Annotated in this window: 44 protein-coding genes, 2 tRNA genes and 1 pseudogene; 20 read left to right on the top strand and 27 right to left on the bottom strand. The window is 53.3% G+C overall.

Annotated elements, in window-relative coordinates:
* A partial coding sequence (locus tag ACK4HN_RS11245; protein ID WP_409877665.1) for a cation transporter occupies positions 1–792 on the bottom strand: 792 nt, incomplete at its 3' end.
* Between the two features lie 137 nt (positions 793–929).
* Between ACK4HN_RS11245 and ACK4HN_RS11240 the strand changes: the two genes are divergently transcribed.
* The 3 genes from ACK4HN_RS11240 to ACK4HN_RS11230 all read left to right on the top strand — a co-directional run bounded on the left by ACK4HN_RS11240 (position 930) and on the right by ACK4HN_RS11230 (position 2,542).
* Positions 930–1,529, top strand: a complete 600-nt coding sequence (locus ACK4HN_RS11240; protein WP_409869165.1) for a Uma2 family endonuclease — start codon at positions 930–932, stop codon at positions 1,527–1,529.
* Positions 1,530–1,622: 93 nt separating this feature from the next.
* Positions 1,623–2,405, top strand: coding sequence for an ABC transporter permease (locus ACK4HN_RS11235; RefSeq protein ID WP_409852212.1), 783 nt, complete (start codon positions 1,623–1,625; stop codon positions 2,403–2,405).
* A gap of 65 nt (positions 2,406–2,470) precedes the next feature.
* Positions 2,471–2,542 (top strand) — tRNA-Thr (locus ACK4HN_RS11230).
* Between the two features lie 45 nt (positions 2,543–2,587).
* Here ACK4HN_RS11230 and ACK4HN_RS11225 read toward each other — a convergent pair.
* Both ACK4HN_RS11225 and trxB read right to left on the bottom strand, forming a co-directional pair.
* On the bottom strand, positions 2,588–3,343 hold the full coding sequence (locus ACK4HN_RS11225) for a sulfite exporter TauE/SafE family protein (RefSeq protein ID WP_409869130.1): 756 nt from the start codon (positions 3,341–3,343) through the stop codon (positions 2,588–2,590).
* Between the two features lie 19 nt (positions 3,344–3,362).
* Positions 3,363–4,724 carry a thioredoxin-disulfide reductase gene (gene trxB, locus ACK4HN_RS11220; protein ID WP_409869131.1) on the bottom strand — a complete coding sequence of 454 codons (1,362 nt, stop codon included), beginning with the start codon at positions 4,722–4,724 and terminating at the stop codon, positions 3,363–3,365.
* Between the two features lie 153 nt (positions 4,725–4,877).
* Between trxB and ACK4HN_RS11215 the strand changes: the two genes are divergently transcribed.
* The 3 genes from ACK4HN_RS11215 (at position 4,878) to ACK4HN_RS11205 (ending at position 10,373) form a co-directional block, all read left to right on the top strand.
* The gene (locus ACK4HN_RS11215; protein ID WP_409869166.1) at positions 4,878–5,849 is read left to right on the top strand and encodes a DNA-methyltransferase; all 972 of its coding nucleotides are present in this window, start codon (positions 4,878–4,880) and stop codon (positions 5,847–5,849) included.
* 276 nt (positions 5,850–6,125) lie between these two features.
* A complete protein-coding gene (smc, locus tag ACK4HN_RS11210) occupies positions 6,126–9,623 on the top strand; it encodes a chromosome segregation protein SMC (protein WP_409869132.1) in 3,498 nt (1,165 codons plus the stop codon).
* Positions 9,624–9,734: 111 nt separating this feature from the next.
* The gene (locus ACK4HN_RS11205; RefSeq protein WP_409869133.1) at positions 9,735–10,373 is read left to right on the top strand and encodes a DUF3747 domain-containing protein; all 639 of its coding nucleotides are present in this window, start codon (positions 9,735–9,737) and stop codon (positions 10,371–10,373) included.
* Positions 10,374–10,375: 2 nt separating this feature from the next.
* Here the strand turns inward: ACK4HN_RS11205 and smpB are convergent, their stop codons facing one another.
* Positions 10,376–10,834 (bottom strand): SsrA-binding protein SmpB, encoded by a 459-nt coding sequence (gene smpB, locus ACK4HN_RS11200; RefSeq protein ID WP_409869134.1) that lies wholly within the window; start codon positions 10,832–10,834, stop codon positions 10,376–10,378.
* A gap of 88 nt (positions 10,835–10,922) precedes the next feature.
* Here smpB and ACK4HN_RS11195 point away from each other — a divergent pair, with 88 nt between their 5' ends.
* Positions 10,923–11,543, top strand: a complete 621-nt coding sequence (locus tag ACK4HN_RS11195; protein ID WP_409869135.1) for a bifunctional 4-hydroxy-2-oxoglutarate aldolase/2-dehydro-3-deoxy-phosphogluconate aldolase — start codon at positions 10,923–10,925, stop codon at positions 11,541–11,543.
* Here ACK4HN_RS11195 and ACK4HN_RS11190 read toward each other — a convergent pair.
* Positions 11,494–12,216: a DUF1997 domain-containing protein gene (locus ACK4HN_RS11190; RefSeq protein WP_409869136.1), complete on the bottom strand. Its 723-nt coding sequence runs from the start codon at positions 12,214–12,216 to the stop codon at positions 11,494–11,496. The two genes, ACK4HN_RS11195 and ACK4HN_RS11190, sit on opposite strands and share 50 nt — an antisense overlap.
* Positions 12,217–12,367: 151 nt before the next feature.
* Here ACK4HN_RS11190 and ACK4HN_RS11185 point away from each other — a divergent pair, with 151 nt between their 5' ends.
* The 3 genes from ACK4HN_RS11185 (at position 12,368) to ACK4HN_RS11175 (ending at position 16,013) form a co-directional block, all read left to right on the top strand.
* Positions 12,368–14,440, top strand: coding sequence for a glycosyltransferase (locus tag ACK4HN_RS11185; RefSeq protein ID WP_409869137.1), 2,073 nt, complete (start codon positions 12,368–12,370; stop codon positions 14,438–14,440).
* A 132-nt stretch (positions 14,441–14,572) separates the two neighbouring features.
* Complete coding sequence (gene psb32 / locus ACK4HN_RS11180; RefSeq protein WP_409869138.1) at positions 14,573–15,259, top strand: photosystem II repair protein Psb32; 687 nt, start codon at positions 14,573–14,575, stop codon at positions 15,257–15,259.
* Positions 15,260–15,278: 19 nt separating this feature from the next.
* Positions 15,279–16,013, top strand: a complete 735-nt coding sequence (locus tag ACK4HN_RS11175; RefSeq protein ID WP_409869139.1) for a 2-phosphosulfolactate phosphatase family protein — start codon at positions 15,279–15,281, stop codon at positions 16,011–16,013.
* On the opposite strand, the gene ACK4HN_RS11170 is transcribed toward ACK4HN_RS11175, so the two are convergent.
* Positions 16,003–16,881, bottom strand: coding sequence for a 4-hydroxybenzoate solanesyltransferase (locus ACK4HN_RS11170; RefSeq protein WP_409869140.1), 879 nt, complete (start codon positions 16,879–16,881; stop codon positions 16,003–16,005). The genes ACK4HN_RS11175 and ACK4HN_RS11170 overlap by 11 nt on opposite strands.
* A gap of 153 nt (positions 16,882–17,034) precedes the next feature.
* On the opposite strand from ACK4HN_RS11170, the gene corA reads away from it, so the two are divergent.
* The 3 genes from corA to ACK4HN_RS11155 all read left to right on the top strand — a co-directional run bounded on the left by corA (position 17,035) and on the right by ACK4HN_RS11155 (position 20,427).
* On the top strand, positions 17,035–18,225 hold the full coding sequence (gene corA / locus ACK4HN_RS11165) for a magnesium/cobalt transporter CorA (RefSeq protein ID WP_409869141.1): 1,191 nt from the start codon (positions 17,035–17,037) through the stop codon (positions 18,223–18,225).
* Positions 18,226–18,447: 222 nt separating this feature from the next.
* Complete coding sequence (locus tag ACK4HN_RS11160) at positions 18,448–19,317, top strand: Tic22 family protein (RefSeq protein WP_409869142.1); 870 nt, start codon at positions 18,448–18,450, stop codon at positions 19,315–19,317.
* A 42-nt stretch (positions 19,318–19,359) separates the two neighbouring features.
* Positions 19,360–20,427: an esterase-like activity of phytase family protein gene (locus ACK4HN_RS11155; protein WP_409877663.1), complete on the top strand. Its 1,068-nt coding sequence runs from the start codon at positions 19,360–19,362 to the stop codon at positions 20,425–20,427.
* Here the strand turns inward: ACK4HN_RS11155 and ACK4HN_RS11150 are convergent.
* Positions 20,424–21,491: a phosphotransacetylase family protein gene (locus ACK4HN_RS11150; RefSeq protein ID WP_409877661.1), complete on the bottom strand. Its 1,068-nt coding sequence runs from the start codon at positions 21,489–21,491 to the stop codon at positions 20,424–20,426. The genes ACK4HN_RS11155 and ACK4HN_RS11150 overlap by 4 nt on opposite strands.
* A 45-nt stretch (positions 21,492–21,536) precedes the next feature.
* Positions 21,537–21,911 carry a type IV pilus biogenesis protein EbsA gene (ebsA, locus tag ACK4HN_RS11145; RefSeq protein ID WP_409869145.1) on the bottom strand — a complete coding sequence of 125 codons (375 nt, stop codon included), beginning with the start codon at positions 21,909–21,911 and terminating at the stop codon, positions 21,537–21,539.
* Between the two features lie 138 nt (positions 21,912–22,049).
* Here ebsA and ACK4HN_RS11140 point away from each other — a divergent pair, with 138 nt between their 5' ends.
* Positions 22,050–22,382 (top strand): DUF760 domain-containing protein, encoded by a 333-nt coding sequence (locus ACK4HN_RS11140; protein ID WP_409869146.1) that lies wholly within the window; start codon positions 22,050–22,052, stop codon positions 22,380–22,382.
* A gap of 33 nt (positions 22,383–22,415) precedes the next feature.
* On the top strand, positions 22,416–22,844 hold the full coding sequence (locus tag ACK4HN_RS11135) for a hypothetical protein (RefSeq protein WP_409869147.1): 429 nt from the start codon (positions 22,416–22,418) through the stop codon (positions 22,842–22,844).
* Here the strand turns inward: ACK4HN_RS11135 and ACK4HN_RS11130 are convergent.
* Positions 22,838–23,140: a TM2 domain-containing protein gene (locus tag ACK4HN_RS11130; RefSeq protein ID WP_409869148.1), complete on the bottom strand. Its 303-nt coding sequence runs from the start codon at positions 23,138–23,140 to the stop codon at positions 22,838–22,840. The genes ACK4HN_RS11135 and ACK4HN_RS11130 overlap by 7 nt on opposite strands.
* A gap of 331 nt (positions 23,141–23,471) precedes the next feature.
* On the opposite strand from ACK4HN_RS11130, the gene ACK4HN_RS11125 reads away from it, so the two are divergent.
* Complete coding sequence (locus ACK4HN_RS11125) at positions 23,472–23,678, top strand: hypothetical protein (protein ID WP_409877659.1); 207 nt, start codon at positions 23,472–23,474, stop codon at positions 23,676–23,678.
* 93 nt (positions 23,679–23,771) lie between these two features.
* Complete coding sequence (locus tag ACK4HN_RS11120; RefSeq protein ID WP_409869150.1) at positions 23,772–24,257, top strand: glycosyltransferase; 486 nt, start codon at positions 23,772–23,774, stop codon at positions 24,255–24,257.
* A 51-nt stretch (positions 24,258–24,308) separates the two neighbouring features.
* Here ACK4HN_RS11120 and ACK4HN_RS11115 read toward each other — a convergent pair whose 3' ends face one another.
* From ACK4HN_RS11115 to ACK4HN_RS11075, 9 genes are all read right to left on the bottom strand, one after another.
* Entirely contained in the window at positions 24,309–25,544 is a 1,236-nt protein-coding gene (locus tag ACK4HN_RS11115) for an aminotransferase class I/II-fold pyridoxal phosphate-dependent enzyme (protein ID WP_409877669.1), read from the bottom strand.
* Positions 25,545–25,577: 33 nt separating this feature from the next.
* Entirely contained in the window at positions 25,578–26,786 is a 1,209-nt protein-coding gene (cruG, locus tag ACK4HN_RS11110; RefSeq protein ID WP_409869151.1) for a 2'-O-glycosyltransferase CruG, read from the bottom strand.
* Positions 26,783–27,103 (bottom strand): cell division topological specificity factor MinE, encoded by a 321-nt coding sequence (minE, locus tag ACK4HN_RS11105; RefSeq protein ID WP_409869152.1) that lies wholly within the window; start codon positions 27,101–27,103, stop codon positions 26,783–26,785. The genes cruG and minE overlap by 4 nt, the downstream gene beginning before the upstream one ends.
* Positions 27,100–27,903 (bottom strand): septum site-determining protein MinD, encoded by an 804-nt coding sequence (gene minD / locus ACK4HN_RS11100; RefSeq protein WP_409851491.1) that lies wholly within the window; start codon positions 27,901–27,903, stop codon positions 27,100–27,102. The genes minE and minD overlap by 4 nt, the downstream gene beginning before the upstream one ends.
* Positions 27,904–27,941: 38 nt before the next feature.
* Positions 27,942–28,742 carry a septum site-determining protein MinC gene (gene minC / locus ACK4HN_RS11095; protein WP_409869153.1) on the bottom strand — a complete coding sequence of 267 codons (801 nt, stop codon included), beginning with the start codon at positions 28,740–28,742 and terminating at the stop codon, positions 27,942–27,944.
* A complete protein-coding gene (locus ACK4HN_RS11090) occupies positions 28,739–29,524 on the bottom strand; it encodes a nuclear transport factor 2 family protein (protein ID WP_409869154.1) in 786 nt (261 codons plus the stop codon). The genes minC and ACK4HN_RS11090 overlap by 4 nt, the downstream gene beginning before the upstream one ends.
* Before the next feature lie 25 nt (positions 29,525–29,549).
* Entirely contained in the window at positions 29,550–30,389 is an 840-nt protein-coding gene (locus ACK4HN_RS11085) for a Ycf66 family protein (protein WP_409869155.1), read from the bottom strand.
* Between the two features lie 103 nt (positions 30,390–30,492).
* On the bottom strand, positions 30,493–30,645 hold the full coding sequence (locus ACK4HN_RS11080) for a photosystem II reaction center X protein (protein ID WP_409869156.1): 153 nt from the start codon (positions 30,643–30,645) through the stop codon (positions 30,493–30,495).
* Between the two features lie 66 nt (positions 30,646–30,711).
* Positions 30,712–31,710, bottom strand: a complete 999-nt coding sequence (locus ACK4HN_RS11075; protein ID WP_409877658.1) for a phosphodiester glycosidase family protein — start codon at positions 31,708–31,710, stop codon at positions 30,712–30,714.
* A 190-nt stretch (positions 31,711–31,900) separates the two neighbouring features.
* Here ACK4HN_RS11075 and ACK4HN_RS11070 point away from each other — a divergent pair, with 190 nt between their 5' ends.
* The 3 genes from ACK4HN_RS11070 to ACK4HN_RS11060 are packed head-to-tail and all read left to right on the top strand — an operon-like array spanning position 31,901 to position 35,221.
* The gene (locus tag ACK4HN_RS11070; RefSeq protein ID WP_409869168.1) at positions 31,901–32,899 is read left to right on the top strand and encodes a cytochrome c oxidase subunit II; all 999 of its coding nucleotides are present in this window, start codon (positions 31,901–31,903) and stop codon (positions 32,897–32,899) included.
* Positions 32,900–32,941: 42 nt separating this feature from the next.
* Positions 32,942–34,594 carry a cytochrome c oxidase subunit I gene (gene ctaD / locus ACK4HN_RS11065; protein WP_409869158.1) on the top strand — a complete coding sequence of 551 codons (1,653 nt, stop codon included), beginning with the start codon at positions 32,942–32,944 and terminating at the stop codon, positions 34,592–34,594.
* A 21-nt stretch (positions 34,595–34,615) separates the two neighbouring features.
* On the top strand, positions 34,616–35,221 hold the full coding sequence (locus tag ACK4HN_RS11060) for a heme-copper oxidase subunit III (RefSeq protein ID WP_409869159.1): 606 nt from the start codon (positions 34,616–34,618) through the stop codon (positions 35,219–35,221).
* Here ACK4HN_RS11060 and ACK4HN_RS11055 read toward each other — a convergent pair.
* The 9 genes and pseudogenes from ACK4HN_RS11055 to ACK4HN_RS11015 all read right to left on the bottom strand — a co-directional run.
* Positions 35,218–35,934, bottom strand: a complete 717-nt coding sequence (locus ACK4HN_RS11055) for a DUF4079 domain-containing protein (RefSeq protein ID WP_409869160.1) — start codon at positions 35,932–35,934, stop codon at positions 35,218–35,220. The genes ACK4HN_RS11060 and ACK4HN_RS11055 overlap by 4 nt on opposite strands.
* 62 nt (positions 35,935–35,996) lie before the next feature.
* Entirely contained in the window at positions 35,997–36,464 is a 468-nt protein-coding gene (locus ACK4HN_RS11050; protein ID WP_409869161.1) for a hypothetical protein, read from the bottom strand.
* A gap of 19 nt (positions 36,465–36,483) precedes the next feature.
* Positions 36,484–36,556, bottom strand: a tRNA-Arg gene (locus ACK4HN_RS11045).
* An 18-nt stretch (positions 36,557–36,574) separates the two neighbouring features.
* Entirely contained in the window at positions 36,575–37,285 is a 711-nt protein-coding gene (locus ACK4HN_RS11040) for an ABC transporter ATP-binding protein (RefSeq protein WP_409869162.1), read from the bottom strand.
* Positions 37,286–37,288: 3 nt separating this feature from the next.
* A complete protein-coding gene (locus ACK4HN_RS11035; protein WP_409851515.1) occupies positions 37,289–37,528 on the bottom strand; it encodes a hypothetical protein in 240 nt (79 codons plus the stop codon).
* A 94-nt stretch (positions 37,529–37,622) separates the two neighbouring features.
* The gene (locus ACK4HN_RS11030; protein WP_409877656.1) at positions 37,623–39,746 is read right to left on the bottom strand and encodes a putative bifunctional diguanylate cyclase/phosphodiesterase; all 2,124 of its coding nucleotides are present in this window, start codon (positions 39,744–39,746) and stop codon (positions 37,623–37,625) included.
* Between the two features lie 502 nt (positions 39,747–40,248).
* Positions 40,249–40,590 (bottom strand): YadA-like family protein, encoded by a 342-nt coding sequence (locus ACK4HN_RS11025; protein ID WP_409877667.1) that lies wholly within the window; start codon positions 40,588–40,590, stop codon positions 40,249–40,251.
* A 36-nt stretch (positions 40,591–40,626) separates the two neighbouring features.
* A pseudogene (locus tag ACK4HN_RS11020) lies at positions 40,627–40,788 on the bottom strand (hypothetical protein); the annotation flags it as partial.
* A partial coding sequence (locus tag ACK4HN_RS11015; RefSeq protein WP_409877654.1) for a hypothetical protein occupies positions 40,742–40,934 on the bottom strand: 193 nt, incomplete at its 5' end. The pseudogene ACK4HN_RS11020 and the gene ACK4HN_RS11015, both read right to left, overlap by 47 nt.

The raw sequence follows: 40,934 nt of genomic DNA, 5'->3' as shown, positions 1-40,934 counted from the left end.
GGGATCCCCCACCTCTACCCACAGCCAATCGCCTACCTGAATCTGCTGCACTGGGATGGGCCAGCGGTCTGTGCTTTCTAAACTGGGCTGCCAGAGGGCTTTTGGGGGTTGGAGCGCGAGGAGCGATTGCAGATCCCGTTGCGCCTGTTGGCGGATGCGTTGCTCAAGACTGCGTCCCAGCAAAATAAAGCAAAGGATCATCACAGGTTCATCAAAGAAACACTCCCACCCCAAGGCCGGCCACAGCCACGCCACCGTACTGGTGAGGTAAGCCCCTAAGGCACCCAGAGCCACCAGCGTATTCATATTGGGGCGACGTTGGATGAGGCCTATCATTCCTTCCTGCAGAATCTCCCACCCCGGTAGGACAAGGGCAATGGTCGCTAGCCCCCAGTGCCAGATCATCGCCTCCAACATCGGCCAGTGTCCCGGCAGCAGATCAATCCCGTGGCCGGCGCTGGAGAGAATCAGGAGCACAAGGGCGATCGCCAACCTTGGCAAAGAGGTTTCCTCAGAGGCCGTGGGGAGTTCCAAAAGGGCATTGGCTTCGGCGAGGGTGGCTTGAAAGCGACCTTGGTTTAGGCACTCGACAATGGCGACGGGGGTTGTCTCATTGGGGGAGTAGGTGACAACGGCGGTTCCCGTCACCAGATTCACTGCCGCAGCCTCTACGCCGGGCTGGGCTTTTAACTGACTTTCCAGGGATTGCACGCAGCCAGCACAACGCAAGCCACTCACCCGCAGGATGGCTACCTCAGGAGTGTGAGAATCAAGACTTGAACTTAGGGACACGTCCTACCCTCTCCAAAAAAACTCCGTTAAATTTCCTAACTGCGTCCCCATCGCCTATTGTGGCACGTTGGCTTTGGGATGTCAGGGAAAGGGCGGGCTATTCTGAAGGAGTAAGGTTTTCACAAGAGATGCAGACAATGGTAGCGGCCAAAGGGACGAGCGATCGCTATTTCACACCGGAAGAATACTTTGCGTGGGAAGAGCAGCAGTTAGAAAAGCATGAGTTGATTGATGGTCGCGTCTATGTAATGGCGGGTGGCAGTAAGAACCACAGCATCATTAAACTGAACTTTGGCAATCTGATTAAACCCCATCTACGGGGTCGTAGATGTCAAGTATTCAACTCTGACCTAAGGGTGAATATCCTTCACACCACTAATTTTACTTATCCTGATCTGAGTGTCACCTGTGACGATCGCGATCGCCAGAGTCCCTTTTTTATCACTTATCCCTGTCTCATTGTCGAAGTGCTCTCACCCGCAACGGAAGCCTACGATCGCGGCAAAAAGTTTGACCTTTACCGCCGTAACCCTAACCTCGTGGATTATGTCTTGGCTAGCTCAGAGGAGATGGCAATCGACATCTATCAAAAAAATGAGGTGGGGGATTGGCTGCTGCGCTGTTACCGTGCGGGCGATCGCGTCGAATTGAGGAGCATTGATCTCAGAGTGCCCATTGAACAGTTTTATGAAGATGTTGACCTTTCTCCCCCCGCTGTAGAGACCACTGCTCAGTGAAACAGCGAGCGACTCTGCCTATGGACACCAAGGCTATGGAAAAAGCAAAATTGGGTATTCTTTGAGAGAAGAGTAATTCAAGGGGGACAAGACATGTTGCCGTTAACGGTGAGTCGCCTCTGGACAATTAGCCGTAATGTTTTTAACGAAACCCTGCGGGAGCGGGTTCTCTATGTCACTGCGGTTTTTGCCATTGGCTTGGCCTTGGCCATCGCGATTTTAGGACAGGTGTCGGCAGGCACTCAAGACAAAATTAGCCTCGATGTGGGGATGGCGGGCATTTCCCTCTTTGGCCTACTGATTGCGGCTTTTGTCGGCGGTGGTTTGCTCAACAAAGAGATAGAAAAGCGCACGATTTTGGTGATGTTGGCCAAACCCATCAGCCGTGCCGAATTTATTATTGGCAAGCATTTGGGTCTATCGGCGGTTCTGCTGGTGCTGGTGGCGCTGATGACCCTGATCCTCTTTATTTTCATGAGCTTGAATCAGTTTGCCTATACCGCAGGCCCTCTGATTGTTACCTCCTTATACATTGCGCTGCAACTGTCGCTCCTAACCGCCGCCGCTTTGCTTTTTGGGAGTTTCACTAGCTCCTTGATTGCCACGCTACTCACGGTGGCAGTGTACTTTATGGGTCACTTTAGCCAAAACTTGGTGATCCTCAGCCAAAAGATGGAGAGTGATGCGGTGCGGCAACTGATGCAGTTTCTCTATCTCATCTTTCCCGATTTATCCCGCTTGGATTTTAAGAATACGGCGGTCTATGGAATGCTGCCCTCTGTACCCGAACTCGTGGCCAATGCCTTTTATGGCGTGATTTATACGGTGGCACTGCTGGCGATCGCCACTTGGATTTTCTCTCGTCGCAACTTTTAGCAAAAACTCGCAGCCAACTGTGCAATTGTGCTCCTAATGGGCTATGATAAAGCTCTGGGAATTTTGCCCGTGTAGCTCAGTGGTAGAGCACACCCTTGGTAAGGGTGAGGCCACGAGTTCAATCCTCGTCACGGGCTTTGTTTGACGAAGCTCGCACAATTTGCCATCTGCGGTGGAATCATTTATTGCTGTCGCAACCGGTAAATAATCGCCAGCACAACGGCCAAAAGAACCACGATGCGGCGCAATAGCAGGGGGTTAACCGCACGGGCAAATTTGCCCCCCAAAAGCCCACCAATAATGGTGGCGATCGCCATCCCCACGGCAACGGGCCACACCACCTCCCCCGAGACGACAAAAAATGCGGCAGCGGCAGCATTGACCCCAAAAGCCAAAATTTGCTTCAAGCCATTGAGGCGCGTCAAACTCTCCCCCAAGACCATGCCGAGCACGGCCAGCAAAATCACGCTCAGCCCTGCGCCAAAATAGCCACCATAGACGGCCGCTAAAAACACAAGAGGAATGGCTCCCAATTCAGATACGGCCGGCGCACTGATTCGCCGTAGTAACCAAGCCCGCACCTGCTCCTGAACCCCCAAGAGGATAGCGGCTAAAAGCAGCAAATAGGGAATCAGGGCATTAAATAGTGCCTCGTTGGTCCGCAACAGTAACATGGCTCCTGTGATCCCGCCGGCCACCGCACTGGGAAAGAGCCAACCAAGACGCCGTTGCTGCCCCTGAAGATCCTGTCGTTGCGCCACTGTCGCTCCCAAGTAACCGGGAACCAAGGCAACCGTGCTGGTGAGATTGGCAACCACTGGCGGCAAGCCGATCGCCACCAAGGCCGGAAAACTAATCAGTGTTCCGCCACCGGCAATGGCATTGACAAAGCCCGCCGCCAGACCCGCAACGGTCAGGAGTCCAATCTCACTGAGCATGCCCCTGACTAGCTAAAGCCTACGCAAGGTAGCGTTGGATGGTCTCGCGGTACTGACTCTTGGGTTTCATACCAACAATCACCTCTAGGAGTTCTTTGTTTTTGAAAAGTTGAATCGTGGGCGTACTGGTAACCCCGGCTTGCTCGGCGATCGCGCTGTCTTCAGTGATGTCAATTTCAATGAGCTGTACTTTGCCATCGAATTCGTTCACCAGCCGATCCAAAATGGGCTTGAGGGTATGGCAGGGGGCACAGGTGGGGGAGACATATTTCACCAGCAGCAGGCGATCGCTCTCGTGGAAGAGTTTACGCAAGGCATAGCTGCCCCGGTGCTTAATGGCATTGGGATCAAACTCCTGTTCGGGGGATGCAGTAGGTTTCGCCGTTTCTACAGGTTTGGTCTCCGTTTCCGCTTGACGAAACTCCTGAATTAGCCCCCGCGCCGAGAGCCAACGTTCGGCCTCTAGTGCTGCCATACAGCCACTGCCCGCGGCGGTGACCGCCTGCCGATATTCGTGATCCTGAACATCCCCTGCTGCAAAGACCCCTTCCACATTGGTTTGTGTCCCGTGGCGGGTGACGATATAGCCGACACTATCCAATTCCAGAAAATCCTTGAAGAGTTGGGTATTGGGGGTGTGACCAATGGCGTAGAATAGGCCACGCACCGGCAGGACGGATTCTTCCCCTGTGGCCTTATCGATTATCCGCAGACCCGTCATTAAATTGCCATCGCCAAGGATTTCCCGTGCCTCGGTTTGCCAGTGAACCGTAATTTTAGGATTGGCAAACACCCGATCCTGCATCGCCTTACTGGCGCGCATTTTGTCGCTGCGCACCAAAAGATGGACATGGGAGCCATATTTGGTTAAGTAGATTGCTTCCTCCGCCGCAGTATCACCACCGCCAATCACCGCTAGTTCAACATCCTTGAAAATGGGCATCGCCCCATCGCAAATGGCACAGGCGGACACCCCCTTTGTCCAATACTGCTCCTCGCCGGGAAGATGGAGTCGTTTGGCCGTTGCCCCAGTACAAATAATTACGCTGTGGGCATAGACTTGGCGCTCCGCCGAGCAAATGAGAAATGGGCGCTGACTAAAATCCACTTGAATCACATCTTCAGTGACCATTTCTGTGCCCCAGCGCTCCGCTTGTGTCTTCATTCGTGCCATCAGCTCTGGCCCTTGAATGCCCTCAGGAAAGCCGGGAAAGTTTTCCACATCGGTGGTGGTCATGAGTTGACCGCCCGGCAGCCCCCCAATTTGATAACCTTCAAACATAAAGGGCTTGAGGTTAGCGCGAGCGGCATAGATAGCTGCTGTGTACCCCGCAGGGCCCGAACCAATAATGACAACGTTCTCAATCCGTGGCGGTGTCATGGCTAAAACAAACTCGAAACGACTATGAGTTATTCAATCTTAACCTGATTTTCCCTGACAAACAAGGGGAATATCTTTGGGCATAATGGGCATAGCAAACTCAAAGGTAGGATTCACTCGTCCTAGAGAGTGCAGGAGTGCAGCTTGAGTCAAATTTCTTTGTTATGTTCCACCCCATTGATTCCCCCCATCGAAACAGATTTCCAACCCCATAGCCACATCACTATTTTTTCTGGTGATACCAACGATTTTGTCAAACAGCTTCCCGACAATTCAGTGGCCCTAGTGGTGACTTCGCCCCCCTATAACCTCGGAAAAGCCTATGAAGACCGACTGCCCGTTGACCGATATCTGGAAACGCAGGCGCAATTAATTCCTCAACTTTACCGTATCCTGAGAGAAGATGGTAGCATTTGCTGGCAAGTTGGCAATTTTGTTACAGAGGGAGAAGTCTATCCCCTTGATGTGCTCTATTATCCGATCTTCAAAGAGCTAGGCATGAAATTACGTAATCGCATTGTTTGGAAATTTGGACACGGATTACATGCCTCTAAGCGATTTTCAGGGCGCTACGAGACTATTCTATGGTTTACGAAATCTGATAATTACATCTTCAACCTTGACGCCGTTCGAGTTCCAGCAAAATACCCTGGCAAACGTCATTTCAAAGGTCCCAATAAGGGAAAGCCATCGGGAAACCCGCAAGGAAAAAACCCTTCGGACGTGTGGGAAGTTCTAGTACAGGATTGGGAAGAGCTGGTCTGGGAGATTCCTAACGTCAAGTCCAACCATCCAGAGAAGACAATCCACCCTTGCCAGTTTCCGATTGAACTGGTGGAGCGCTGTGTCCTTGCCCTTTCTCGGGAAGGTGATTTAGTATTTGATCCCTACATGGGTGTTGGCTCTACACTGATTGCGGCCCTCATGCATGGTCGGCGGGCAATGGGGTGCGAGAAAGAAACCACCTATGTGGAGATAGCCCGTCAACGCATTCGGGATTACTACAATGGTACGCTCCGTTATCGTCCGATGGGCAAACCCGTCTATCAGCCCACAGGGAGAGAGAAAATCTCTCAAATTCCCGAAGAATGGAAAGCGTCTTCCCAAGTATACCTGCCAAAATAATATTAACTATTGCAGGCAGCTCCCAAAGAAATTGGAATGCGCGGCTGGGAAAAACCAAAGTGCAGTGGCAGCGGCTTTACTCTCCTCTCCATGCGTTTAGGCGAAAATGACCCTTCTCTCCAAGTGAGGTGTAATAGAGGTCGGTATTGCGACTGTGCCGCTTCAATGGTTGCAGTAGAAATTTGGCTAAGCCGTTGATGGATGCAGCAAACCTGAGGGGGCCATACTTGGATTGGCGGTAGATACGATGGATGTCGTGTAGCAGGTTTGTAGGCTGTGTACATCAAGCAGTTAGAACTGACAAACTTTAAGTCCTTTAGCGGCACCACGGTGATTCCGCTCTTGCCGGGGTTTACGGTCATTTCAGGTCCCAATGGTTCAGGGAAGTCGAACCTCTTGGATGCATTGCTTTTTGCCCTCGGTCTTGCAGGGTCTAAGGGAATGCGGGCAGAACGCTTGCCCGATTTGGTGAACCATAGCCAAACGCGGCGCGGCCATAGTGTGGTTGAAACGCGAGTCACGGTGACCTTTGCCCTAGATGCCGAAAGGGAATGGCGGGTGACGCGGCGACTGCGGGTAACCCAGCAGGGGGCCTATACCTCCACCTATGCGGTGAATGATCAACCCTGCACGCTGAATGAATTGCACGATCAATTACAGGCGTTTTGTATCTATCCCCAAGGCTATAACGTGGTTTTGCAGGGGGATGTCACCAGTATCATTTCGATGAATGCCAAGGCACGGCGGGAAATAATTGACGAATTGGCGGGAGTGGCAGATTTTGACCGTAAGATTGCCCAAGCGCGCGAAAAGTTAGATATCGTCAAGGCGCGTGAAGAACGCTTGCGCATTGTGGAGCAGGAATTGATCCAACAGCGCGATCGCCTGCAGAAGGAACGCCTGCAAGCGGAAAAATATCAGGCCCTGCGGTTAGAACTGCAAGAGCGAGAACAATGGCTGCTGGTACGCCAATGGCAAGCCCACGAAGCGCAAAAAGCGCAACTCCAAGCACAGATTCAAACGCTACAAAAAGAACAAGCCCAGCGCCAAGTCCAACTGCAACAAAAGGCGCAGGAAATTGAAGCGGCAGCCGTCACGCTGGAACAACTGAATCAACAGGTGAAAGCCCTCGGTGAAGAAGAGTACCTCCGCCTGCAAGCAGCGTTGGCAGATCTCCACGCCCAACAGCGCCAGTATCAACGCCAACAAAGCACCTACCAACAGCAGCAGGAACAGTTGGGCAAACAACTCCAGCAATGCCAAGCGCAGTACCATAGGCAACAGTTACAGCGACAGCAACTTGCTAAAGCGTTAGAACAGCAGCAGGGCGATCGCGCCCCCTTACTTGCAGCAGTTGCCACCAGTCAAGCCGCCCTCGATGCCCTACGCCAGCAAGCTCAGGCGTTGAATACAGCAGCCCAAGCTTGGTTTCAGGAGCACAGTCAGCGGCGACAGCGAATTGATGCCCTGATCCACGAACTGGAACCGAGTCGCAGTGAACTCTCGCGTCTTCAGGAGCGATCGCAACAATTGCGGCAGCGGCAAGAGGAATTGCAGCAAGCGGCCACCACCTTAGAAGCCCAACAATTGGAATTGCAAGACGCCCTCACAAAAGCCGCAGCAGCAGTTAAACAAGAGGAGCAGCAACTGCAAACCCTAGCCCAACAACTCGCTACAGCGCAGCAACAATTAAGCTTGGTGGAAGAAACCTATCAACGCCTTGAGCGAGAACAGCGCCAAAAGCAGCGGGAACTGGATCAACTGGAAGCACGGCAACAGGCGATACAGGAAAGCCAAGGGAGTTTTGCAGCGCGGCTAATTTTAAGTGCGGATATACCCGGCGTTTTAGGTCTGGTGGCACAACTGGGACAGGTGGAACCCCGCTATCAACTGGCCTTGGAAATTGCGGCCGGGGCACGCCTAGGCAATATCGTGGTAGCAGATGACAGTGTGGCCGCAGCAGCGATCGCCCTCCTCAAACGGGAACGGGCGGGCAGAGCGACATTCTTGCCCCTGAACAAGATGGCTCCTCCCAAGCCCCTTTCTCCCCTTTCTTTGGTGGGCTGTATTGACTATGCCTTGAATCTTGTCACATTTGAGCCGCGATATGCCCCCATTTTTGCCTATGTGTTTGGCAGCACGCTGGTCTTTGAGAGCCTTGAGTCGGCGCGACAATACTTAGGACACTATCGGATGGTCACCCTAGAGGGAGATTTACTGGAACCCTCAGGGGCAATGACCGGGGGCAGCTGTAGTCGCACTAACACGCTCCGTTTTGGTCAGGGGGTCACCCCCCAAGAATCAGCAGAAGTCCAACAGGTCCGCGATCGCCTTAGGGAATTGGAACGCCTATTAGATCGCCTCCTAGAAGAGCGCATCCAGCAACAGCGGCAGGTCAATGAACTCAGTCAAGCCCTCAGTGAAGCCCGCCAAAGTCATCGCGATCGCCAGCGACACTGGGAGCAACTTCAGCAGCAACAGCAGCGCCTCACTGCCCAACAGGCAGACCTAGAGCGGCAACAGCAGCACCTGAGCCAAGAGCTAAGCGCCACAGAGACTGAACTGGCGCACTTAGAGACTCGCCTTCCAGAACTCGAAGCAGAACTCGCCGCTGAACGCCTTGCCCTCAATGCCCTTGAAGCCAATCCCAGCCATCAGCAGTGGCAACACCTTCAGGAACAGCTTCAGGCACAGGAGAAAATCCATGCGGAGCATGTGGCCGCGCTGCAAGCGGTGGATCAAACCTTGGGCGATCGCCAGCGTCAACTGGAGCGCCTTGGGCAAGACCTGCACCAGAGAGCACAGGAGATGCAGCGACTGCGCCAGGTCCAGCAGGAGACATGGAGTCAGCAGCAGGCTCTTGATCAAGCCCTTGAAGACTTAACTGCCCAAATTCACAAGACACAAACTGCCTTGAGCGAAGTGGAGGCTCGCCTCGGACAGCTCAGGAGCGATCGCGATCGCCAAGAGGCCCACCTGCGCCAGCAGCAAAAGGACTATCAACACTTGGAATGGCAGTCCCAAAAAGCTAGGGACACTCTCGCCACGCTGCAAGCCCAGCTTGAGGCACTCGAGGCACCCCTCTTACCCCAGCCATTACCCGACGTGCCCGCCAATCTTTCCCTCAGCGACCTTCAACAGCAGTGCCAAGCCCTCGAAAAACAGCTCCGCGCCATGGAACCCGTCAATATGCTGGCAATTCAGGAATTTGCAGACACCCAAAGGCGGCTCAATGAGCTACAGGAAAAACTTGCCGTTCTAGAAGCCGAGCGCACGGAGATTTTACTGCGGATTGAAAACTTCACCACCCTGCGTCAGCAATCCTTCCGCGACGCCTTCGAGGCCGTCAATGCCAACTTCCAGACTATTTTTGCCGCTCTGTCCGATGGCGATGGCTACTTACAACTGGAAACGCCTGAGGATCCCTTTGCAGGGGGTCTGAATCTAGTGGCACACCCCAAGGGTAAACCCGTTCAGCGCTTGGCCTCCATGTCGGGGGGCGAAAAATCCCTCACAGCCCTGAGCTTTATCTTTGCCCTACAGCGCTACCGTCCTTCCCCCTTCTATGCCTTTGATGAGGTGGATATGTTCCTCGATGGCGTCAATGTTGAGCGCTTGGCCAAAATGATTCAGCAGCAGAGCCAAGAGGCGCAGTTTCTCGTCGTCAGTCTGCGGCGACCCATGATTGAAGCAGCGCAGCGCACCATTGGGGTCACCCAAGCACGCGGACAACATACCCAAGTAATTGGCCTAGACCTAACTGCTTACCGCTAAGGCTTGAAAAATCCTGTCTAGAACTTTGATAATGAATCGGCGTGAATCGTAGTGGAACAGGAGGCTCAATTTAGCCGTCCCATCCTCTACATTTTGCTGAGGAGTCTTCCTATGCAACATTGGCAAAAAGTCAGCCTAAGTCTATTGACCATGGCCTGTTTAGCAGCAATTGCCCCCCGCCCTGCCCAAGCCAATATGTTTAGCCAAACCGAAGTGGATCAAAGCCGCTATGCAGTGATGGCTGTGCCCCTTGCCCGCGGTGGGTATCGCCTACTGGTGGTAGAGCAAATCAAGGATACGCGTCCCTGCTGGAGTGAGTCGGGCAGTAACCCGGTGGTGATTGATCCCCTCCTGACCACCTTTGACTTTACGGGCATTTGTGGTCGCGCCACGGATAGCAATGGCTACTCGATTCGGGTGGCACAACAGGATTTGGGGTTACAGTATAATCTGCGCATTGAACGGGGAGACGGCGAGTTACTCTTGGTAGGCAGCAGCAATCGCGGTGGCCCACGGATGATTATTGGTCGTACCCATGGTCTCCAAGAAGGACAGTTCCTCAAGTTTCATCTGGAACCCACTTGGCGGTTAACGCGGCGCACCTACGAAGGACAGGTGCTCGGCCATGTCTATTTCACCAATGACTCTTGGGAAGCGGCCACAGGAAGTGCGCCTAGCCCTTTACCTGCCGCTGCTACCCCGGTCGGCACTGAAACCAACGTTATTTCCGTACCCAAACCCCAGAGCTAGATCTAGCGTTGCTTCATTGCGCGCTCCATCTCTCGTTTATCCTGCCGCTGCTTGAGGGCTTGGCGTTTATCGTGGAGCTTTTTACCACGGGCGAGGGCCAAGGAAACCTTCACGCGGCCATTTTTGAGGTAAAGCTTGAGGGGCACAAGGGTCAGTCCCTTTTGTTCCACTTTGCCCACCAGCTTGCGAATTTCTTGCTTGTGGAGCAAGAGCTTGCGATCCCGCAGGGGGTCGTGGTTGTAGGAGGGGTTAGTGCCCTCATGGGGCGAAATATGCACATTCATCAGCCAAGCTTCCCCATTGCGGATGCGGGCAAAGCCATCTCGTAAATTCACCTTGCCAGCACGAATGGACTTGACCTCCGTACCGAGGAGCACTAGCCCGCACTCATAGGTTTCCAAAATGTCGTACTGGAAGCGCGCTTGGCGATTTTCGCTAAGGACTTTGATGCTATCACCCATCGGAGATTGGTAGGGGCAGGGCCGATATACCCTAGTTTAGGGGTAGAAAAGCTTTATCTTATCACTCCTAGAGAATCCTCATCCCCCTATGGCCAATGTGCAGCAGTTAGAGTTTCTGCAAAACCTGCCCTTGATTGCTGTGGTGCGTGCTGCCGATCCTGCTGCAGCGATCGCCCGCGCTCAGGTCTGTATCCAAGCGGGCTTCACCTGCCTAGAGGTGGCATGGACTACTCCTGACGCTGCTGGGGTATTGCAACAACTCCGTCAGGACTCTCCCCACTGCACGATAGGAGCTGCGAGTCTCAAAACGCCAGCGATGGCTGAGGAGGCGATCGCCGCGGGGGCGCAATTTCTTGTGACTCCCCACACCGCGACAGAGGTGGTGCCCCTTGCCCAGGAGGCCAACTGTCCACTGATTTTAGGAGCATTGACCCCATCGGAAATTCTCCGCGCCTGGCAAGCGGGGGCAGTGGCGGTCAAGGTGTTTCCAATTATGGCGGTGGGAGGAGCAAGCTATCTGCGGGCAGTGCGACCCTTGTTTACTGAGATTCCGCTCATCCCCTGTGGGGGGATTGACTGGAAGGATGTGGTGCCCCTTTGGAAAGCGGGGGCGATCGCCATTGGGATGGGGAGTCAACTCGGTACCGATGTGGTTCAGCTCAAGCAGCAGGTGGCGCAGGCTCGTCAGGCCTATCGGGGGCAGGGGTGAGGACGCGCACCCGCTCAGCATGGAAGCGTTTGCGTCGCCAGCGTTTGCCCAAATTGAGGCCAATCGTTTTGTGGAAATCGTCTTGTACTTTTGCCGTCAGCCGGTAGGAGACTTGACGCACAATCTGAGCCAAGACCCGATTGCCTGTGCCTTGCACTAGACCGTGGGGTAGCCGATAGATAAATCGAGGAAAGTACATTGTTACCCGCAAATCCAGCTCCCAATTCACGCGGGTGTAGTCAACCACATTCAGGTGCAATAGCTCCTCATCTGTGTCTGGATTGGCGCGCATTGGTACCAACGCCATGGCCGCTTGAAAATTCACCTCATAGTTCAAAAAAGGCTGTTCTGGCACTGGCATGGTTTCAATGCGGTAGACTCCTTGCTCTTGGGGGAGCAGGTGCAGGCCAATTTTCGGTTCCACCTCATAGCCATGGGAACCGTAGCGCCCAATGGTGAGGATGTAGCCGTGCTGACCCACCGCTTCTGCTTTCATGGGATGGGCACAGCGATGAAACCATTCGTGGTGATTGTTGAGATACGTTTCGTAGCGCTGCACTGGTGCATAGACTTCCATCCAGCCTTGAAATTGGTTGTGAAAAACAAAGGGGGGGAACTTTGTCTCCTCTGGAGAATCCGTCATGGTGTGAAACTGGGATTGAGTGATACTCATCCTGACACACCGCTGGGGGCGATCGCTACTGCGGGAAACCCTGAAGGTCCTGTGCTTGTCTAAAGGTTAATTTATATTTCGTTACATTATCTTGGTAGCGGCGGGGGACACCGCCCGGCATTTTCTTAAATTCTGGATTGAGGCTTCAGCAATGGCCATCCTCGTGCCTTGGCTTGCGGTGGAACAGTTAGACAAACCGTGGATTTTTTGGCCTCTGTGCTTGATGGTGATCCTCAGCAGTGTCGTCTTACGCTGGGGAAAGGTGCAGCATCTGTGGGCGCGTCTCCTTGTGGTGGGCAGTTTAATGGCCCTGATGCTGCATTATCTGCTGTGGCGAGAGATCGCCACCCTCAATCTGCGCACCCCCCTCGAGGCTGCCCTTAGCCTCCTCCTCCTTGGTATTGAAGGGTTCATGATGGCCGGCTATGGCCTGCAACTCTACCTGCTCTTGCATATCAAAAATCGTCGTCCCGAAGCCGATGCCGCTGCCCTTGCAGTCAAAAGTGGCCACTATCAGCCTTGGGTAGATATTTTCATTCCCACCTACAATGAACCTCTAACGATTTTGCGACGCACAATTGTCGGTTGCCAAGCCCTTGACTATCCCCACAAGCGGATTTACGTTCTTGACGATACCCGTCGCCTTGCCCTTCAGGAATTAGCCCGTGAACTGGGCTGTGAGTACCTCAGCCGCCCTGACAATCGCCATGCTAAAGCAGGCAACCTCAACCATGCCCTTGGCCACACCAAGGGGGAACTCATTGCCATCTTTGATGCAGATTTTGTTCCCACCCGCAACTTTCTCACCCGCACGGTGGGCTTTTTTCAAAGGCCTGACATTGGCCTTGTGCAAACCTACCAAAGCTTTTACAACCCCGATCCCATTGCCCGCAACCTTGGCCTAGAGCATTACTTGCCGCCAGAGGTGGAGATTTTCTCGCGCCATTACCAGGTGTTGCGAGACAGTATTGAAACAGCCCTCTGCTACGGCAGTGCCTTTGTTGTGCGGCGAGCTGCCCTCGAGGCGATTGGCGGCTTTGTCACGGCATCCCTCAGCGAGGACTACTACACAGGCATTCAATTGGCTGCAGCGGGTTATCGGCTAATTTACCTCAATGAAAGTCTCAGTGCCGGCCTGTGTGCTGAGGATATGGCGGCGCAGATTCGTCAACGCCAACGCTGGGCACGCGGCACCCTGCAAGGGTTCTTCATTCCGTCTAATCCCCTGCGAGTCCCGAACCTCACTTGGCTGCAGCGCCTTGCTCATCTAGAGGGAATCACCCAGTGGTTCCACAGTCCCTTGCGGTTGCTGTTGCTCTTGTTGCCTCTGATTGCCGCCTTTTGGGGGCTAGTTCCCCTTGAAACTACTCTGCCGCAGTGGCTTTACTATTTTGTGCCCTACTACTGGCTGCTGTTGAGTACCTTCCGCTGGCTGAATGGTCAAAGTCGCTCTGCCTTGGTGTCCGATCTCTATGCGGTGCTTCAGTGTGTACCGTTGACCTTGACGGTGATAGACACGCTCTTACGTCCCTTTGGTCGGCCTTTTTGGGTCACCCCCAAGGGAAGTTATCGCGATCGCTACTATTTTCAGTGGCACCTCGCGGCGCCGCTCCTTATACTTTTTGTTCTCTCTATTGCTGCTGCTGTATTGAATTGGCAGGCCTTACACACCAAAGGCCTCCTGCTGGCTTGGGTCTGGAACCTCTACAATCTGGTGATTCTGGCACTTGCCCTCTACAGCCTTATCGAACGCCCCCGCCCCGATCCCTACGATTGGCTCAACGTGCAGCAGACCGTTGAACTTCATCTCGCCTGGGATCAAACCACTGCCCTGTGGGGCAAGACAATTCGCCTTTCTGAAGGGGGTACTATTGTTCAGCTCCACCAACCCCTCCCCCCCTCCGCAATGGGGATGCCCCTCACCTGTCGGCTTTTGGAGGCAGGCATTGATCTTAGCGGCCAAATTGTGGATATGCCCAATCCAACAACCCTCAAAATTTATTTCGATCCCCTCACCCCCCTTCAATACCGCCAATTGGTCACCCTACTGTTTTGTGAACCCAATCGCTGGCAATGGCAGAAAGCCCCCAATGAACTGCAAACTCTATGGCTGCTCCTGCGCACTCTCCTCTTGCCTCCCCTCATTCGTCACTGGATGCGGAGCACCCCCTCTGCTCAGGCAAAAGCATGGCATCGCGCCTACAGCTATGTCAACGAAAAATGAAAAATGATTTGTTGTGGGTGCCCCTTGGTAAAGCAATTTTCTGGCCATCATTTTAAGATTTGTTAGAAGAAAATTTATTTTTGCGATCAATATCTGGGAAAATTGCATTGAGATATACAGGATTAAGCACAGATGCATTGGCAAGTGGCTTGGAAAAACGGCATTCGCTATCTTTTGCTGGCTCTGCTTGCGGGTACGTTGTGGGTCACCCCCGTTTGGGCAACCAGCGCGATCGATATCCCCTTTCCAAGAACAACAGCCGGGGTCATTGATGAGGGTAATGTTCTCAGTGCGGTTACCCAGGGCAGTGTCAGGCGATCGCTCCAAGACCTCGCCGAGGCAACGGGCATCAATGTTCACATTGTTACACTGCACCGCCTTGACTATGGCGAAACCCCCCAGAGCTTTGTGGATGCTCTTTTTAGCCAGTGGTTTCCTGACCCTGAGTCCCAAGCCAATCAAGTGATCATTGCCCTCGATACCGTCACCAATGGCACAGCAATTCACTATGGTGATGCCGTGGCCGAACGCCTGAATCCTGAAACTGCCGAAAGTATTGTTCAAGAAACGATGCGGGTGCCCCTGCGGGACGGCAACTACAATCAATCAGTGCTTGACACCGTCGATCGCCTTGCGAAAGTTCTCAAAGGCGAAACCGATCCAGGCCCCCCCGTTGTGCGAGAAACCGTTATCGAAAAAACCTACAAGAGCAAAGAGGAAACCGACGATCGCTCCGCCACAATTATCGTGGTTGCTTTGCTGATCGCCGCTACAGTGATCCCAATGGTGACATACTTTATGTATCAAGGATCATCGTAGCCAAGCTCCCTTCCCATTTATGAAAATCTATACCTACCACACACCAGAGCGTGTACCAGCCGACTGGCAACCCGACTGTGCCATTGCTGTTGATGTCCTGCGGGCAACCACCACGATCGCCACTGCCCTTGCCGCTGGCGCAGAAGCTATCCAAATCTTTAGTGATCTGGCAGAGTTAGAACAAGTGAGTCAGCAGTGGCCGGCAGCCAAGCGGATTCGAGTCGGTGAACGGGGTGGGAAAAAAGTTGCCGGCTTTGACATGGGCAACTCTCCCGCTGAGTGTGTACCTGAGCGTGTTAAAGGGTGTCGCCTCTTTATGAGCACCACCAATGGCACCCGTTCCCTTGAGCGCATTCAAGCCAGTCCCCTCGTTCTCGCCGCTGCCCTCGTTAATCGTGCTGCTGTTGCTGAGTTTATCCAAAAGCATCAGCCAGAAACCATTTGGATTGTCGGCTCCGGCTGGGAAGGCAGCTACTCCCTTGAAGATACCGTTTGTGCTGGAGCACTGATTCACTACCTGTGGGGTCAGCAGGATGCCCCCCTTGAAACTCTTGCCGGCAATGACGAAACCATTGCTGCCACCGCGCTGTACCGCTACTATCAAGAGGATCTATTGACCCTCTTTCACCATTCTAGCCACGGACAGCGCTTGCTTAGCCTCGGCAATGAAGCGGATCTCAAATACTGTGCCCAAGTGGATATTCTGGCAATTGTACCGTGGCAAGTTGCCCCCAAACTCTTGACTAAGGCCTAGGGCACCACATCCCTACCCAAAGCAAAAAGCCTAACCAGACATTTTCATTAAAGTAACGCGCATAGGTCTGAAGGGGAAGCGTTGTGGTTTGCGGCGCACGGCGTTCGTGGGTATAAATTTGCAGGGATTGGCGTAGCCAAAAGTAGGTGGTGATGGCCAAAGCCAGCCAAAATCGCCAAGTGAGTTCCGCACTCAAACCAACAATAGTTAGGAACACCACCGTCAGCGTATAAAATAACGCGATCGCCAAGGGGGCATAGCCACCGAAAAATAAAGCACTAGAATTGACTCCCAGTCGGCGATCATCCGGGCGATCGGGCATGGCATACACCGTGTCAAAGGCCAAGGTCCACATCACCACCGCTGCCCACAACCAAGCAGTAGTTAAAGTTAAGCGCCCCTGTACCGCTGCCCAAGGAATGAGCACAGCAAAGCCCCAGGTTACCGCCAAAACCAGTTGCGGAATGGGAAACACTCGCTTCGCCAAGGGATAGAGGAGAATCAGCGGCACTGCGGCCACCGCCAGCCAGTATCCCAAGGGCGTAAGGTAGAATGTTAATCCCCAAGCACAGAGTAAAGCAATGACCATCAAACCCAAAGCCACCCCCAGAGAGAGTCGCCGACTGGCAAGGGGACGGTTTTGCGTCCGCTGCACATGGGGGTCAATATTGCGATCCCAACAGTCATTCACAATGCAGCCCGCTGCACTGGTGGCGATCGCCCCCACGGTGATAATTAGTAGCAACTTCAACGACGGCAAGCCTTCACTGGCCAAGGTTAACGACCACAGAGCAGGAATGAGGAGGATCAAACGACCCGCAGGCTTGTGCCATCGCAACAGTTGGGCGATCGCGACCCAAGTTGGCACTGAAGTTCTCGAGACTTGAGAATTCACCACACCGCTCCCACTGTGAATGCCACTACACTTAAAAATCTTAACTTTTCAGGCGATTTTGGGACCTTGCCCCCTATTTGCCCTAGGTTTCTAGTAGCCCGTTTGCACCCTGTCGATGCCCCCTTTATGGCCAGAAAACCCTTTCACTTTTTCCGTAGTGCCGCCCCGCCAGACCCCATACCTCCTGTCGAGGAAGAAGATAACTATCTTGAAGATTACTTCTTTGACGAACCCGGAGCCATGCCCGGCACCCTCAGTATTGAGGCCGATGCTCCACCACCAACCATCATTCTTATTGACTATCAACCGGATCAGGCTACCCGTCGCATTCTAGAAACTCCCGAAGAATGTGGCCCCTACCTCAGCAGTCCCTCCGTCAGTTGGATTGACGTTCAAGGGATTGGCGATGAAGATGTAATGCGGCGACTTGGCCAAGTCTTTCACCTGCACCCCATTGTCCTTGAAGATATTGTCAACGTTCCGCAGCGTCCCAAAGTTGAAGACCATGACGATTACATGGTGCTCATTACCCGCATGGTCACCCCCAAAGAAAATGAACACGGCTTTTATACTGAACAGGTGAGCTTCGTCTTAGGGCAACATTTTCTGTTGACCGTCCAAGAAGAACCCGAACGGGACTGTTTTGACATGGTGCGGCAGCGGATTCGGACGAGCCGTGGTATTATTCGCCGCTACGGCCCCGATTATCTGGCCTATGCTCTCCTTGATGCCATTATTGATGGCTTCTACCCTGTGCTGGAGGACTATGGTGAGCGCATTGAGGAGTTAGAGGATGCTGTGGTCACCCGTCCCAGTCGCGCCATTCTCGAAGAAGTCCACCAAGTGCGCCGCGAATTACTGGCGTTGCGCCGTGCCATTTGGCCACAACGGGATGCGATCAATGCCATGATTCGAGATCCCAGCCCCCTGCTTTCGGAGGAAGTGCGCATCTATCTGCGGGATTGCTATGACCATGCCATTCAAGTACTAGATATGGTGGAAACCTACCGTGAACTGGCGGCTAGTTTGATGGATGTGTATCTTTCTTCCGTCGGCAATAAAATGAACGAAATTATGAAAATTCTGACAATTATCTCGACGATTTTCATCCCATTAACCTTTATTGTTGGTATCTATGGCATGAACTTCGACCCCGATACCTCCCCTTGGAATATGCCAGAACTGGAGTGGTATTGGGGTTATCCAGCGTGCTGGGCGGTCATGCTGACAGTGGCTGGCAGTTTGTTTTTCTTTTTCTGGCGCAAGGGCTGGTTCAAGAGTACCACCAGCCTAGATCCCCTAGAGACTGAACGCTAGTTCTGCGAGAGTTTTAGAAACTTCCCCCTTGTACATTGCGTCAAATTGGCTTAGGGTGGGAAAGCAAAGGGAGTACTTTATATGTAAAAATACTCACTTGCTTAGTGCATAAGTTTTGGTGTGAGTTAGGTACTACATTGCGATCGCCACCCCTCTCCACAACTAAGGAACTGAATTCGGAGAGTTCACCCACTGCAATAGCGCATTCATTTAGGAGACTGTATGAAACGATTGGCACACTTGGGTGTTTTGGCAGGGTTAGTGAGTAGCCTGTGGTTGGCACCCGCCATCAGCCGCTATGACATTGCCACTGCCTTGCCCGAAGAACAAGTGCTGCGGATTCTCAATAATGTACCCATCTTTATGATCACCAATGATAAAGGGGAGCCGCTGACCTTTGAGATGCCTAATCCCCAAAATCAAAGCAAGAAAATTCAAGTTTTTACCTTCTTTATCAATCAACAGGATGCCCAAACTGCTCTCAACACGATTAAAACGCAACAGCCAGAGGTGGGTCGGGTGGCTCGCATTTCCGCTGCCGCCCTTGGGAGTGCGGTGAAAATAGCCCTTGAAAGCCGAAAAAATCCCACCCTTGGGGTGGACATTATTCCCTCTAGATCGCAACTGGAGGCGGCAGTGACCCTCCTCAAACAAAGTGGCGATCTGGTGGAGCGCGATGGCAAAATTCTCACCAAGGAGGGCAAGCCGTTCATGGGCGGTACCCCCCTCTTTTTCCTAGCCGATAGCAAAACGGGCAATCCCATCGCCGTAGAAGCACAAATGCGGGAAAACGGCCAGACCCGCACCCAGCGGTTTATTCCCTTTTACTTTGATAAGAGCCAACTTCAACGGGAAGTGGATCAAGCCCGCCAGCAGCGTCCTGAACTGGTGAAAGATACAGGTATCCGTGTTGTTATGCTCGATACCCTAGTGACAACCATGTTAAACATCAACGATCCGGTGGTGAGTCAAATTCAACTGGTGCAAACCCCAGAGGCCATTCAGTTTGCCGTGCAACAGAGCAATGGCAACAGTGCCCCGCGACCAAACCAAGCAAATCAGCCCGCTGCTCCCCAACGGCCAAGGCAATAGGGAGAAGATCAAAGTATAAACCGTAACCCCTAACTTCGGCTGATGCGCTGGCGATACCTACTCACCGCAATTCTGCTCCTTGGCTTACTGTGGGGATGTGCCCTACCCCAAGTGCGAGCGGAGGAGCGCCTATTCCTGAATGTGGGGGTGGAATTTCGCGGCGAAGTTCAACTGCCCGTTGGCAGTCAGTGGCAGGGTACGGAGGTGGGGGGACTATCGGGATTGACGTACGATCCGCGCCAACGGCACTTCTATGCCATTAGTGACGATCGCCAGCAACCTCGCTTTTACACGCTTGAGATCACCCCTGAAACCATTGTCCCCAAGGGCGTGACTTTTCTTCGGCAGCCCAATGGGGAGGGGTATCCCGCCAACACTGCTGACCCTGAGGGGATTGCCCTAACGCCGCAGGGGCGCCTTGTAATTAGCAGTGAAGGGGTGACGGCTACGGCTAGCCCCCCTTGGATCAAGGAGTTTGCCCGCGAGAACGGGCGGCGGATCACCACTTTCCCCATTCCCCCCTACTATCTCCCCCATGGTGGGCAGGGCATTCGCAATAATCTCGGCTTTGAGGCGCTGACGCTTTCTCCGGCGGGCGATCGCCTGTTTGTCGGCGTGGAATCTGCCCTTGCCCAAGATGTCCGCCCGAATATCCCCATCTACTGCCGCCTGCTGCATTACCTGCGGGGGGAGGTGGCGCCTGTGTTGCTGGCGGAGCATCTCTATCCCTTGGATCCCTCAGGGGCAGTGTTTAACGGTCTGGTGGAGCTGCTTGCCCTTGACAACGGTGGCCATTTTCTCAGTCTGGAGCGCAGCTATAGCCCAAGGGAGGGATATGGCATTCAGCTCTTTGAGGTTTCTCTTGCCGGTGCCACGGATACCCTTGGCATGGCCACGTTGCCAGCTGATCTGCGCACCATTCGTCCCGTCCAGAAACGGTTAGTTTTGGATTTCAAAACCCTAGGAATTCCTTTGACCAATTTAGAGGGGATGAGTTTTGGTCCTCCTTTGGCCGATGGGGCGCGATCGCTCTATATCATTGGCGATAACAACTTTGATGGCAAAACGCCGACCCAAGTACTGATTTTTGCCTTAACTGCCAAACCTTAGGCCTCAACCGTCAAGAGTCCCAACTGCGCCAGCAGGCGATCGCCATCCACGTGCTCCTGCATCATTTGCTCAACACACTTGACTTTGGCGATTTCATGGAGACGCACTTGACCGAAGGCACGATCCACAATTTCCACGGCTGTCAGTGTATCCAGATCCACAGAGAGGATGGGAATTTCCAACTCTTCGGCACGGGCAAGAATGGCAGGGGAAGGGGGCAAATGCCCCGTGAGAATTAAACAGTGGGTGGAGGTCTCTAGGGCGGCCCATTGAATATCGGTGCGATCGCCGCCGGTAATCACCGCCATATTGTTCGCCTTACGGAAGTACTTTAGGGCAGCACTAACATTCATGGCCCCAATGGTGAGTTCTTCTACCAGCAAATCCAAGCGATCGGGGCGACACAACACTTCGGCATTTAACTGGCGGACCAATTCCTTGACACTGACACTGCGCAGCAACTGACTGCGGGGCAACAGGCCAAAAACTGGAATTTGGTGTGCCTCGAGATATTGGCGAATAGCAGGGAGGGGCTGGGTTTCCGGTTGCGGAATATCGTTAATGATCACCCCCAGCAAGCGATCGCCCAATTCCGACTTGGCGAGGAGGAGTGATTCTACGACTAAGGGGGACTCATAGCGCACCACCAGTAAAATCGGCGCATCCAACACCGCTGCCATCTGGGCTAGCCCCAAATCAAAGAGCCGTCCCTCTGCCAATGTGGCTGGCCCTTCAAGGAGCACCAAGTCTTCGCTATTCATATTGTGATAGGTCGCTAGGGCTTGGCGATAATCCTGCTGATCGGTGCCCATGAGCCGTGCCTTGATGGCTTCTGGCGTCAGCGTGAGCAATGTCGGCCGCACATTCTCTAGGTTGAGGGTTTTCTGTAAAAAGCTGACATCGGCTTCGGTGTCTTCGCTGTCGGTAGCGGGTTGGTATGTGCCGAGGGGCTTGCCGTAGGCAATGCGGAGGTGGCGATCGCGACAGAGCTTGGCCAAACCTAAAACTGTTGCAGACTTGCCACTATAGGGCATAATTGAACCAATCAACAAATGCTTTGCCACCGTTTAAGTACTCCTCCCACAACCCCAACCCAAAACACGCTCTCGCTAGTCAAGCCGTAACAGCTTACGATAGAACGCTTTGGAAAAATCGGCAATACGATGTTTTTTATAGTTAATAATTACATCAATGAGATGATCCACCAGTTCAAACGTGGTGATGGACATTTCGTACTGTAGATCAGGAGAGTTATCAAAGGTCACCGTACAGCGGGACAAATCCGCCGGCAAATTGGCGATCGTCCATGTGGCAACAAAATCAACATTGTTACCGCCTTCAATCCCCCGTTGTCCCTCCAACTTCCCCAAACGGTAGAGGGCGATGCCCAAGGGCAGCAGCGGACGTTTCTGAGCACGCATGTAGGGGGCAAAAATATTGACTTCCCGCGGGTTGGCAGGCTGAAGCTGATCGAGGGCGGTCATGCAAGAATCCTTGTGTATTCAGTCTCACCGAGTGCTGAGGTCTATTCTACAGTTAGAGCAGGTAGCATAGTTGCCTTGGCTCTAGTAGCGTATTTCAGTTTGGTAACATATAGTTAACATAGCTAACGAGCACTGCCTATGGTTTTTGATCCCGGAAACGCTAATTTCTACCCGTCTTCTACGGATGATGGGCAGCCCAATCTGCTCCTGAGGTACCTGCAAAAGCAATCGCCAGAAGTTTTGACCCGCATTGCCCGTTCCGTCAGTCCAGAAATTCGCCAAATTATTAGCCAAAATGTCCAAGGTCTCGTGGGCGGCCTCCCCTCCGAGGAGTTTAATGTGCAAATTGCCACCGATCGCGACAACCTTGCGGGGTTATTGGCCTCAGCCATGATGACGGGGTATTTTCTGCGCCAAATGGAACAGCGCATGGAACTGGAAATGAGCCTCGGCGATCTACCCACGCCCTAGGTTCTGCCAAGATACTTGAAGTGAGTCTTGCTTGTGTCCGATCCTTGGCAACAGTTTAAGGCACTGCCTTGGCGATCGCTGGTGCCCACAGGTCTCCTCGTTGCCTTGCTTGCAGCGCTGTTTGATACTGGGCTTTACTATATTGGCGGTGCCGTTGCCTCTGTCCGCGAGGCGTTGACCATCCTGCTTCAGCCTCCTTTGGTTCTCCTAGTCCGCCTTGGTCTGAGCATTGGTCTTGGGATGGTGGCAGTCATTGCTCTAGAGGTGTGGTTTAATCCAGCACCTATCCATAGCGGTACCCTCTGGGCGTTATTTTTGTGTGTCCTAATGGCCAGTGCGTTCTTGAGCTTTTTTGGCGGTGCCTTGGGACTGCGACCCCTATTTTTCCCCTTGACCGATGTGTTCCTGATTGGCACAGCCGTGGGGATTTTCTGGCAAGGTCGTCGCTACTGGCGCTATTGAGTAGATTCCTCAAGACGAGACGCGGTGAGCTTTGGAACGACAGCACTAATCTCAGGGTTAAAGGTAGCATCAAAGGCATCCGCCCCCTGAAACAAATACCATACGGCCTCAATCACACAGGCAATGCGAGCAACACTGCCCAGAGAACCATGGGGTGTTGTCGAAAAAAACAGCCCCAGCAGCAGGTAAACTCCACCCCATAGGGGTTGGCGCAAATAAAACTTATGGAGTCCGGGGAGAAAGATGCCGGCCAAGGCTAAGAGAATGGCGATCGCGCGATTACGGTAGCGCATCATTGAAACACTGAATCACCCTACAATTGGATATTCAGATAATGTTTAGCAAAATGCAATCTTGAGGAGTCTGGATTGCCCGAACCGCTATCTGTTGCTGTCTTTATTTGCCTTGAATGTATTTGCCTAGAATGGCAACCCCATGCTGGGGGACATGTCAAATGTTGGGAACTTTTGCTGAAGCGGCCAGCCACTACCCAGACCGCGTTGACCTGACCGTTTACCTCCCTAGCGCAAAACGGCAAACTTGAGAGGTAGCAGCCAATGTTCGCTACCAATTCTTACCGCCCCAGTTCAGCACGCACTCATTGGAAATTATGCGCCTTCACGGGAAATGATTTGGCGCATGAGTGGCCGCAGTTGGGGGCGGGAGTTTTGGCGCTGGCTATGGCTGGAGAAATCGCAGGTGGATCAGTGGTTTGGTTACCAAGCGGAACGTAAATTAGCGAGCTTTATGCAGACTAGCGCTCGCGTCTTGGTCTTGCGGCAGCAGGATGCCGATTGGCTACTTACGTTTTTGCCCCCTGAGCGGGTGGCATGATTTCAGCGGGGCATTGATCGCGATCGCTTTCATCCGCGATTTGGCAATCCCCAATGACTACGGGAGGAGTATCACCTGCCAGCGGTGCCGATCATGCTTTTTGTGGGTCGAGTGGATGCCAGTAAAAATGTGCTGCTGTTGGCACAGGCGGCTCAAGTGTTAGCAAATCAAGTGTTAGCAAATCAAGGAAAGACATTCCATGTGTTGATTGTTGGCGAAGGGGCACAGGCTACCCTTGTCAAAAACCCCTTGGGCGATCGCGTCACCCTTATAGGGAAAGTGCCCCAAGAAAAATTGGGGGCAATTTATGCCAGCAGTGATCTATTTGTTTTTCCCTCAGAGTCGGAAACTGGCCCCAATGTGGTGTTGGAAGCACGGGCAGCGGGGTTGCCCGTCGTCATTTCTGGGTTTGATGGCGGCCGTCAATATGCGCAAGCGTCAAGGGAGGATGGGATAGTGGTCTACAGTCGGGACTCCCAAGATTGGGCAGCCGCTATTGCGCCGCTGTTAGACAATGCCCCCTATCGCCAGCGGATGGGGACCCAGGCACACCAGATCCCACATAGCAGAAGCCTTTGAGCAGAGCATTTTGTGCCAATGGGAAGTGGTTGCCCAAGACTATGGCTGGCGTCAAAGCGCCTGATCTTCTAAAAGAGCCTCTAAAATCAAGGCCATGTGCGCCCAGTGAGTCCCCCCCTGGCAAAAGACAATATAGGGCGGACGCAGCGGGCCATCGGCAGAAAGCTCTGAAGTGCTGCCGTCAATAAAGGTGCCCCCAGCCATCACCAGATCATCGGCATAGCCGGGCATGGGTGCAGGTACGGGATCGAGGTAGGAACCCACGGGGGAGTAGCGCTGCAACGTGCGGCAAAAGGCAATTAGCTTCTCAGGGCTGCCTAATTGAATGGCTTGAATGACATCGCGGCGGCGGGTGAGGGGGGCAGGGTTGACGGGATAGCCCAGTTGGTCAAAGACATAGGCTAAAAGATGGGCACACTTGAGGGCTTCGCCGACCATCTGTGGTGCTAAGAACAGCCCTTGAAAGAGCAGACGATGTTGATCAAACGTGGCCCCCCCTTCATGACCAATCCCCGGTGCTGTCAGGCGATAACTGGCCTGCTCAATAAGATCGGCGCGTCCGGCTAGATAGCCCCCCGCTGTGGCGATCGTGCCGCCGGGATTTTTAATCAAAGAACCCGCAATTAAATCAGCGCCAACATGGGGCGGTTCTTGGGTTTCGACAAATTCGCCGTAGCAGTTATCCACAAAACAAACCACATTGGGATTCTGGCTCTTGATCAGTTGGATCATTTTGCCAATATCCTCAAGGCTGAGGCTGGGGCGCCATGTATAGCCACAGGAGCGTTGAATGAGCACCATGCGGGTCTGGGGTTGGACACAGGTGGCGATCGCCCCCCAATCGGGTTCGCCCGTACTCAACAGAGGAATCTCGCGATAGTGAATGCCGAAGTCCTTGAGGGAGCCTTGGCCGTGACCCCGTAGGCCAATCACCTCTTCTAGGGTGTCGTAGGGGGCACCCGCTAGGGAAATTAGTTCATCGCCGGGGCGGAGCACCCCAAACAGGGCGGTAGCGATCGCGTGGGTACCAGAGACAAATTGCACCCGCACTAGAGCAGCCTCTGCTCCCATCACCTCTGCAAAAACGCGATCGAGCACCTCACGCCCCAGATCCCCGTGACCATAGCCGGTCATGCTACTGAAGTGATGCACTCCCAGCCGCTGCTGACGAAAGGCTCCTAGAACCCGATCCAAATTTTCCTTGACGCGGCTATCAATTTCCGCAAACGTAGTTGCAAGTGCTTGTTGGGCATCTGTTACGAGGGAAGTTTTCACGTTGAGACCCATCATTGAGCCAACCAAAGTGTAGTAAAGATAGTTCTAAACCAAGGGTTGAGTGTCGGCAGAATAAGTTCGTCCTCGCCACTGCTTGGGGCGCTGCCAAGAGGAAAGGGTAATTCGTAGGACGGCGAGGGGATCGGCAAGGGGGGAAAGCCAAAAGAGCCAGCGTCCTTGACCCGTCTGCCAATCGTACACAGGGGTGATCGCTAGTGTCATGCCCCAGCGGATCAGCACCAACAGGCCATTGAGCAATGTCATCATCTCAAGAGGCAAGGTGGGAGTAGTCAGAGCCAGTGCCATCAAGCCCAAAATCAATAGGGGCAAGGGTAGTCCCTGTACAGCCCAGAGGAAATAGGCATCGCCCCACACCTGTGCTGCTGGGGTTGCATCCTTGAGGTCGAGCGATCGCCCCCACTCTCGCCATGTTTCCGCCATCCCCTCATACATCCGCACCTTGATCACCTTTGAGCCATCGCGAAAGGCCACCCGTGCCCCCGCCGCCGCAGCCGCCCGCACCAAGGTCACATCATCGCAAAAGGAAGCAGCGGCCACTTGGTAGCCGCCCATCGCCTCAAGGCGCGATCGCCGAATCAGCAGGCATTGACCATTGGCCAAAATTCGTTCGGGCTGAGTTTCAACTGCGCGCGCTGCCCCAAAGCGATAGATTAAGGTTAAAAGCAACGCCGGTTGCAGCCACCATTCGCCTCCCGTCTTGAGAATAAAGCGGGGTGAGAGAGAAATGAGGTCTAATTGCTCCCGCTGCGCTGTCTCCAAAAGGCTGGCCACAAGTCCGGGTTGTGGTTGTGTATCGGCATCAATGCCCAAAATCCATTCACTCTCAGGATGGGCACGACAAAAGCCCGTATGCAATGCCCAAGGCCGTCCCACCCACCCCCTTGGTAAGGGGGGATCAAACTCCAGTCGCAGACGCGGATCGCGGTGTTGCGCGGCCTGCACCATCTCAGCCGTGCCATCTTGGGAATGACTATCGACAATAAGAATTTCCCGCACCTCGTAGCCTTGGCGCATTAAGCCCTCTAAACAGGGTTGCAACCGCTGTGCCTCATTGAGGGTGGGGACAACAACTGAGACTTTGGCTAAATTTTCTGGGTGTGAGGGCTGGGGTTCCAGTAGGGAAGGGCGTCGCCAACTCGATCCTAAGCGAGCGATTAAAATAGCCGCCCAAGGTGCCTGTGCCACGATCGCGCCGCTGGCGATCGCTGCCAGCCCAACTGTAATGGTACTCAACGTTCTTCTGCCTCGTTCTCTGATGGGGAATGTTCTGGCGGCGGGGCATCCTCTGGGGAGAGCTTTAGCCGTTTAATCGGTAAATTGGCAATCAAGGCCGTTGTCCGCTGATCCGATTCTAGGGAAACCGCTATCCCCTCCGTTTCTAACTCCACATAGCGGGAGACCACCTCTAAAATATCTCGCCGCAAATTATCTAAAACTTCTGGCGTTAGTGCCGTGCGATCGTGCGCCAAAACCAGCTTCAGGCGTTCTTTAGCGGTGGTGCGACTAGGGGGAGTGCGCGTAAACAACCGCTCTAGCAGTTCACTGATCATCCCTTTGCCCCAAACAAGCGTCGAATCCGGCTGAATAATCCCCCGCTTGCCGCCTCTAAATCGAGAAACTCAACCTTTTCCCCCTCCAAGCGACGGGCAATATTCATAAAAGCCTGCCCCGCCAAAGATGGAGACTCTGCCAAGACCAACGGTTCCCCCTTATTGGTGGAAACAATCACCTTCTCATCCTCAGGGACAATGCCAATCAGGGGAATAGAAAGAATTTCTTGGACATCTTCGACGGACATCATATCGTTGGCAGCCACCATTGCTGGGCGCAACCGATTCAAAATGAGATGACTGTTGCGAATACGGTAGGCTTCTAGCAGGCCAATCACGCGATCAGCATCCCGCACTGCGGCAATTTCTGGGGTGGTCACCACCAAGGCTTCCTGAGCGGGGGCAATGGCATTCCGGAATCCCGCCTCGATCCCCGCTGGACAATCAATGAGCACGTAGTCATAGTGCTTGCTCAGGGCTGAGGCCAACTGTCGCATTTGCTCTGGGGTAACGGCATCCTTATTGCGGCTTTGGGCAGCAGGCAGCAACACCAGTTTATTGAGGCGCTTATCGCGCACAAGGGCTTGATCCAAGCGACACTGCCCGCTGAGCACATCAATGGCGGTGTAAACCACGCGATTTTCCAGCCCGAGCAATAGGTCAAGGTTGCGTAAGCCAAAGTCCGCATCAATGAGCACCACCGATCGCCCGAGTTTGGCCAAAGCAACACCAATATTGGCACTGGTGGTTGTTTTCCCCACGCCCCCTTTACCCGAGGTAATGACAATCGTGCGCCCCATTGAACTCCCTAGGAATTGGCTTACTAGAATAGATTATCTCAAGGTGTCTCGGATACAGTGAAGGCTCGCCCCCAAGTATAGGCGGGGGCAATCTGAATCCCTTGGTCTGTGGCGTAGGCCACCTCTGGATAAGGCGGGTTTGGGGGATCGGGTGTCCGCGCCAATAGATCAGCAATCCGTAACTGTGTGGCCGCCATTTCGAGGGTCATAATCCGTGCCCCTAGATTACCCTTGGCACCGGCGTGAGCAATCCCGCGTAAGCGCCCCCAAACGATAATATCTCCGGCGGCAATAATACTGGCACCGGCATTGACATCGCCAACGATAACCACACTGGCATCATGATGAATTTCCATCCCCGATCGCAGGGTTGTTTTCAAGTAGAGGGGGTTGGCTGTGGGTTCTGAGTTGCCATTGGTGTCCTTTATCAAAAGGGGGGGCGGTGTCCCCTGTTGGACACTGTAGCCAAGGGTAGCAGCGGCGATCGCCGTCTGGCGTCGTTCGGTAATAACTTTGTCCAGTCGCAACTGATGCTCGCTGAGAGCCTCGGCCAACTGTTGAAGCTGTGACTGATCCAAGAGTCGCTGCCCACAGGCACAATCTACGGGTAAGGTCTCTGCCCAGAGGTGTTCTTGACCGACAAGGTAGAGTTGCAACTGTGGCCACAAATCAATCCAGTCCAAATCAGGGGGCAACGTGAGTCGGCAACGCCCTTCACAGTGTTCTAAAGCAAGGCCGCTGATAATGGGTGTGCTTTGCTCAACCTCAAGAGTGACCTCAGAGCTTTCAGTACCTTTCAAGGCAGGTTCTTCTACAGGGGTTGACTCCGCCTCACTCATGGTTTTTCTACCCGCAGTCGCTGTGTAATCAAGACCATGCCCGTATCCCGAATTAAGGCCACCGAGACCCAGCGGCTACCCGCTTCTTTGGGAGCGCGTCCCACCTTAAAAATGCCACCCGCAGAGAGAAGTTCCAATTTCACAGAGCTGGGATTGGCATAGGTTTGGGCGTTAATGGGCTGATCGCTGGTGGCGCCAAGGAGAATGGCATTGCCAATGGGTTCTTGAACAATGGCATCAAGGCTAAACTCTTCACCTGCACGCACCGTTTGGGGGAGCGAAAATTGAACTGTGGGTGGTGTTGCACCAATGGTGATCGTGGTTTTCTCGTTGGTAATGTCTTGGCGAATAATTTTGCCGTTGCGGATGACCTCGATGGCTTGCAGGTTGCCACGAATGGTTTGCGGGCGATCGCTGGTGCCCCCCGTGCCTTCAATAGTGGTGCTAATTTCAAGAATCCAGTCATTGCCCTGCTGTTGCCAACGGTTGACGGTTGTGCGGTAGCGAAGGTCATGGTACGGTTGCCAAAAAGCGGGGAGTTGTTTGCGCAAGATCTCAAGGGTGAGGCCATCCCCCGTTTTGAATTCAGGGTCATAGAAAGCCAAGACGGCGTCTAAATTCTTTTCGCTGGCTGCTGCATCTAAACCGTTGATCACTACTTGCACCGATTGCGGCAAGGCAGCCGGAGTAGCTTGTCCCAGGGGAGCTGCCCAAGTCTGCTTCGGAACCCCCCCAGAAATTGCTGCCAAGCCAAGCACTGAGACTAGAAGATAGCGACGCATGGTGAACCGCCTTTGCTCCTTGGGTCTACTCATCATCAAAATTGGCGGAGTTATCCTGCTCGTCAGTGGGGGGACGATCTAGAGGTTGATAGGGTACATACTCACTCCCATCCGTGGTGCCTTCAGGACGGGGACGGGGAGGGCGGCGACGGAGGGGGCGATCGCTCACTGTGGCTGTTTCCGTTGTTGGCGGCGGACGGCGCGTGGGACGGCGCGTGGGCGCGGGGGGACGATAGGGTTCATCCACAATCTCCTCTGGCGGTGGTGTTGTCGGTCGCGGCCGACGCGAGGGGGGACGACGTACCGTGGGACGGCTAGGGGGTGGGCTGCTGCGCCGCGAGGGTAACCGTCCGACGGGGGGAGTATCCTCTACATCCTCGTCTTCGTAGCGCGATCGCGAGACATCACGGCTACCGCGAATGCGCCGTAGAGGTGGATAGTCCTCCTCCACTTCTTCCTCGTCTTCGTAGGGTTCAAACTCCTCTATCTCTGCACGGTAGGTGTAGCTGCGGCTGACAGGGCGCTCTTCATCCACAATCGGGGTATTTCGCCGCGCTTGCTCTGTGGCGACCCGCCGCAAACGAATACTTTCGTAAGCAAAAAAGGCAGCAGTGCCCGTCAGGAGAAACTGGCCAAACAGCAGAATTGGATCGAGGCGCCACCCCTGGAAAAAAAGAATCCCACCGCACAGCAGAGCCACTGCGGCAAAGAAAATATCGTGATCTCGCGCTAACTCTGGCTGAATCGAACGCAGGAAATAGAGGAGCGCCCCAGCAACAGCGAGGCCAATTCCTAAGATGCCAGCAGGCCCAAGACCGACATTGACAATTTGACCCAGGAGAGGGGAGAAGGAAAGATAAGTCATTTAACCCGTTGCCTAGAAGGGCAGAATAGAGCTGGGAGTCACAGCCCTATGGCCATGACCCTATTCTAGCGGCAATTAGCAACCGCACCCGTTGGTCTGACGCCTAGGAGGAACGTTGCACTTTGTCAATTTGGCTAATGGTGATGAGGGCAATAAAGGTGAGACCCAAAACCACGGCTCCCGAGACCAGGCCAATAAAGAAACCTTTGAGGGAAGGGGTAATCGTCAACAGTAGAGGGTACGCAAAGTAGATCATGGCTGTTGCTTGCAGGTCAAAGTGAACACTAGGATTTTAACAAAATCTGGCTTCCCTTCTCAGGGATTAGAACCAGTGCCGCCAAGCCCGCAATCGCGTCAGCAGCCGTTGCTGAATCCGCTCCCAAAACGCAAAGGAAAGAAGTCCTTGGGGTTGTTCTCGCGGAACTAAGCCGATATTTGCCCCGACAGGTCTGAGCGATCGCCCCATGGCCATCGCCGCTTCGCGAGCCTCCTCTTCAGGATTAACAAACGTGAGGGTAGGAGCGGGTAACCAACGCGCCAGTTCACAATAGCGATCGCGGGGATGATTTTTTACTTGCCCCTGTACCACCAAGGTTGCCGATTCGCCGCCATCCACTGCCGTGGCCTCCGTCACCCCCTGCTCTAGCAAAAACGCCTGCAGTTGTGGAAAAGATACTCCCGGTGAACCGCCATTGCCCCGCCCATCGCTAACGACGAAAATATATTCATTGCCCCGTCTGCCGAGAATGGCCTTCGGGGACGTGCGATCGCTCCCATCGACGGGTAGCTTTCTGCCGCCTTCTAAAAGTTGCTGCAAGCCACTGACTACATTAAAGGGCTGCGCTGGTAATCTGCCGCGATAAAACTCAATTCCTCCTTGGGCAGGAAAGTGAACCATGGCTGCATAGCCCCCCTCATAGGGGCGCACCACACGGCCATTCGCAATGTAAGCTCCGAGAACGCCTGCAGGAATCTGCCCCCGGCCTGTTAAGCAAGTCTGCCGCAGTGCCGCGTAGCTAATGCCATCGGGCGCCAATTCCCCCATGATCCATTTTTGATAGTCCTGAAAAGAGCGCAGAGACTTGGCATTCAACCAGCGGAAAAAATTTGCATTCATAGCTACCACCGCTCCTGTGCGCCGCGCAAAAGCCGCTGTCGTCTCTAAGTAAGTGTCCTCACCACTGGGGGTAGGCTCGGTCATCACCACCCGATAATCTGCCATTGGAGCTGCCACCATGTACACCTGTGTTTGATCCACCCTGTGGGTTGAGTATTGGAGAGTCGCTAATGAAACGCCAACCCAAGGCAGCACACTCAGCATCTGTTTTCCTCCGCCAAGGCCTTCAGTGTCGGTGAGCTATCTCTAACTGAGGACGCAAAAACGGATGACTCTGTCCCAAGCTGCTTTAAGGATAGTGAATAAATCAACATAAATCTTTAGGTTCTTTTAATCCACATCCTTGGGGAATCTGCCTAGGATCAGGGTGGGATTTTCTGGACGCTTTGGCACCATGGAACAAATACCCGCTTCAATTTGGACACTCACCGCTGGTGTTGTTGTCACCCTGATTAGCTTTTGGGTTGGACATCACCATGGCCTGCTGCCGGAACAGGCCTCTGAGCAAGCTCCCTTGGTGGATAACTTCTTCAACATTATGCTCACCATTGGTACGGCTCTCTTCTTGGTGGTACAGGGTGCCATTCTTCTTTTCGTGATTCGCTATCGCCGCCGTGCCGGCGAGACAGGGGATGGCCTACCCGTTGAGGGCAACTTACCCCTAGAGGTTTTCTGGACGGCAATTCCTGCGCTAATTGTGATTTTTCTTGGCATTTACAGTGTAGATATTTTCCAGCGCATGGGGGGCTTGAATCCAGGGGATCATGCCATGCACTCAATGCATAAACCAATGCATACACCGAAGTCAGCGGTAGCGGTGGTTGCCGCAGCCCCCTCGGAAACGACCAGCGATGCCAGTGCCCTTCTAGCAGCAGCGCAAACTCCTGAAATTGGCATTGGCGCCAGCCCCGATGTGCAGGGGAAAGCCCCCGATTTGGTTGTCAATGTGATGGGCATGCAGTATGCATGGATTTTTACTTACCCCGACAGTGGCATTGTCTCTGGGGAGTTGCATATTCCGGTGGGCAAGGATGTGCAGTTAAACCTTTCTGCCCGCGATGTCATCCATTCCTTTTGGGTGCCCCAGTTTCGCTTAAAGCAGGATGCAATTCCGGGGGTGCCCACTGAACTACGCTTTAAGGCCACAAAGGTCGGAACGTACCCCGTTGTCTGTGCAGAACTCTGTGGTGGCTACCATGGGGCTATGCGCACGCAGGTGATTGTGCATACCCCAGACGATTTTGAAGTGTGGCGCACTCAAAACCAAGTCACTGCCTCTGCTCCAGTGATCCCCTCCCTGAGGGAGCGCCATCTCGAGGAAATAGGAGTTACCCCACAATTGGTGGCGCAGGTGAAAGCCATGACCCACCCTCCTGAGCTTAAACCCCTTTAGTTTTTTTCGTTTTCTTCCCTCTGTTGCATTTTTGAGAGAGTTATGGCGCAAGCACAACTGCCGCTAGATGCCCCCTTGTCGCTCCCTGAGCACCCCAAAGCATGGAAGTGGTATGACTATTTCACTTTCAACGTTGATCACAAGGTCATCGGCATTCAATACTTGGTCACTGCCTTTATCTTCTACCTGATTGGCGGCCTGATGGCGGTGGCTATGCGCACGGAGCTGGCAACGGCTGATTCCGATTTTTTGAATCCCAATCTCTACAATGCCTTCATGACCAACCACGGCACAATCATGATTTTCTTTTGGGTTGTGCCAGCGGCCATTGGCGGGTTTGGCAACTACTTGGTGCCTTTGATGATAGGGGCACGGGATATGGCCTTTCCCCGCTTGAATGCCCTTGCTTTTTGGTTGAACCCACCGGCAGGGGCGCTACTGTTGGCCAGTTTTCTCTTTGGGGGTGCCCAAGCGGGTTGGACGGCCTATCCCCCCTTGAGTACGATCACGGCCACCACTGCCCAGAGTATGTGGATTCTGGCGATTGTCCTGGTGGGCACCTCCTCAATTTTGGGGGCGGTGAACTTCATCGTCACCATCTGGAAGATGAAAGTGCCCAGTATGCGCTGGGATCAACTGCCCCTCTTTTGCTGGGCGATGCTTGCCACTTCTCTATTGGCCCTTGTTTCCACGCCCGTACTGGCGGTGGGTCTGATTTTACTGCTGTTTGATATTAACTTTGGCACCTCGTTTTATAAGCCCGACGCCGGCGGCAATGTCATTATTTACCAGCACCTGTTCTGGTTTTACTCTCACCCGGCGGTGTACCTGATGATTTTGCCCATCTTTGGCATTATGTCCGAGGTGATTCCCGTGCATGCCCGTAAGCCTATCTTTGGCTATCAGGCGATCGCCTACTCCAGTTTAGCCATCTGCTGTGTGGGGCTTTTTGTTTGGGTACACCACATGTTCACCAGCGGCACTCCCCCTTGGATGCGGATGTTCTTTACCATTTCGACGTTGATTGTGGCTGTGCCGACAGGCGTGAAAATCTTTAGTTGGGTCGCCACCCTCTGGGGAGGCAAAATTCGCCTCAACAGCGCTATGCTTTTTGCCATTGGCCTATTGTCAATGTTTGTCTTGGGTGGCCTGAGCGGTGTGACCTTGGGGACTGCCCCCGTGGATATTCACGTCCACGATACCTACTACGTGGTGGCTCACTTTCACTATGTCCTCTTTGGGGGATCCGTTTTTGGTCTCTACGCGGGGATCTACCACTGGTTCCCCAAAATGACAGGGCGGCTCCTCGATGAGCGACTGGGGATTGTGCACTTTGTTCTCACCTTCATTGGCACCAACCTCACCTTTTTGCCAATGCACGAGTTGGGACTGAAGGGAATGCCACGGCGAGTGGCCATGTACGATCCCCAGTTTGAGCCGATTAATCTCATTTGTACGATTGGTGCGTTTGTTCTTGCCTTCTCAATTATTCCTTTCCTGATTAACATCCTTTGGAGCTGGAATAAGGGCAAAATTGCTGGCGATAACCCTTGGGGTGGCCTGAGCTTGGAGTGGACGACTAGTTCACCGCCGCTGATTGAAAACTGGGAAGTGCTGCCCGTAGTCACCAAAGGTCCCTATGATTATGGTTTTGACCAGCGCCAAGCAGATGCGCCTGAAAATGAAGAAGCATAGCCTGTTTTAGGAGCGATCGCCATGCAAGGGACGATTGATTCTCAGACCACCGCCATAACTGCTGATCATGCCCATGAGCACCCTGACTTTCGGGTGTTAGGATTGCTGATTTTTCTGATTTCTGAATCCCTGATGTTTGGTGGCCTTTTTGCGGCCTATTTACTCCTGCGGGGAATGCATGCACAATGGCCACCGCAAGGCACCGAGGTGGAGCTTCTTGTGCCCACCATTAACACGCTCCTTCTCCTCTCCAGTAGCTTTGTCATCCACTACGGCGATCTTGCCATCAAGAGGGATGATGTCCGCGCCATGCGCAAATGGTATTGGATCACGGCAGCCATGGGGGCGGTGTTCTTGGGGGGGCAAGTCTATGAGTACCTCACCCTTGGCTATGGCCTGCGCACCAATGTCTTTGCCAACTGCTTTTATGTGATGACAGGCTTCCACGGTCTCCACGTCTTGGTTGGCATTTTGCTCATTTTGGGGGTGATCTGGCGATCGCGCCGCCCCGGCCACTACACCGCCCACAGGCATACGGGAGTAGCCATGGCAGAGATCTACTGGCACTTTGTGGATGTGATCTGGATTATTCTTTTCATCCTGTTGTACATTCTGACTCGCTTTTAGGGACAGGTCTTGAACTGGGGCGATCGCGGGTCAAAGTTACACTGATAGACCACGGGTGCTTGCCAACTCAAGGGAATTTCTAAGAGGTCACGGGTACCCGTAATTCCCTGCAAGAGAAACAAAATCAACGCAAGGGAATTCAAACCAATATGAATCCGCCGCCACGTGAGCGATCGATCTTGGTAAATCTCTCGCCCAATGGCCACAGAAAAGATCATCAGCATCACAGCCGCTAAGCCAAAGTAAAAGTGGGAAACCCACCACTCGTCATCGCGGCGAAAGACCCCTGGCTGAAAGGCGAGAATGACCACCCCCATCGCGGAGAGGGTGGCAAAAACAGCGCGCCAGACTTTTGATTGAGCGCGATACAGAAGCGCTGTTGCTGCAATGGTGACAATAAACATCAACGCCTCTAGGACAACAGAGAGCGGTTGCAGCGTCTTGTGCTCCGCTTGCATTAAGAAGCCCTGAAACCCAAACACCACTGAATAGGCCAAGGCCACTAATGTGATGCCAATCACGCCCGCAGCCAAGAGATTGCCCAATTTCATGTGTAGATGGCCAACTGTGGCAGGAATTGAGGTAGTTTCTCTGAGGCGCCGCTGCCGCGTTTGCAGTGCAAAAAACGTGGTGATACCAATCACAGGAAAAATAAATGTGCAGGCCAAGATGGGATGCAACAGCAAAATGATGTCTTTGAGGTTGAGAAACATACGGGCTGAGAAAGACAAAGCCAGTTTTAAGGTAGCGTAAGAAATGGAGGGGCGATCGCCACCTAGGGACGCGGTAAATCAAAGAAGAGCAGTTTAGTCAGTAATCCAACGGTAGCCACCAACAGCGTCACTAGAAATCCCCACAGGCGTGCATCTGTGCCTGCCTGGCGTTTGGAAATATCCTGCAAGGTGGACTCTACTGTGTCAATCCGCTGCTCTAGTTTGGCTTCGACGGCATTGATGCGCTGCTCTAGTTTGGCCTCCACGGCATTAATCTGCTGTTCCAGTTTGGCCTCCACAGCATTGATGCGCTGCTCTAGTTTGGCCTCCACGGCATTAATCTGCTGTTCCAGCTTGGCCTCCACAGCATTGATGCGCTGCTCTAGCTTTGCCTCCACAGCATCAATTTTGTCCTCAAGCCTTTGGAACCTCTCGCCACTAGTGACAATGTGAATATCCAGCTTCTTGTCTAGGGCTTGGATAGCATCCAAGATTTGGCTCAATTCAGAACGGGTAATGGATTCAGTCATGATTCCCATCCCTCAGAAACGGACGTGGAGGGATTCGAACCCCCGACCCTCAGAACCGGAATCTGATGCTCTATCCACTGAGCCACACGTCCAGTTTTTTCATCATAGCATTAACCAAGGTAGGCTTGCTGAACCCGTGGATCATTCAGGAGAGCTGCTGCACTACCGCTTAGGGTCACTTGACCCGCCTCCAGCACATAACCGCGATCGCCCAATTGCAAGGCAAGGTGAGCATTTTGCTCAACAAGTAACATCGTCATCCCCTGTTGCCGCAGTTGCGCTAGGATGGCAAAAATTTCCCGCACAAGGTTGGGGGCTAAGCCTAAACTGGGTTCATCAAGGAGCAGTAAGCGAGGACGACTCATCAGGGCACGGGCGATCGCCAGCATTTGTTGCTCACCGCCACTGAGGGTTCCCGCCAGTTGGTGTTGCCGTTCTCGTAGTCTGGGAAAACGCTTGAGTTGCTCTTCAAGGTCTTGGGTAATCTGCGCCTCATCTCGACGGCAGTAGGCACCCAGCAGGAGATTGTCGCGTACAGTTTGGCGGGCGAGAACCTGACGCCCCTCCGGACAATGGGCAATGCCCAGCCTCACTAATTCATGGGGCGATCGCCCGGCGATGGATTGACCCGCAAAGCGAATGGTTCCTTCGCTGGGAACGAGTTTAGAGATGGCACGCAGGAGGGTGGTTTTGCCAGCCCCATTGGCACCCACAAGGGTAATGCACTCTCCGGCTTCAATCCACAAACTCACCTCTCGCAGAGCACAAATGCCACCGTAGTGGACACTCAGGGACTCAACTTCCAAAATGCGCGCAGTCATCCCCTAGGCCGTGGTCTGTGATTCCTCTGGGTTGTGGGAGCCACCCCTCGCCTCTTCCCATTCAGCAATGGCAGCATTTTCGGTTTGGGCAGCCGCACTGGTGACAAGGGCAGTAATTTCCCGAGGGGAGAACCCTTCTTCCAGTAGCTCCCTATAGATGGGATGGAGATTGCGTTGCAGTTCGTTGAAGATGGCGCGGGCGCGATCGGTATAGCGAAAGTTTTGGTCAAATAAGCTGGCCATCTGAGAAATCCAAGAGCACTGCCACTATCCTAAATCCTGGGGGCACACACTTCAAAACTAAGGAAATCACGAATCCATTTGCTTTGAGTGTCGTTTAGAGGAGGTGCTCTTGGAGATAAACCTCAGCCTTTTCTGGCGTTAAAGGGGGGGCAAAAAGATAGCCTTGGCCAAAGGGACACTGAAGTGATCGCAACAGTTGTAGTTGAGTCGTGTTTTCAATGCCCTCGGCAATGCAATCAAGGTGCAGGTTGCGGGCCAGAACCAAAATCGTGTGCACCACCTCTAGGTCTGCTTGGCTGCGATCCATTTGGGAAATGAAGGAGCGGTCAATTTTAATGCCATCCAGAGGAAGATTGCGCAAATAGCTCAGGGAGGAATACCCGGTGCCAAAGTCATCAATGTTAATGCGCACGCCCAGCTCCTTTAGCTTAGCGAGGATCTCGCGAGCAGAGTCTAGGTGCTGCATCAGCACACTTTCAGTGATTTCAATCTTGAGAAACTGCCCCCTCAAGTGACGGTGCTCAAGAGTTTGTTCAATTTCAGCCACAAGGGTGGGCAAAGAAAATTGATTGGCAGAAAGATTAACACTCATTGTCAAGCCCATGGACTGCAGTTTGGGGTACTTTTGCTGCCACTGCCGTAACTGCTCACAGGCATTGCGCAAGACCCAGCGGGAGAGTTCAAAAATCAGCCCCGTTTCTTCGGCAACAGGAATAAAGACCTCAGGGGAAATGAGGGTATCCCCCTTTTGCCAACGGAGCAAGGCCTCAAAGCCCCGCAGGGATTGGCTACGGAGACTGACAATGGGCTGATAGTGTAAAGCAAAGTCACCCCGTTCAATGGCTTGCCGCAGTTCGACTTCTAGGTGCAGGCGATCGCGCACCTGTTGTAGCAGGGTTGGGTTAAAAGTAGCAATGCGATTGTGCCCCTTGGTTTTGGCATGGTACATAGCCATGTTGGCATCCCGCAAGAGTTCTTCACTACTGGTGTAATGGGCACCTCCCATCACAAGGCCAATACTCACAGTGCTGTAGAGGGTGTAGTGATCAATTTCAAAGGGGTGGCTGAGGCGCTCCCGCAGCCCTTGGGCAATAGTTTGCGCCTGTTCTATACCCTGAATGTCGTTGAGCAACACGGCAAATTCATCCCCCCCTAAGCGGGCCACCACGTCTTGAGGACTGACGCAACCACTGAGCCGCTTGGCAAATGCCTGCAGGAACAAATCGCCAATGGAGTATCCTAGACTGTTGTTGAGAGTCTTGAAGTGATCTACATCCAAACAGAGGACAGCGTAGTCGTAGTTGGGGTGCGCTGCAGCATGGCTGAGGGTCGTACGCAAGTGTTCCTCAAAGAGCCAGCGATTGGGTAAATGGGTGAGGTGGTCATGGCGAGCTTGGTAAAGGAGTTGGGCTTCGATGGCTTTGCGCTCTTGAATTTCCCTTTGGGCTTTTTGATAGAGTTCCGCTTGCAGAATGGCGATCGCCAACTGGGTTGAAATTTGCTTAATCAGTTCAATTTCACTGTCTTGCCAGTCGCGGGGATGGACACATTGGTGACAGAGCAGCAACCCCCAAAGCCGCCCTTCCACTACAATGGGGACAACTAAATTGGCCTTGACTTGATAGTGGGCTAGCAGGTCACGATAGCAGGAGTCAACAGCCGCTGTGTCTAAGTTATTCACCACATGAATGCGACCACGCTTGTAGGCGTCAATGTATTGCTCTGTAAAACAGGAATCCCCCACGACATCCCCAAGAGCCGACAACCAAGGGGAAACGACAGCTTCAACCTCCATGATGCCGCGCCAATCATCGAGGAAACGATAAATGAGCACACGATCGCACCCCAAGAGTTGGCGTACCTCCTTGACGGCAGTTTCGAGAATCGTGCTCAGATCAAGGGATTGGTGAATGTGCTGGGTAATTTTCACCAGCAGGCGATCGTATTGGGCTTGGCGGAGCAGTTGTTGTTCTGCTTGGTGGCGATCGATGGCATGGCGGAAACTGCGCGCCAGCACGTTGGGACTAAGTTCTTGCAAACTCAAGTAGTCCTGAGCACCACTGTGCAGGACTTGGGTGGCCAAATCGGGGCGATCGCCAAGATCAATGACCACTAGGGGCAATTGTGGATAACGTTGTTGCAGTGTTTGTACTTCTTTAAGGACGTAATCCCCTTGGGCAATGAGAACCAGCAGATGAGGTTTAGCCTGGGCAACCACACCAGGGGTTAAGTGAGAATATAAACAGGTGTAAACCTGGTAGTAAACATAATCCACCTTTGCAAGATGAGGATACAAAATTTCACCCGATTGGGGGATGTTCTCAAGGATCAATAGGTTGAGCAAAGAACAGTATAAGCCTTGCTCTGAGGTTGTTTGTGGTCTATCCACCAACCCATGGGGATCATGGCTCATCGGGGAGGGGATCGTTGATTTCTGAAGCATTTTTATTCACCAGGGCTTTTACTATCGTGGACTAATAAAGGACTGCGATTTTAGGAGATTATTAATTTTATTTTTTCTTTCTAAGTCCATCATAACGACCAAGGAGGATCGCCGTCGAATTAAAGCAGGTAAGCACCACCAGAGCAAAGATTATTAAAAATAAATATGATTCATAGACTTTTAACCAGGACAAAGCCAATCAAAAATACAGCAAACGAACCGCTAGGCCCTACGACCTGCGGCTCTCTGCTAGACTAGAGGGCAACTACCGCCAACACTAAAAGCGAGCACCAATTCCCATGCGGACTAAAGGATACCCAGCACTAGAGAAGCTCGCCCCCGCATCAATAATCACTGGCCCAATTTGATGTGCCATGGCCACCCCCGCCGCTGTATAGCCACCATACGTCGCAACACCGGCATTAAATGTGGTTTCCCCAGAACGGGCAGGAACAATCGGCATTAGGGCTGCCGCCGAGGCGATTCCTGCAAAAGCCTCACCCCTTAATTGATTAATTTGGGCATCCGTGTAGGCATTGGCTGCCCCTAGAGCCACTGCCCCCATGGCATCCACATAGGCTTTGTTGACAGCATCGGTGCGATCAATCGGTGTGGCCACATTAGTAATACGTCGCTCTGCACCCGGTGCACCTACAGAGACTGTATTTGGCTGATTGGCGACGGAATTTGCCCCGATAGCAACACTGTTGGAACCAGTTGCACTAGCACCTGTGCCAATAGCAACACCGTTGGCCGCTGGTGTAGTAGCACTATATACCAATAGCAATGCTACCTGCCCCCGTAGGAAGTGCACCATTTCCAAGGGCAATGTTGCCGCAAGTTACTGTTGCCCCTGTAATAGAGCAAATACCAGAGGCAAAGAGTTGGTTGATGAGCGCTGACAGCTGACTTCCATTAATTGCATCTGTACTTGTTGGTGAGATGAAGCCAGGGGCAACATGA

It is taken from the genome of Thermosynechococcus sp. (assembly GCF_046299655.1).
Classification (GTDB): domain Bacteria; phylum Cyanobacteriota; class Cyanobacteriia; order Thermosynechococcales; family Thermosynechococcaceae; genus Thermosynechococcus.
Note: the sequence above shows the minus strand (reverse complement) of the source record. Positions and strands in the feature narration are given on the sequence as shown.

Coding starts and splice junctions, on each gene's coding strand:
- ACK4HN_RS11240 (WP_409869165.1), top strand. CDS start 930: ATGGTAGCGGCCAAAGGGACGAGCGATCGCTATTTCACACCGGAAGAA.
- ACK4HN_RS11235 (WP_409852212.1), top strand. CDS start 1,623: ATGTTGCCGTTAACGGTGAGTCGCCTCTGGACAATTAGCCGTAATGTT.
- ACK4HN_RS11225 (WP_409869130.1), bottom strand. CDS start 3,343: ATGCTCAGTGAGATTGGACTCCTGACCGTTGCGGGTCTGGCGGCGGGC.
- trxB (WP_409869131.1), bottom strand. CDS start 4,724: ATGACACCGCCACGGATTGAGAACGTTGTCATTATTGGTTCGGGCCCT.
- ACK4HN_RS11205 (WP_409869133.1), top strand. CDS start 9,735: ATGCAACATTGGCAAAAAGTCAGCCTAAGTCTATTGACCATGGCCTGT.
- smpB (WP_409869134.1), bottom strand. CDS start 10,834: ATGGGTGATAGCATCAAAGTCCTTAGCGAAAATCGCCAAGCGCGCTTC.
- ACK4HN_RS11195 (WP_409869135.1), top strand. CDS start 10,923: ATGGCCAATGTGCAGCAGTTAGAGTTTCTGCAAAACCTGCCCTTGATT.
- ACK4HN_RS11190 (WP_409869136.1), bottom strand. CDS start 12,216: ATGAGTATCACTCAATCCCAGTTTCACACCATGACGGATTCTCCAGAG.
- ACK4HN_RS11185 (WP_409869137.1), top strand. CDS start 12,368: ATGGCCATCCTCGTGCCTTGGCTTGCGGTGGAACAGTTAGACAAACCG.
- psb32 (WP_409869138.1), top strand. CDS start 14,573: ATGCATTGGCAAGTGGCTTGGAAAAACGGCATTCGCTATCTTTTGCTG.
- ACK4HN_RS11175 (WP_409869139.1), top strand. CDS start 15,279: ATGAAAATCTATACCTACCACACACCAGAGCGTGTACCAGCCGACTGG.
- corA (WP_409869141.1), top strand. CDS start 17,035: ATGGCCAGAAAACCCTTTCACTTTTTCCGTAGTGCCGCCCCGCCAGAC.
- ACK4HN_RS11160 (WP_409869142.1), top strand. CDS start 18,448: ATGAAACGATTGGCACACTTGGGTGTTTTGGCAGGGTTAGTGAGTAGC.
- ACK4HN_RS11155 (WP_409877663.1), top strand. CDS start 19,360: ATGCGCTGGCGATACCTACTCACCGCAATTCTGCTCCTTGGCTTACTG.
- ebsA (WP_409869145.1), bottom strand. CDS start 21,911: ATGACCGCCCTCGATCAGCTTCAGCCTGCCAACCCGCGGGAAGTCAAT.
- ACK4HN_RS11140 (WP_409869146.1), top strand. CDS start 22,050: ATGGTTTTTGATCCCGGAAACGCTAATTTCTACCCGTCTTCTACGGAT.
- ACK4HN_RS11130 (WP_409869148.1), bottom strand. CDS start 23,140: ATGATGCGCTACCGTAATCGCGCGATCGCCATTCTCTTAGCCTTGGCC.
- ACK4HN_RS11125 (WP_409877659.1), top strand. CDS start 23,472: ATGATTTGGCGCATGAGTGGCCGCAGTTGGGGGCGGGAGTTTTGGCGC.
- ACK4HN_RS11120 (WP_409869150.1), top strand. CDS start 23,772: ATGCTTTTTGTGGGTCGAGTGGATGCCAGTAAAAATGTGCTGCTGTTG.
- ACK4HN_RS11115 (WP_409877669.1), bottom strand. CDS start 25,544: ATGGGTCTCAACGTGAAAACTTCCCTCGTAACAGATGCCCAACAAGCA.
- minE (WP_409869152.1), bottom strand. CDS start 27,103: ATGATCAGTGAACTGCTAGAGCGGTTGTTTACGCGCACTCCCCCTAGT.
- minD (WP_409851491.1), bottom strand. CDS start 27,903: ATGGGGCGCACGATTGTCATTACCTCGGGTAAAGGGGGCGTGGGGAAA.
- minC (WP_409869153.1), bottom strand. CDS start 28,742: ATGAGTGAGGCGGAGTCAACCCCTGTAGAAGAACCTGCCTTGAAAGGT.
- ACK4HN_RS11090 (WP_409869154.1), bottom strand. CDS start 29,524: ATGCGTCGCTATCTTCTAGTCTCAGTGCTTGGCTTGGCAGCAATTTCT.
- ACK4HN_RS11085 (WP_409869155.1), bottom strand. CDS start 30,389: ATGACTTATCTTTCCTTCTCCCCTCTCCTGGGTCAAATTGTCAATGTC.
- ACK4HN_RS11080 (WP_409869156.1), bottom strand. CDS start 30,645: ATGATCTACTTTGCGTACCCTCTACTGTTGACGATTACCCCTTCCCTC.
- ACK4HN_RS11075 (WP_409877658.1), bottom strand. CDS start 31,710: ATGCTGAGTGTGCTGCCTTGGGTTGGCGTTTCATTAGCGACTCTCCAA.
- ACK4HN_RS11070 (WP_409869168.1), top strand. CDS start 31,901: ATGGAACAAATACCCGCTTCAATTTGGACACTCACCGCTGGTGTTGTT.
- ctaD (WP_409869158.1), top strand. CDS start 32,942: ATGGCGCAAGCACAACTGCCGCTAGATGCCCCCTTGTCGCTCCCTGAG.
- ACK4HN_RS11060 (WP_409869159.1), top strand. CDS start 34,616: ATGCAAGGGACGATTGATTCTCAGACCACCGCCATAACTGCTGATCAT.
- ACK4HN_RS11055 (WP_409869160.1), bottom strand. CDS start 35,934: ATGTTTCTCAACCTCAAAGACATCATTTTGCTGTTGCATCCCATCTTG.
- ACK4HN_RS11050 (WP_409869161.1), bottom strand. CDS start 36,464: ATGACTGAATCCATTACCCGTTCTGAATTGAGCCAAATCTTGGATGCT.
- ACK4HN_RS11040 (WP_409869162.1), bottom strand. CDS start 37,285: ATGACTGCGCGCATTTTGGAAGTTGAGTCCCTGAGTGTCCACTACGGT.
- ACK4HN_RS11035 (WP_409851515.1), bottom strand. CDS start 37,528: ATGGCCAGCTTATTTGACCAAAACTTTCGCTATACCGATCGCGCCCGC.